Raw genomic sequence first — 57025 nt, forward strand, 5'->3', positions numbered from 1 at the left:
CACGTCCGACTTCCCGTCCGGTGAGGCTCAGGTCACGTCCGACTTCCCGTCCGGTGAGGCTCAGGTCACGTCCGACTTCCCGTCCGGTGAGGCTCAGGTCACGTCCGACTTCCCGTCCGGTGAGGCTCAGGGTACGGGCTGCTCGTTCAGTGATGGCTCCCTCTGGTCGAAAGGTCGGACGCGATGCCTTGGAGGGTGTGGTCTATGAAGGATGTGACGTCGTCCAGGACCTTGTCCTTGTTGGTCTCGTTGAAGACCTCGTGCCTGGCGCCCGGGTAGATGTGTTTCGGTCAGGGTGTTTCCCAGATGGCCTCGATGCCGATGCGGGTGCCGGACAGCGGCACCAACTCGTCGTCTGCGCCGTGCACCCACAGCGTGGGCAGGGTGCCGAGCGATCCGGTCCTGGTGATCGTGTCCAGCGTCGTCGCGAACGCCTCCAGGGTCGCGCGCTTGAACGGCCCGTGCCACACCAGCGGATCGTCCACGTACGCGGCCCCCACCGAGAGGTCACGGGAGAGCGTGGCCGGGTCGATGGGCGTGTCGGGCGGCTCAGGGTAGGCCGGCAGCGCGGGTACGATCCCACTTCCCGATCACCAGCCCGGACAGGACGAGGGCGGTCAGTCCCGGGCCGTACCGTTGAGCGTGGCGGGCCGCGATCATGCCGCCCATCGAGTGGCCGATCAGTACGATCGGCGCGCCGGGATGCTCGGCCCTCGCGCGCTCCTCGGCGGAGTGCACGTCGGTGACCACGTCCTCGAAGTCATCGATGAGCACCCTGTCGCCCTCCGACCTGCCGTGGCCCATGTGGTCGACGCCGTAGACGGCGGCGCCGTGGCGGACGAGCCGGTCGGCCACGTGCTCGTAGCGGCCGATGTGCTCACCGTAGCCGTGGACCAGGACGGCGAGGTAGCGCGGCCGTTCATGAGGCCATTCGCGAACGGTGTTGAGACCTTTGGTGCCGGTGAAGGTGTGCTCGCGGGAATCGGCCATGCTCTCACTCCTGGCTGAACGCTCCTGGCTGGTCACTTCCTGGCTGGTCGCTTCCTGGCTGGTCGCTTCTGGCTGGTCGCTTCTGGCGGAAATTGCGGTGAGCGTATGCCGTTCGTTCTTGGTCGTCCAAGGAGGTGTGGGGAGGGTGGTGCGATGTCCGAAAACCGCTGACTTTCGAGGGGGCGGCGGTGTTGTAGGGAGTATGGATGTCTACACCACGATCGAAAGTCCGCTGGGTGAGCTGCTGCTCGCCGGGGACGGCACGGCGCTGACGCGCGTGTCGTTCGACGTGACCTCGGGGCGGGTGGGGTGGCGGCCGGCGCCGCGCGCGTTCGCCGAGGTGGAGCGGCAGTTCCTGGAGTATTTCGCGGGTGAGCGCACCTCGTTCGAGCTGCCGTTCGTCACGCGCGGCACCGCCTTCCAGGAGCGGGTGTGGGAGGAGGTGGCGAAGGTGCCGTACGGACGCACGATCAGCTACGGCGCGCTCGCCGCGCGGATCGGCGCGCCCGCCGACCGGATCCGCGCGGTCGGCGCGGCCGTCGGCGCGAACCCGCTGCCCGTCGTCGTGCCCTGCCACCGCGTCGTCGGCGCCGACGGCGGGCTGACCGGGTACGCGGGCGGCCTGGAACGCAAGCGTGAGCTGCTCACGCTCGAAGGCGTCCTCCAGCCTCGGCTCTGGAGCACGCCATGACGGCCGGGCAGCAGACCGCTCTCGAAACGGCGATCCCCGGCCGGGCGACGCCGCCGCCGTCGGAAACCGGGGGCGGAGCGTCGTCGCTGGAGGTCGGGGGCGGAGCGTCGTCGTTGGAGTTCGGCTGGGGGGAGTTGGTGCGGGAGGTCGACGCGTACGGGTGTGCGCTGACGCCGCAGGTGCTCACCCCGGAGGAGTGCCGTGAGATCTCCGGCCTGTACGACGAGAGCGGCCTCTTCCGGGCCACCATCGACATGGGGCGCTACCGGTTCGGTGCCGGGCAGTACCGGTATTTCCGAAACCCGCTCCCACCGCTGGTCGAACGGCTGCGGGCGGCGTTCTACCCACGGCTGCTGCCGATCGCGCGGGACTGGGCGACCCGTCTGGGGCAGCCCGCGCCCTGGCCGGACGACTTCGGCGAGTGGCTGGACATGTGCCACCGGGCCGGGCAGACCAGGCCGACGCCGATCCTGCTGCGCTATCGGGAGAACGACTGGAACGCCCTGCACCGCGACCTGTACGGCGACCTGGTCTTCCCGCTCCAGGTCGTGATCGGCCTCGACCGGCCGGGCGAGGACTATCGCGGCGGCGAGTTCCTGCTGGTGGAGCAGCGGCCCCGGGCCCAGTCGCGGGGCACGGTGACCCTGTTGCCGCAGGGCACGGGCTCGTCTTCACGACCAGGGACCGGCCGGTGCGGTCGTCCCGGGGCTGGTCGGCCGCGCCGGTGCGGCACGGGGTGAGCACGGTACGCTCCGGGCTGCGGCACACGCTCGGCCTGGTCTTCCACGACGCCAAGTGAGACCCCAAGTGAGACGCCGAGTGAGACCGGACGAGCGGGTGAAGGGTCCCGCCGAACGGCCCCGAATCCGGGTAGTCCGCCGCAACGTGATTGATCGGGAAGCATCATGATTCCACTGCCGCCGAGGGAGATCGCCCCCGGCGCGATCCATGTGCCCGGGTGGCTCACGTTGGACGAGCAGCGCCGCCTCGTCCAGGCGTGCCGCGAATGGGCGAAGGGCCCCGTGCCGATCCGGCACACCGTACTGCCGGGAGGCGGCGTCATGTCGGTGCGGACGGTGTGCCTGGGCTGGCACTGGCAGCCGTACCGGTACACCAGGATCGCCCACGACGTGAACGGCCGCCGGGTCGCCGAGTTCCCCGGCTGGCTGGCCGAGCTGGGCCGCCGCGCCCTGACCGCCGCCTACGGCCAGGACGGGAACGGCGCCGACCCCTACGAGCCCGACACCGCCCTGATCAACTTCTACGACGACAAGGCCAGGATGGGCACACCAGGACAAGGACGAACGGTCGGACGCCCCGGTGGTGTCGCTGAGCGTCGGCGACGACTGCCTGTTCAGGTTCGGCAACGCCGAGACGCGCGGACGGCCGTACACGGACGTGCGGCTCGCCTCGGGCGACCTGTTCGTGTTCGGCGGGCCGTCGCGCTTCGCCTATCACGGGGTGCCGAAGGTCTATCCGGGCACCGGCGACCCCGCCACCGGGCTGGCCTCCGGCCGCCTCAATCTCACGCTGCGCGTCACCGGTCTGCGGTGACGTAGCCGAACTCGTCGTCGGAGAGCGTGCGCCGCAGCGTACGCAGCACCCTGGCCGGGTCGTCGTCGGGCCCAGGCACGTAGAAGGGCTTGCCGTCGCGGCCGAACGTGACGGCCGACTCTTCCTCCCACTTGCCGAGCACGTCGGCCCCGAGCGCGAAGAGGTCGTGCGGCTCGAAGCCGAGCGTGCGCCCGTGGTCGACCGACCCGAACACCAGGTGCCTGGCCAGCTCGATCGGCGCGTCCTGCCAGCCCGGGTACTCGCCGAAGAAGTATTCGCGGAAGCGGGCCAGCTCACGGTCGTTGAGCACGTCGGGGCCGATGACGGCCTTGACGCCGATGCAGTAGACGTCGGCCAGGTAGCCGCAGACCGTCAGCCGGTCCCAGGAGTGGCGGCGCGCGACGAGCACGCACACCATGCCGCCCACGCCCGAACCGGGCGCCTCGTCAGCCCAGCCACGCGCCGGGTCGATGCCGAGCCCCTCGCTCCAGCCGACGTTGATCCAGCATCCGGCCACCTCGGCCTCGCCCGGCCCGGCGGCCTGCGCGGCGTCGGCGGCCTCGCCCGCGATGGCGCGCACCAACGGCGCCACGACCGACGGCGACACCTTGAGCGCGCGGGCGATCTCCTTGGGAGACCTGCCCTGCCGGCGCAACTCGCGTACCTGGTCTTTCAGTTCCATTCCGGCAGCCTAGCGGCACGCGGGGCGGTCATCGCGCTCATTCCGCGAGGCGTCGGCTCAGCCAGGCCAGGGCGAGCGGGTAGCGGTATTCGATGCCGCCGTGACCGGCGTCGAACAGCTCGAAGAAGACCCGCTCGTCGGGTACGCCCGCCGCCTCCAGGGCCCGGCGGAAGGCGACGGCCCCGAAGTCGAGGAAGTACTCGTCGCGGTTGCCGGCGTCCACCCAGATCGCCCGCATCGAACGCAGGGCCTCGGCGTGGCGCGGCTCGCCCGCCATCACGACCGGGTCGCACGCCTGCCACCGCCCCCACACCTCCGGCACCACGGCTCCCGTGTCGTCGAACGGCAGGCGCACGGTGCCGTCGTCGTCGGCGGAGTAGGCGGCCGCGTAGGCGTACATCTCCAGCAGTTCCAGGTCGCCCTCCTTGGTGCCGGCCAGCCGGCCGCGGAAGTCGGCGAGGAACCTGTCGTACGAGCCGTCGTACATGTCGCGCAGCCTGCGCGCCAGCTCCGGGAACGAGCGCCGCGCGCTGACCTCGAACAGCGCGTCACCGGCATGCGTGGCCAGCGCGCCGAACACGTCGGGCGCCAGCATGGCGGTCACCATGGCGCCGTAGCCGCCGCTGGACTTGCCGGTGATGGCCCGGTGGTCGCGGCCGGGCAGCGTACGGTAGCGGGCGTCCACGTACGGGACGATCTCGTCGCGCAGGTACGAGTGGTAGCGGCCGGTGCCGGGCGAGTCGAGGTACTGGCTGCCGCCGAGTGAGGTCCAGGCGTCCACGTACACGACGATGGCGGGCGGCACGTCCCCTCCGGCGAACAGCGCGTCGGTCAGCTCCGGGTACGGCTGCCTGAACGGCATCCGGTTGAACCACATGGCGACGTGCCCGGTGTAGCCGAGCAGCACGTAGATCGAGGGGTAGCGGCGTTCGGGCGCGTCGTCGTAGCCCGGCGGAACGTACACCACGAGCGGCCGTTCGTGCGGGTCGCCCAGCGGGTTGCCGCGCAGCAGGGCGCTGTCGACGACGTGGTGGTCGAGGCGACCGGCCAGTTCGGCGGACCAGGGCAGCATCGGGTCTCCTTCGTGGTGTCTCAGCCATGGCGGGTCGGGCGTGGCGGGTCAGCCAAGGGACGTGTTCACCGTGTCGACGCCCGCCTGCCCGACGGAGCGGCCCGACACCAGCACGAGCGCGAGGTTGCGCAGGTCGGAGAGGCGTTCGAGGGGGTCGCCCGCGACCGCGATGAGGTCGGCCCGCTTGCCCGCGTCGAGGCTGCCGGCCACCTCCCCCACCCCGCAGGCGTCCGCGGCCAGCACGGTGGCCAGCTCGATGATCTCCGCGTTCCGGTAGCCGGCCATCGCGAACACCTCCAGGCCCCCGACGTACCCGTCGGTGGGGTTGCCGATGCCCCCGATCGCGAACCCGGCGTCGGTGCCCGCGATCTGGCGCACCCCCGCCTCCCGCATCGCGGACACCCCGCCCAGCCAGGCGTCGAGCATCGCCTCACCGTGCACCTCGCGGATCCGGTGGAACGCGCCGTGCACGGTGGGGCAGACGTACGTGCCGCTGGCCGCCACCACGTCGATCAGCTCGGGGTCGTAGCGGTGGCCGGACCGGGTGAAGAACGTGCAGTGCTCGATCGTGGTGACGCCGGCCTCGACGGAGCTGCGGATGGCCTCGTGCGCGTGGGCGTGGGCCGCGACGCCCTTGCCGCGCGAGGCGGCCTCCTCGACGACCACGCGGAGCTGCTCGGTGCCGTACTGCGACGTCCAGCTCGGCGGGGCGCCCGGCGTCATCTGGCCGCCGGAGGCCATCACCTTGAGACAGTCGGCTCCGGCGCGCAGGTTCTCCCTGGCCACGCGGCGGATGGCGGGCTCGTCGTCGGCCTCGCCGCCCATGTACCAGCAGTGGCCGCCGGTGATGGTGATCGGGCGGGTGGCGGCCACGAGGTGCGGGCCGACGGCCAGGCCCTCCTCGATGGCGTCGCGCAGGTCGAGGTCGAGGAACCCGCGCGCGCCGAGGTCGCGGGCGGTGGTGACACCGGCCGCGACGAGCTTGCGGGCGTTCTCGGCCATCCGCAGCAGCAGGTAGTGGTCGCTCTCGGGGCTGCGCCTGGTCACCGGGTCCACCTTGGCGTCGAACCCCAGGTGCACGTGCGCGTCGACCAATCCGGGCAGCACGGTGTGACCGGGCAGCTCGATGACCTCCGCAGCCTCCGCCGCCTCCCCTGCGCTGCCGCGCGGCCCCACGGAGACGATCTTCTGGCCGTCGATGAGGACCTCGCCGTCCGCGATCACCTGTCCGGAACGCCCGGTGAGCACCTTTGTGGCGCGAATGATCCTCATGTGCTCCAGCGTGCCACGCGCCTAAAGGTCGCGAGAAGGGGATCGTAAGCACCCGCGGGCACGGTGGAGATCTCGCAGGCACCCAGCACGGAGGACAGCGACCATGCCCCAGACCGCCGAGTACGAGATCGTCCGCCGCTTCGACGCCCCCCGCGAGCTGGTGTGGGCCGCCTGGACCGAGCCCGAGCGGTTCTCCCGCTGGTTCGGGCCCGTGTCGCTGACCGCGCCGCTGGGCCGGATCACCCTGGACACCCGGCCGGGCGGCGTCTGGCGGGCCACGCTGATGGGCGAGGAGGGGTTCGAGATGACGCTGGACGGGACGTACCGGGAGGTGGTGGCGCCGCAGCGGCTGGTGTTCACGACCGGCGACCCCGACTCGCCCGGTGACGGGCCTGCGTCCGTCGTGACGATCGTGCTGACGGAGGCGGCCGGCGGGACCGAGATGCGCTTCCACCAGTACGGCGTCAACACCGACCAGGAGCATGCCGAGCAGGCCAGGGCGGGCTGGAGCGAGTTCTTCGACCGCCTGGCCGCGTACGTCGGGTCGGCCCACACCGCCCGCTGAGAGAACCGCGGCGCGATGCGGCGCGGGCACGCTTACAGCAGGTCAAGGGCGTCGTCGAGCTTGTACGTCGCCCCCTTCGCGTACGCCGCCGCGAACGCCTCCTCCCCGAGCGCGTCGCGCACGCGCACCGTGGCCCGCTCGATGTAGGCCAGCTCCGACGGCCTCACCGGGAGCCGGTGGTGGTGCCTGGCCGCGTCCGCCAGCCCGAGCAGCGTGGCGGCCAGCTCGGTCGGGCCCATGGCGCCGGCGGCGCCCTCCACGGCGCCCACCTTCGTCCAGGGGTCGCCGATCTTCCCCACCACGGCCAGCGCCTCGACGTGCGACTCCATGGCCGCGGACAGGTCGCCGCGCACTTCGTGGAGGTGACCCAGCTCGATGAGCGTGTCCGCCAGATGCATGGACGGCTCCGCCTCGGGGTCGCGCGACAGCGGTTCGAGCAGGTTACGCAGGTGCGTCTCGGCCAGCTCCAGCCGTCCCGAGCGGCGCGCGGCGTAGGCCAGGCCCAGCTCGGCCATGGTCGAGCCCTTCATGTAGCCCTGGTCGCCGGCCAGCTTGAGTGCCCGCCCGCACAGCTCGATGGCCTGGTCGTGGTCGCCGCTCTGCAGGGCGACCCAGCCCAGCCAGGCGATGTGCGTGGAGACCTCGGACCACAGCCCGAGATCCTCGGCCATGCGCAGCCCGTCGCCGAACAGCTTGGCGGCCCGTTCGGTGTCGTTCGTCATCTCCGCACCCGACGCCAGCCACTCCGTGGCCCGCAGCAGGCCCCACCGGTCCCCCAACTCGGTGAACAGCCGGGCGCTCTCGCCCGCGATCCGTTCGAGCGCCTCGACGTCGCGCAGGGTGAAGGCGTCGGCCGCCTGTCTGGTCAGGGCGGTGGCGACGCCCCACCGGTCACCGAGTTCCCTGAACGTGGCCAGCGCCCGTTCCATCAGCTCCTGTCCGGACGTCATGTCCTCGACGTGCAGCCCGGCGAACAGCTCGGCCCTGGCCCGCTCCCCCGGGTCCTGAATCGCCTCCAGCACGGGCCGCCAGTCGGCCTGCTCGCCCTGCACGAGGGCGAACCCGACCTCCCAGCCCGCCGTCCTGGTCAGGAGCCGCACGTCGTCGCCGGCCTCCGCCCCGGCGGTCGGCGTTGGGGAGAGCGAGAGCGCGGTCGTCAGCGCCCGCCTGCCCTCGGCCAGCCTGCCGCGCAGGAACCAGTACCAGGCCAGCGCGTTCACCAGCCGCGCCGCGCGGCCGGCGTCCCGCAGCGCCACCGCGGTGTCGAGCGCGGCCCGCATGTTGGCGGCCTCGGCGTCCAGGCGCAGCAACCAGTCGCGCTGGTCGTGCCCGTACAGCTCGGGCTCCGCGCGGACGGCCAGCTCCAGGTAGTGGTTGAGGTGCGCGAGGCGTACCCGGTCGAGTTCGCCGGCGTCGGACATCCTGGCCAGGCAGTACGCGGCCACCGACTCCAGCAGCCGGTAGCGCACCCCGGCGGGGCCGTCCACGACCACCACCAGGGAGCGGTCCACCAGGCGGGCCAGCAGATCCAGCACGTCGAGCGGGTGGTCGTCACCGGCCGCGCAGACGGCCTCGGCGGCCTCCAGCGTGCAGCCGTCGGCGTGCACGGCCAGGCGGCGCAGGACGACGCGCTCGTCCTCGGACAGCAGATCCCAGCTCCAGGCGATCACGGCGGTGAGCGTCTGCTGGCGAGCCGGCGCGCCCCGCTGCCCGGAGGCCAGCAGCCGGAACCTGTCGTCCAGCCGGTCCACCACGCCCTGCACGCCGAGCGCGCGCACCCGGGTCGCGGCCAGCTCCAGCGCCAGCGGGATCCCGTCGAGGCGCCGGCACAGTTGCGCGATCGCCGACGCGTTCCCCGCGTCCAGCACGAACCCCCTGGCGGAGGCGGCGGCTCTGGAGACGAACAGCCGTACGGCGTTGGAGCGCGCCATGACGGCCAGGTCGGCGCTCGCGGGCACGTCGAGCGGCGGCACGCTCCACAGCACCTCGCCCTCCACGGCCAGCGGCTCCCGGCTCGTGGCCAGGATGCGCAGGTCGGGGCAGGCCCGCAGGAGCGACTCGGCCAGCTCGGCGACCTGCGCGACGACGTGCTCGCAGTTGTCCAGCACCAGCAGGGTCCGCCTGGGCCTGAGCGCGGCGGCCAGGGAGCCCGCGTCCTCCCTGATGTCCAGGGCCGCCATGACGGCCTCCGCCGGTGAGCGTGACCCCTGGTCCAGCGCGACCAGCCAGGCCCCGCCCGCGAAGCTGTCGACCAGCCGGTTCGCCGCCTCCAACGCCAGCCGGGTCTTCCCGACCCCGCCACTGCCGGTGAGCGTGACCAGCCGCTCGTCCGCCACCAGACCGCACACCTCGGCCAGGGCCTCCTCCCGGCCGACGAGCTTGCTGACGGAGGCGGGCAGGTTCGTCGCGGGACGGTCGGCGGGCAGGCTCAGCGCCGGGTCCTGGCCGAGGATCGCCTGGTGCAGCGCGACGAGTTCGGGCCCCGGGTCGAGGCCCAGTTCGTCGGCCAGCCGCTCGCGCAGCTCGGCGTAGCCCGCCAGCGCCTCGCTCTGCCGCCCTGCCCGGTAGAGGGCGCGCATGTGGACGGCGCGCAGGCGTTCCCTGAGCGGGTGGCGGCGCACCAGGTCACCCAGCTCGCCGACGAGCAGCCCGTGCTCGCCCAGCTCCAGCCGCGCCTGCGCGTGCTGCTCCAGCGCCGACAGCCGCTGCTCCTCCAGGCGGTGGACGGCCGACCTCGTGTACTCCTCGTCGGCGAAGTCCGCGTACGCCGGCCCCCGCCACAGCGCCAGCGCGTCGGCCAGCAGCCCCGCCCTGGTCCTGGGGCTTTCCGTGGTCTCGGCCCGCGCCAGCAACTCGGCGAAGCGTACGGCGTCCACGGCGCCGTCGTCAGCGCGCAGCAGGTAGCCGGGGGCACGGGACACGACCAGGTTCTTGCCTCCGGCCTCGGCGTCCTCGAACGCCTTGCGGAGCTGCGAGACCCGTACCTGCAGCGCGCCCGCCGGGTTGGCCGGGGGCTCGGCGCCCCACAGGTCGTCGACCAGCCGGTCCACGGACACCGGATGCCCCTCGTGGACGAGCAGGTCCACCAGCAGGGCCCGGACCTTGAGACCGGGGACGGTGACCGCCTCTCCGGCGTCCGTCCACACTGCCAGCGGGCCCAGCACCCCGAATTTCATGCTGGTCACCCTATGCGCGCTTATGGGACCGCGAGAAGCGGCTTGCGCTCAGGCCCCATCGGCGCGAGCGCCGGCTTTCGCGCGGGCCCGATCAGGTGGGCGGCGCCTTCCGCGCGGACCCCCGGTAGAGGTCGGCGTCGTAGCGGCGGTCGTTGTCCGCCAGCTTGGCCCGCGCCGCCGCCACCAGGTCCACGCCGAGGACGTCGGCCAGTCGCACCAGGTAGAGGGTCACGTCGCCCAGCTCGGTACGCATCCTGGCGAGCGCCTCGGGGCCGGGGTTCGCCGACTCCTCCGCCGTGAGCCACTGGAACTCCGCCACCAGCTCCCCGACCTCACCCGCCAGCGCCATCGCGAGGTTCTTCGGCGTGTGGAACCCCTCCCACTCCCTGACCCGGGCGAACTCGCGCAGCCGCTCGGCAAGGCACTCCAACTCCGTCGTCACGCCACCCGACCTTACCGACCCGCGCCTGTGCGACACCCCGACACCACCCTGGGCGAGATCGCCGCTGCCGCCTGCCGCCCGACCGCGCTACTGCGTGGCGCCCTTCAGCAGTGCGCGCAGACGCTCCACGAGGGCAGGGTCGCCGGAGAGGCTCACCGCCCCGCCGTCACCCCGCCCCCACAGCCACAGCAGCACGTCGTGGGGCCGCCCGAAGACCGACGCCCTCTCCACGTCGCCCTCCCCGGCCTTGCCCTCCCCGACCGCGACCGCCCCGATCTCGGCGGCCTCGATCCCCGACGGGGCCAGGCGCACCAGCCAGCGGCGTCCGCCCGCGCCGACCGAGACCGTACGCCCGTCGGCGCCCTCAAGGCTCTCGCCCAGCTCCTCCGGCCACCTCCTGGAGGTGTAGGCGAGGAAGGTCACGAGGACCTCGTCGATGCCGTCGAGCGCCAGGTCGTCGGGGATCGGCGCGATGGGCTCGCCCGCCGCCAGCTCGGCGTCCACCCGGTGGATGACCGCCTCCTGCGCCATCCGGCGGCCCCAGAAGGCGACCGTCCTGTCGGGGTCGTACCAGGTGATGGCGGGCTCCTCGGGCCGTCGGGAGGTGAGCTGCGCGCGCAGCTCCGACAGGCCGCGGTCGAAGAAGCCCGCGGGGTGGGCCGGCTCGGGCTCGGGCGGCCACGGGTGCGGCCAGGCGCCGCCGCGCATCGCCTCGGCCTTGTGCAGGAACACCTCGCCGACGTGCAGCAGCACATGAGCCGCCGTCCACCCGGGACACGACGGCACCGCCGCGCCGAGGTCGCGCAGGGCGGTCTCACGCAGCCGGGCGCAGTCGCGGTCGAGAAGCTCCAGGTACCGCTGATAGTCCATACTCGAATTCAAACATACGATCGAGCGAGCCCGGCCGGGCACACCGATCAGCACAGCCGGACACGTGCACGACCGAGGGCCGCGCTCGGTGCGCAACCGGGTGGCCCGGATCACGGCCCAGCACACCGGACGAGCTGGTCCTGAACGACCTGGACGCGGGGCGTTCGTTCGGCGCGGAAGAGGCCCGCGCGTACGGTTTCGTCGACGAGGTCGTCCACGAGCCGAAGCCGCTTCCCCCGACGGCGGCCAGGGAGGCTGGGGCACGGGCTGACCTCGGCGCCCGCGGATCCACCGGCGCGCCACCCGCTCGGCCCTACGACTCGTACGGGGCCGTGCTCTCCCGGACGATCAGCTCCGTGGCCAGCTCCACCCGCTTCGTCTCCGGCGCCTCCCCGCGCCCCATGGCCAGCACGGTCCGCGTGGCAAGGGCGGCCATCTCCTGGAGCGGCTGGCGTACGGTCGTGAGCGGGGGCCAGGCCGACTTCGCCAGGGGCAGGTCGTCGAAGCCCACCACGCTCAGGTCCTCGGGCACGCGCAGGCCCCGCCGCCTGGCCGCCTCGAAGACGCCGAACGCCATGAGGTCGCTGCCCGCGAAGATGGCCGTGGGCGGGTCGGCGAGGGAGAGCAGGGCGTGCCCCTCGTCGCGGCCCGAGTCGACGAGGAACGTGCCGCGCCTGATCAGGTCGGGCGCCACCGGGAGGCCGGCGGTCTCCAGGGCCGCGCGATAGCCGTCGATGCGGGCCTGGCTGCACAGCATGTCGGCCGGGCCGCTGATCATGCCGATGCGGCGGTGTCCGAGCTCCAGGAGGTGGCGGGTCGCGGCGAGGCCGCCGTTCCAGTTGGTGGCGCCCACCGAGACGACCCCGGGAGCGGGCTCGCCCTCCGGATCCACCACGGCGAACGGCAGCGAGCGCGCGCTGAGCTGGGCCTGGATGCCGGTCGAGAGGCGGGAGGCGACGATCACCACGCCGTCGGTCCTCCTGGCGGCCAGGCGTTCCAGCCAGTCGCGGCCGGGGCCCGCGTGCGTGTGCAGGACCGAGATGACGACGCTGGCCCCTGCCTCGTGGGCCGCGCCCTCCGCGCCGCGGACGATCTCCATGGCCCAGGGCGACTCGATCTCGGCGAACACCAGGTCGACCAGCCCGGCGGGGGTGTCGTCCTGGCTGATGCGGCGCTGGTAGCCGTGCTCCTGCAGCAGGCGTTCCACGCGGTGGCGGGTCGCCGGAGCCACTTCAGGGCGCCCGTTGATGACCTTCGAGACCGTCGGGATGGAGACCCCGGCCTCCTCCGCGATCAGTGCGATCGTGACCCGCCTCTTCGCTGACACAAATCGGCAGTGTATCCGAAAGTTTCGGTTTGGGATCGCCCGGGACCGAGGTGTTGACGCTTGATAGGGCGTTTCCTACGATCACGGCATCGAAATTATCGGAGTGCAAACGAAATTTTCGACTCACATGCCGAGGCCGACAGGCTGAGGAAGGAGCCCCTATGAAACGCAGTCTGGTGTCGGCCGCGGCCGTCCTGCTCCTCGCGGGGTGCGGCGGCAGCGGCGGGGAGCCGGCTCCTCAGCAGGGCGCGGGCGGCTCTCCCGCGAAGGTCACGCTGGAGTGGTGGCACCTTTCCACGGCCGAGCCGCTCAAGTCGCTCTGGGCGCGGCGGGCCGAGCAGTTCGAGGCCAAGTACCCGCACGTGACGATCGAGGCGACGGTCCTGGAGAACGAGGCGTACAAGGCCAAGCTCACCACCCTCACGCAGTCCGGCAAGGCGCCCGACGTCTTCGCGTCGTGGGGCGGGGGCGTGCTCCAGCAGCAGATCGACGCGGGGCTGGTCAAGGACATCTCCGGCGACGTCTCCGCCGTGCTGCCGACGTTCACGCCCGCGGCGCTGAGCGCGTACCAGGTGGACGGAAAGACGTACGGGCTGCCGACCGACATCGGCCTCGTGGGTTTCTGGTACAACAAGAAACTTTTCGAGCAGGCGGGCATCACGCAGCCTCCGGCGACCTGGTCGGCGTTCCTCGACGACGTCAAGAAGCTCAAGGCCGCGGGCGTCACCCCGATCGCGCTGGCCGGCAAGGAGAAGTGGCCGGGCCACTACTACTGGGCCTACCTCGCCATGCGCATCGCCGGTCTGGACGCGCTCAAGCAGGCCGCCGTCGACCACGACTTCACCAAGCCCGACTTCGTCGCCGCCGGGCAGCAGGTGAAGGCGCTGGCCGACCTGCAGCCGTTCCAGAAGGGCTTCCTGGGCGCGGCCTACTCCACCCCCGACGGCCAGTCCGCCACCGTGAGCAACGGCAAGGCGGCCATGGAGCTGATGGGGCAGTGGGCCCCCAGCGTGCAGACCTCCTCGGGCAAGGGGCTCGGCGAGGACCTCGGCTTCTTCCCGTTCCCGGCCGTCGAGGGCGGCAAGGGCCAGGCCGGTGACGCGTTCGGGGGCGGCGGCGGGCTCACCGTGGGCGCGGACGCGCCGAAGGAGGCCGTGGACTTCGTCAAGTTCATGACCGAGATGGGCAACCACTCCGAGGCCGTCGGGTCCGGCGGCGTGCTGCCGGTGCTCAAGGGCGAGGAGAGCGCGGTCAAGGACCCCAACCTCAAGCAGGTGGCGACGCTGCTGGCCGGTGCCGCCGGCTACCAGCTCTACCTGGACCAGGCGTATCCGCCGGCCGTCGGCCAGCAGGTCAACGACAGCGTGGCCGAGCTGATCGCCGGGACGAAGACGCCGGAAGAGGTCGGCGCGGACATCACAGAAGTGGCCAAGAGCGAAGGATGACGACACTCACGAGAGGGCCGGAGGCGGTCAGGCTTCCGGCCCCCGCCCCTGCCGGCAGGCGGCGGGGCCGCTGGGTGAGCATCGCGCTGTTCCTGTCGCCCGCGCTGGCGCTGTTCCTGCTGCTGGTCGTGGCCCCCATGCTGGTGGCCCTGTACTCCAGCGTCTTCAGGTGGAACGGCTTCGGCGGCCTGCCGACCCACTTCATCGGCCTGGACAACTTCACCCGGCTGTTCACCAGCGAGATCTTCGCCAGGGACCTGTGGCACCTGCTGCTCCTGGTCGTGCTGTCGGTCGGCGTGCAGTTGCCGTTCTCGCTGGCCATCGCCATGCTGCTGAACCAGCGCCTGCGCGGGCGGGCGCTCTACCGGGTGGTGTTCTTCGCGCCGTACGTGCTCAGCGAGGTCATCACGGGCGTGCTGTTCTCGCTGATCCTCGCGCCAGACTCGGGCATGGCGAACCAGGTCCTGTCGGTGTTCGGGCTGGAGTCGGAGTGGCTGGCCGACCCCGGCACCGTGATGCCGTCGCTCTTCCTGGTCATGACCTGGAAGTACTTCGGCTTCCACATGATGATCTATCTGGCCGGACGGCAGAGCATCCCGGACGAGCTGGTCGAGGCCGCCCAGATCGACGGGGCCACGGCCTGGAAGACGTTCAGGTACGTGACGCTGCCGCTGCTCGGCCCCACGATCAGGATCAGCGTCTTCCTGTCGGTCATCTACACCATCCAGTTGTTCGACCTGGTCTGGATCCTCACCGGCGGCGGCCCCTCGCACTCCTCGGAGACGATGGCCGTCACCATGATGGACTGGGGCTTCAAGCGTTCCCAGGTCGGCTACGCCAGCGCGATCAGTGTGGTGATGTTCGCGCTCAGCCTCGTCTTCGCCCTCGTCTACCAGCGGTTCGTGCTGCGCCGCGACCTGGAGGGCGCGATGACCTCCCAAGGGGGCCGGTGATGAACCACGGGAAGAGGCGGCGGCGCACGACGCTGCCACTGCACGCGATCGCGCTGGTCGTGGGCGTCTTCATGATCATGCCGGTGCTCTACGCGCTGCTCGGCGGCTTCAAGGAGAACAGCGAGCTGTCCGCCAACCCGTTCGGACCGCCCGAGACGTGGGTGATCGCGAACTACACGGACGTGCTGGGCTCCGGCTCGTTCTGGCGGCAGGTGTGGAACAGCACGTTCATCGCGGTGATCACGACCGTGGTGACGGTGGCGCTGTCGGCGCTGGCGGCGTTCGTCTTCGCCAGGTTCGCCTTCCGCGGCAGGGAGCTGTACTTCACGTTGTTCACGGCGGGGCTGATGTTCCCGTTCGCGGTGGCGATCCTGCCCATCTTCGTGCTGCTGCGCACGCTCGGCCTGCTGGACAACCCGCTCGGCGTCATCCTCACCCAGGCCGCCTTCGGCCTGCCGCTGACGATCATCATCCTGCGCGGCTTCTTCCGCGGCATCCCGGGCGAGATCGAGGAGGCGGCCACGATCGACGGGTGCACGCCGTTCGGGTTCTTCTGGCGGATCCTGCTGCCGATGGCCAGGCCCGCCATCGCGACCGTCTCCGTGCTGGCCGTCGTGGGGAGCTGGAACAACTTCATGCTGCCCCTGGTGGTGTTCAGCGAGGAGGCGAGCTGGACGCTGCCGCTGGGCATCCAGCAGTTCCAGGGCCAGTACGCCTCCGACACCGCCCGCATCCTGGCCTACCTCGTCCTGGCCATGGTGCCCGCGCTCGGGTTCTACGCCGTCGCGGAACGTCACCTGGTCGGTGGCCTCACCGCCGGCGCGACGAAGGGGTGACCTGTCGCCGCGATGCTTGCGTAGGTATGCTTCGCCTGTCCTAATTTAGGTAAGCCTTTCCTCAGCAAGCGGGTGGTGAGCGGCGATGTTCGCCAGCTATCTCATCGGACTTCGCGAGGGACTCGAGGCGACGCTCGTCGTCTCGGTCCTCATCGCCTTTCTCGTCAAGAGTGAACGCCGGGACAAGCTGCCCCACGTCTGGACCGGGGTCGGCGCGGCGGTCGCGCTGTCGGTCGGGTTCGGGGCCCTGTTGACGTTCACCGCGGCCCGGCTCGACTTCACCGGGCAGGAGCTGTTCGAGGCGATCACCTCGCTGCTCGCGGTCGTGTTCGTCACCTGGATGATCTTCTGGATGCGCCGGGCCGCCCGCGCGCTCTCCAACGACCTGCGCGGCAGGCTCTCCGAGGCCCTGGAGCTGGGCTCGGCCGCGGTGGTCGTGATGGCGTTCCTGGCCGTGGCCCGCGAGGGGCTGGAGACGGCGCTGCTGTTCTTCGCCTCCGTGCAGGGCGCAGTCGCCACGGCGCAGCCGCTCATCGGCATCTGCCTGGGGCTGCTCACGGCCGTGCTGATCGGCTGGGGAATCTACCGCAGCGCCGTGCGGATCAACCTGACGCGGTTCTTCACCTGGACCGGGGTGCTGCTGATCCTCGTGGCCGCGGGGATACTCAAGTACGCCGTCCACGACTTCCAGGAGGCCGGCGTGCTGCCCGGCCTCAACACCCTCGCGTTCGACCTCAGCGCCGTCGTACCCCCCGAGTCCTGGTACGGCACCCTGCTGGCCGGGCTGCTCAACCTCACCCCGCAGCCCAGCGTCGCCGAGATGGCAGCCTGGGCCGCCTACCTCGTCCCCGTACTCCTCCTCTTCCTGCGCCCGCGGCGGACCAAGCCCGCCGTGTCGCCCGCGTCCTCCGCGGCCTGAACCGGGAGCCATCATGCGCACCGCTTTCCGCCTGTCCACCGGCGTGCCGGTCGTCCTGACGACGCTGGCGGCGCTGGCCGCCTGCGGGCCGGGCACCGCCCCGGCCACCTCCGGCTCCGCCGCGCCCGGCAAGGTCGCGGTGGCCGCGACCGACACCGAGTGCAAGGTCGCCGTCACCCAGGTCGCCGCGGGCACCACCACCTTCGCCATCACGAACGGCGGCTCCAAGGTCACCGAGTTCTACGTGTACGCGCCGGGCGACCGGGTCATGGCCGAGGTCGAGAACATCGTGCCCGGCCTGACCAGGGAGCTGATCGCCGAACTGCCCGCCGGCGCGTACGAGACCGCGTGCAAGCCCGGCATGACCGGCAAGGGCATCCGCAACGCGCTGAAGGTGACCGGCGAGCACAAGCCGCTCAACGCCGACGCCCGGCTCGCCGAGGCCACCCGCAGCTACGCGCGCTACGTCAAGTCGCAGACCGACACGCTGCTGGTCAAGACCCAGGAGTTCGTGGACGCGGTCAAGGCGGGCGACCTCGACGAGGGCAAGCGGCTCTACCCGGTGTCGCGTACGTACTGGGAGCGCATCGAGCCGGTCGCGGAGATCTTCGGCGACCTCGACCCGGCCATCGACGGGCGCGAGGCCGACCTGGCCGAGGGCGAAGAATGGACCGGCTTCCACCGGATCGAGAAGGACCTGTGGATCCACCGGGACCTCGGCAAGACCGGCCCCGTCGCCGACAAGCTGATCGCCGATGTCAGGACCATCGTGGCCAAGGCCAACGCCACCGAGCTGACCCCGCTGAACCTGGCCAACGGCGCCAAGGAACTGCTCGACGAGGTGGCCACCGGGAAGATCACCGGCGAGGAGGACATCTGGTCGCACACCGACCTGTGGGACTTCGACGCCAACCTGCAGGGGTCCAAGGCCGCGGTCCAGGCGCTCAGGCCGGTGCTGGAGGAACGCTCTCCCGACCTGGTCAAGACGCTGGACGAGAAGTTCGCGGCGGCCGAGTCGGCGCTCGAGGCGCACCGGAAGGGCGACGGCTGGCGGCTGCACGACGAACTGTCCAAGGCCGAGTTGAAGACGTTGTCCGACGCGATCAACGCGCTGGCCGAGCCGATCAGCGAGATCGCCCCGATCGTGGCGAAGTAGCGGGGAGGCGGGCGCGATGGCGACCGAGCAGGAATCGCCGCCCTCCGGGCGGGTGAGCAGGAGGAAGCTGCTGGGCCTCGGCGCGGCGGGGGCCGCCGTGCTGGGCGCGGGGGCGGTGGCGGCCCGGCCCCTGATGAACGAGCCGCCCGGGGCGGTGACGGCGCCGGCGAGCAAACCGCAGGGGGCCGGCGCGGCGGCGGACGGGCCGCAGGGAGCCCACACCGCCTCCGCCCCGTACCCCTTCTACGGCGAGCACCAGGCCGGCATCGTCACCCCCGCCCAGGACCGGCTGCACTTCGTGGCCTTCGACGTCACCACGGGCGAGCGAGCCGAGCTGGTGGAGCTGCTCCAGGAGTGGACGGCCGCGGCGGCGCGGCTGACGCAGGGCAGGGAGGCGGGCTCGTTCGGGGCGGTGGGCGGCGCTCCCGAGGCCGCGCCCGACGACACGGGCGAGGCGCTCGGGCTGCCGGCCTCGGGCCTGACGCTGACGGTCGGGTTCGGGACGTCGTTGTTCGACGGACGGTTCGGGCTGTCGGGCAGGCGCCCGGCCGCGATGGCCGACCTACCGAAATTTCCGGGAGAGCAGCTCATTCCGGAAATCTCCGGAGGCGACCTCTGCGTGCAGGCGTGCGCCCACGATCCCCAGGTCGCCGTGCACGCCATCCGCAACCTGGCCAGGATCGGCTTCGGCAAGGTCTCCGTACGGTGGTCGCAGCTCGGCTTCGGCCGTACGTCCTCCACCTCCCGCGCGCAGGCCACCCCGCGCAACCTCATGGGCTTCAAGGACGGCACCAACAACCTCAAGCTCGAAGACTCCGACCTGCTGCGCGAGCAGCTCTGGGCCGGTGCCGGGGACGGCAGCCCGTGGATGACCGGCGGCAGCTACCTGGTCACCAGGAAGATCCGCATGACGATCGAGACCTGGGACCGTGCGTCGCTGGCCGAGCAGGAGCAGATCTTCGGCCGGGACAAGGGCGTGGGGGCGCCGCTGGGCGGGAAGGCCGAGTTCGACCCACTGGACTTCGCGGCCACGGGGCCGGACGGGGAGCCGTACATCAGGGCCGACGCCCACGTCCGCCTCGCGCACCCGACCTCCCACGGCAACGCCCACCTGCTGCGCCGCGGCTACAACTTCGTGGACGGCTCCGACGGGCTCGGCCGCCTGGACGCGGGGCTGTTCTTCATCGCCTACCAGCGGGACCCGCGCAGGCAGTTCGTACCGGTGCAGATGAGCCTGGCGCGCGAGGACCCGCTCAACGAGTACATCAAACACGTCTCCAGCGGGTTGTTCGCCTGCCCACCCGGCGTACGGGACGCCGGAGACTACTGGGGCCGCACCCTTTTCGAGGGCTAATCCGGAAATGTCGATGGGAACGTGCCGGTTCGGGCAGCAGATCACGGCGGCCGAGGTGGCGAGAGACCGGGCTCGGCGCCGAACGGGCGTCAGCGGAAGGCGTACGGGGTGGTGCTGGAGTGGCCGGTGCCGTTCGTCGCGCTGACGCCGGTCCACGCGCCCGAGGGTACGTAGGGAGCCCACGCCGACTCCAGCCGGTCGCGTCCGTACCATTCCTGCGGCACGACTGCCTCCGCGCCCCCGAGGGGTGCGAACCGCAGTGTGCCCCCGTGCAGGTTGTAGCCCTCGACGAGGACACCGGGCCGGCCGTTCAGCTCCTTCCTGGAAACCGCGACGATGATCGGCTGCTGCCACCCGGCCGCGATGTCATCGGCCAGCGAGGGCGTGTCGTAGCGGGCCTGGCAGATGAAGAAGGGCTCCCACCCGTAGGAGATGATCTTCGCGGCGTGCCGCCCCGCCGCCATGACCTGCTGGTCGAGGCGGCTCTTGGTGGTACGCCCGCGCAGCGGCAGCGGTTCGACCCGGCCGCACTCGCCGGCGGCGGGGGTGGGTTCGAAGCCCTCCGCGTTCACCCACAGCTCCACCCCGTCGGGCACCCCGCGGGCCGCCGCCTCGACGTAGTCGCTCGTGGACCCGTAGTACGCCTGCGCGTTGCTCATGTCCCCCACGACCGGCACCAGCCGGGCGGCCACCTTGGCGTCGGCCTCGTGCGCCCCGTGCACCGGGACCTTGCCCGTGCCGCGCCCGTCCTGGACGGCGATGGCCATGGGCAGCCCGGCCCGGGTGCCCGCGATGTCCGCGAGCCCCTCCTCCATCTCCGACGGCGGGTAGCCGCGCCCCCGGCGACCGTCGATGTAGGGGCTGACGACGATCTTCGTCCCGGGCAGTTGGGCGGCGACCACGGCGTGCTGGGCCGCGTACAACTGGACGATCGGATCCTGGTCGGACCTGGCCCGTACGGCCAGCTCGAACGACTGGTACACGCCACGGAAGGCCGCCAGCGTCCTGAACCGTTCGCGGTAGTCGGCCAGCACCCGCGCGGTGAACGCGTTGAGCGCGGCGGTGTGCGCGTGGTCGGGCTCCCACGGCTTGCCCTCCCGCTGCGGCGCGGCGGGCAGCCCAGGGAAGACCGTCATCCCGTACGCGCTCGCCTCGCGCATCAGGTTGCCCAGCCCGTCGCCGTCGGTGGAGACGAGCACGAGGTCGTGCACGGGGTCGGCGCAGCCGGCGGCCAGCGACAGCCGGTAGAAGACGCGCTCCCCGCTCACCACCCGCCGGTCGATCCCCGGGCAGCGCAACATGCCCTGTCCGAACTCCTCGCTGGTCACGTACGTGTAGACCTGCCGGACCCGCTTGCCGGGTAACTCGGCGCACGGCCGCCCGTCGACCAGGCAGTCGGCGAACTCCGGCTCGGCCCGCGTGTCGAACCGCGGTCCAAACGTGATCAGCGTGTCACCGCCGATCGCGTGGACGGCCTCGACCATGCGCTGGGTCACGCACCGGTCGGCGCGCGGGATGACCCAGTAGCCGCTCACCGCGTACGGGGCCAGGACCCTGGTGTCGCGCGACGGGCACTCTGATAACTCGGGGTCGTCGGGGATGACCAGGCCCACCACGAAGGCCACCGCCACGACCAGCCACAGGATCCGGTGCACCCACGCCCCTTCCACGCCACCCCAAGCCTACGCATCCCGGCACCGGCGCGGGCCCCCTGACGCCCTGGGCGTCGAGGACGCCCGGGAATTCCGTTCTGGGCACAGTCCAATGCCTTTACAATCCCCTGCGGGAGACCGGCAGGTTGATGATTCCGCTGCCCCCGACAGCGACGGCGTCGGGTCGAATATCGCACCGAATATGCGTGACCTGCGGGACAGCATGTTCAGCCCTGCCTCGGGCGGCGAAACCCTCTCCCTCGCGGAGAGTCATCTCGACTCCGTCCGGGGCGGCATTCACGTGACCTGAGCCGCGCCGGTTGACCGGCCTCACGAGGGCTCACCGAAGCCCCTGCTCGGGGAGGTCCCGCAGGAGGCCGGGGCGTCTCCGTCGCCGCCCCGGGCGCGATGGCGCGGTCTTCACGGAGATCAAATCACTCTTTGCAGGCACATTCAGATCATGTTAGAAGGGAGGTAAGCAGAGAGGACCGGGCACAGTGACGGTGATTCTCGACGGCATCTCCGTACGGCAGCGTGGCGAGACCTGGCTCGACGACATTAACCTCGAATTTCCCCGTGGAATGACCACCCTCCTCGGCCCGATGATGGCGGGAAAGACGACGTTGATGCGCGTCGCCGCCGGTTTGCTGGCACCGGACCGCGGGCGGGTGGTGGTCGGCGGGAAAGACGTCACCAGAATTTCGGTGCGAAAACGTTCGGTCGCCTTCGTCTATCAGCAATTCATCAATTATCCGTCGCTCACCGTCTACGAGAACATCGCCTCCCCCCTCCGCCTCGACGCCGCCTACCGGCGCGATGGCGTGGACCGGCGGGTGCGCGAGGTGGCCGAGCTGATGGGCCTGTCAGGGCTGCTCGACCGCAGGCCCGCCGAGTTGTCGGGCGGGCAGCGGCAGCGCACCGCGATCGCCCGCGCCCTGGCCCGCCCGGTCGACGTGCTGCTGCTCGACGAGCCGCTCGCCAACCTCGACTTCAAGCTGCGCGAGCAGTTACGCGCCGACCTGAAGGCCATGTTCGCCGACTCCCCGGGCGTGGTGCTCTACTCCACCGCCGACCCGAACGAGGCGCTGACGTTCGCGGCTCCGACCGTGGTCCTGGGCGAGGGCCGGGTCCGGCACGCGGGCGACGCCGCCGACATGTACGCCCGCCCGCCGACCCTGACCGTCGCCGCCACGCTCAGCGACCCGCCGCTCAACCTGCTGCCCGGCGTCGTACGCGACGGGCGGATCGAGGTGCTCGGCACATCGTTCCCGGTGCCCCCGGCGGAGGGGCTCGGCACAACGCTCCCGGTGCCTCCCGCGGACGCCGCCGGCCGTGACGTCCTGGTGGGCGTGCGCCCCCACCAGGTGACGATCACCCGCGACCGGCCCGGCGCGCTGGAGCTGCCCGCCGAGATCAGGGTGGCCGAGGTCACCGGCAGCGCGACCTTCCTGCACCTGCTCCTCCAGGACGGCCGCCACCTGGTCGCCCAACTGCCCGGCACCCGCCGCTTCACCCCGGGCGAGACCACGGTCGCCTACGTGGACCCCGCGCACGTCTTCGTGTTCGGCGAGGACGGCGACCGGCTCCCGTCCACCGACAACCCGCTCCCGTCCACCAGCGCCGTGGAGGTGGACCCGCATGGCTGACATCCGGCTGGAGGGCGTCGGCCACAGCTACGACGGCGGCCGGACGTGGGCGCTCAAGCCGACGACGTGGACGTGGCACAGCTCCCGTGCGTACGCGCTGCTCGGCCCCAGCGGCTGCGGCAAGTCCACGCTCCTGAACATCATCTCCGGCCTGCTCACCCCCACCACCGGCCGGATCTTCCTCGACGACCGCGACGTCACCGGCGTGCCCACCGCGGGCCGCGAGATCGCGCAGGTCTTCCAGTTCCCCGTCCTGTACGAGGAGATGTCCGTTTACGACAACCTGGCCTTCCCCCTCCGCAACCGCAAATACCCCAAGGACGAGGTGGACCGGCGCGTCCGCGAGGTCTCCCGGCTGCTCGGCCTCGACCAGGTGCTGCGCCGCAGGTCGCGGCGACTCGACCCGGGCCGCCAGCAGATCGTCAGCCTGGGACGCGGGCTGGTCCGCCCGCACGTGGCGGCCGTCCTGCTCGACGAGCCGCTGACCGTGGTGGACCCGGCGCTGAAGTGGGCGCTGCGCGGCAAGCTCAAGGAGATCCACCGCGACACCGGCCACACGCTGATCTACGTCACCCACGACCAGACGGAGGCGCTGACGTTCGCGGACGAGGTGGTCGTGCTCAACGACGGGGAGATCGTGCAGGCCGGCGAGCCCGCGGAGTTGTTCCTGTCGCCGGCGCACGAGTTCGTCGGGCACTTCATCGGCTCACCCGGCATGAACGTGCTGCCCGCCGAGATCGTCGGCGACGTCGTCCGCGTCGGACAGGACGACGTGGGCTCGGTCGTGCGAGCCGACGGCGACGAGGGCGTACTGCCGCCGGGGCCGGTGCGGATCGGGGTGTGGCCCGAGTTCGTCGGGATCGGCGGCGCGCACGTCTCGCCCGGTGTGCCGGCCCGGGTGACCGGGGTCGACCGGATGGGCGCGTACGACCTGGTCCACACCCTCGTCGGCGAGCACCCGATGGTCGCCAGGACCGAGGCGGGCTCCTCCCACGAGCCGGGAGCGCTCACGTTCCTGCGCTTCCCCGCCGAGCGCACGTTCCTGTTCCGGGACGAGGTCAGATGCGGCTCACTCGCGCCCCTGAACGGAAGGGGCCGCCCGTGAGCGAGCAGACCACCGCGACCTCGGCCGCCACCACCGAGGTGGCCGACGACGAGTCGCGCGCCGCGCTGAAGCGCAAGGACAACCGGGCCTGGTGGCTGGTGCTGCCGGTGGTCGTCTCGGTGGCGTTCACCGCCGTGATCCCGCTGATGACCGTGGTCAACTTCTCCGTGCAGGACGTCTTCAGCCCCAGCGAACGGGTCTTCGTCGGGCTGGAGTGGTTCCGGTCGATCTCCCGGGATCCGGAGGTGCGCTCGGCGCTGGTCCGCACGCTGCTGTTCTCGGCGCAGGTGCTGCTGCTGGAGATCCCGCTGGGCGTGGCGCTGGCGGTGGTCATGCCGCGCCGCGGCGTGTGGGTGTCGGCGGCGCTGGTGCTGGTCGCGTTGCCGCTGCTCATCCCGTGGAACGTGGTGGGCACGATCTGGCAGATCTTCGCCCGCGGCGACATCGGGCTGGGCGGCTGGACGGTCAACAACGTGCTGGGGATCAACTTCAACTACACGCTCGACTCGACCGACGCCTGGATCACGGTGCTGGTCATGGACGTCTGGCACTGGACACCACTGGTGGCGCTGCTGGCGTACGCGGGGCTGCGGTCGATCCCGGAGCCGTACTTCCAGGCCGCGCAGATCGACGGGGCCTCGGCGTGGGCCACGTTCCGGCACGTCCAGCTCCCCCGGCTGCGCGGGGTGCTGACGATCGCGATCCTGCTCAGGTTCATGGACAGCTTCATGATCTACACCGAGCCGTTCGTGGTGACCGGGGGCGGTCCGGGCAACGCCACCTCGTTCCTCAGCATCCTGCTGTCCAAGATCGCGGTGGGCCAGTTCGACGTGGGGCCGGCGGCGGCGTTCTCGCTGCTCTACTTCCTGATCGTGCAGATCCTCTGCTACGTCTTCTTCACCGTGCTCACCAGGTCGGGGAGGTGAGGTCATGGCGGTGACGACGGACGGGCGCGTCGGCCGGCGGCTCCCCTGGGCGCGCACGGTCTTCTGGCTCTACGTGGCCACGCTCATGCTGCCGCTGCTGTGGATGTTCGGCATGTCGATCCGCCCGAACGAGGACATCCTCGGCAGTTTCTCGCTCATTCCCGAGCGGGTGACGTTCGCCAACTACGCCACTTTCTTCACCGACTCCGCGTGGTATTCCAGCTATCTGAACTCCATCGTCTACACCTCGCTGAACGCCGTGATGTCGCTCGTCGTGGCGCTGCCCGCGGCGTACGCGTTCTCGCGTTTCCGGTTCGCCGGGGACAAACACCTGTTCTTCTGGCTGCTGACCAATCGCATGGCCCCGCCGGCGGTGTTCCTGCTGCCGTTCTTCCAGATCTACCAGAGCGTCGGGCTGTTCGACACGCATCTCGGCGTGGCCATCGCGCACATGCTGTTCAACGTGCCGCTCGCGGTCTGGATCCTGGAGGGGTTCATGTCCGGGATCCCCCGCGAGATCGACGAGACCGCGGCCGTCGACGGTTACTCGCTGCCGCGGTTCTTCGTCCGGATCTTCCTGCCGATGATCCGGTCCGCGATCGGCGTCACGCTGTTCTTCTGCTTCATGTTCAGTTGGGTCGAGCTGCTGATCGCCCGCACGATCACCTCGGTCGACGCCAAGCCCATCGCCGCCACGATGACCAGGACGGTCAGCGCGGCGGGCGTGGACTGGGGGCTGCTGGCCACGGCGGGAGTGCTCACCATCGTCCCAGGCGCGGTCGTCATCTGGTTCGTACGCAACTACATCGCCAAGGGCTTCGCCCTGGGAAGGGTCTAGCCGATGCTCGAGTGGATGGTCTGGACCGTGCCCACGGCCCTGGTCTTCGCCGGGCTGGCCGTGCTCCTGGTCGCCATGGCGATCTGGGGCCGGCTCTCCCCTCCCGTGGCCAGGCGGGGCTTCCTGCGCATCGAGACCGATCGGGGCGATCGGCTCTACATCGGCCTGATCAGTGCCGCCGTCGTGCTGGCCGGCTGGATCGCAATCACCGACCTGTCCATGTGGCTCGCGCTCGGCTGCGCGGTGCTCGTGGCGGTCGTGATCGGCATATGGGGCTAACAGAGGAGGAGCCAAAGCGATGAGGCATCGGGCAGGCAGGTCCCTGGCCGCAGGTCTGGCCGCGCTCGCCCTGGTGGCGGCCGGCTGCACACAGAGCGCGCAGCGCCCGGCGAGCGACTTCAAGGAGGCCGACGGCAGGGCTGCGGCCCAGCGGTGGGTGTCGGAGGAGTTCACGCCGAGCACGCTGAGCAAGGATCAGCAGCTCGCGGAGATGGACTGGTTCACCAAGGCCGCGGCCCCGTACCGGGGCATGCAGATCAACGTGGTCTCCGAGACGATCACCACCCACCAGTACGAGTCGCAGCAGCTCGCCAAGGCGTTCACCGAGATCACCGGGGTCCGGATCAAGCACGACCTGATCCAGGAGGGCGACGTCGTCGAGAAGCTCCAGACCCAGATCCAGGGCAACCAGAACATCTACGACGCCTACGTCAACGACTCCGACCTCATCGGCACCCACTCGCGCGGCGACTACGTCGTGCCCCTGTCGGACTACATGGCGGGAGAGGGCAAGAACGTCACCTCGCCCACCCTGGACCTGAACGACTTCATCGGCATCAGCTTCACCACCGGCCCGGACAAGAAGATCTACCAGCTCCCCGACCAGCAGTTCGCCAACCTCTACTGGTTCCGCTACGACTGGTTCACCGACCCGGAGATCAAGAAGCAGTTCAGGGACGCGTACGGCTACGACCTCGGCGTACCGGTCAACTGGGCGGCCTACGAGGACATCGCCGACTTCTTCACCAACAAGGTCAACGGCAACGGCACCGTCGACGGCAAGAAGGTCTACGGCCACATGGACTACGGCCGCAAGGACCCGTCGCTGGGCTGGCGCTTCACCGACGCCTGGCTGTCCATGGCGGGCAACGGCGACCCCGGCATCCCCAACGGCCTGCCGGTGGACGACTGGGGCATCCGCGTGGAGAACTGCCGCCCGGTCGGCTCGTCGGTCACCCGTGGCGGCGACACCAACGGCCCGGCCGCCGTCTACGCGCTCACCAAGTACGTCGACTGGCTGAAGAAGTACGCCCCCCGCGAGGCCGCGGGCATGAACTTCAGCGAGGCCGGCCCGGTCCCCGCGCAGGGCGACGTCGCCCAGCAGATCTTCTGGTACACCTCGTTCACGGCCGACATGACCAAGCCCGGCCTGCCGGTGGTCAACGCTGACGGCACACCCAAGTGGCGCATCGCGCCGAGCCCGCACGGCGCGTACTGGAAGACCGGCAACAAGCTGGGCTACCAGGACGCCGGCTCCTGGACGCTGCTCAAGAGCACGCCGCAGGACCGCCGCGCCGCGGCCTGGCTGTACGCGCAGTTCGTCACCTCGAAGACGGTGTCGCTGAAGAAGTCGATCGTCGGGCTGACGTTCATCCGCGACTCCGACATCAGGAGCGAGTACTTCTCCGACAACGCGAAGAACTACGGCGGCCTCATCGAGTTCTACGGCTCGCCCGCCCGCAAGCAGTGGACCCCCACCGGGACCAACGTGCCCGACTACCCGAAGCTGGCCCAGCTCTGGTGGCAGAACGTGGCCACCGCCGTGACGGGCGAGACTACCCCGCAACAGTCGATGGACAACCTGGCCAGGCAGCAGGACGACATCCTGTCCCGGCTGGAACGGCTCTCCCGCGAACGCCAGGGCTACGGCGGCCAGTGCGCGCCCAAGCTGAACCCGGAACGCCCGGCCCAGTACTGGTACGACCAGCCGGGCGCCCCCGCACCGAAACTGACCGACGAACGCGGCAAACCGGAGACGGTGGACTACGACCAACTGATCGCCACCTGGAAACAGGGAAACTGAGACCCTGCCCGCCGCCCGCGACAGCACGGGCGGCGGCCGTCCCATCGGAGGCCGGTACAGGTCGGCGGGCCCGGCCCGGTCAGCGGACGCGGATGCCGTGGTTCGTCAGGTGGACGGGGGTGCCGGTGCTGGCGGAGAGGTTGGCCGCGTGGCCGGTCAGTACGCTGCGGATGCCGTCGCGGTAGCCGGCCTGGCGGGCCAGGGGGTCGGTGCCCGGCCCGCGGAAGACGTCGTCGAGCAGCAGCCGGTCGCCGCCGCCGTGCCCACCGGCCCCTGTTTCAATGGGCACCTCCTCCGGCCGGCTCCAGTGACGGTGCAGCGTGAGCCGCTCCGACGAGCCGGTGGCGTGCTTCCTGGACGCGGCGCTCGGGTCGATGGCGGCGTGTACGGGCGTCCAGTCCCGTTCGACCACGTCCAGCTCCAGCCGCCCGGCCGTGCCGTTGAAGGCCACCCGGTAGCCCTCCCAGGGGGCGTGGGCGTGCAGGGAGTAGGTCATCACGGCGCGGTTGTCGTAGCGGACCATGACCGACATGTTGTCGTCGATGGTGATGCCGTCGCCGAAGACGTCCTGGTCGCGGTGGTAGCCGTCCTCGTGTTCGGCGTCCAGGTAGAGGCGGCTGAGCCGTTCGTCGGCGGACAGGTCCAGCAGGAACGGGTCCGTGCCCAGCCCGGGGGCGCCGTGCGCGCGCTCGGGCCGGTCGGCCAGGCCGCGCTTCCTGGCGTTCTCCGCGCCGTAGAAGCGCAGGTCGGTCTGGGCGAAGACGAGTTCGGGCGCCGCGCCCAGCCACCAGTTGACCAGGTCGAAGTGGTGGGTGGACTTGTGCACGAGGAGCCCGCCGGAGTTGGCCCGGTCGCGGTGCCAGCGGCGGAAGTAGTCGGCACCGTGGATGGTGTCGAGCGTCCACTCGAAGTGCACCGAGGTCACCTCGCCGATGGCGCCGTCCATGAGCAGGCGGCGTACGGCGGAGTTGCGCGGCGCGTACCGGTAGTTGAAGGTCACGATCAGCTTGCCGGTGCCGCGCTCGGCCGCCTCGGCGATGGCCGCGCAGCCGTCGGCGTCGATCGTGAGCGGCTTCTCCACGACGACGTCGAGACCGGCGTCGAGCGCGGCGCACACGTAGTGGGCGTGCGTGGCGTCGACGGTCGTGACGATGACCGCGTCGGCGAGCCCGAGCACCCGGTCGAACTCCTCGGGCGCGAAGCACGGCACCTGCTCGCCGATCCGGTCCGCGTAGTGGTTCATGCGGGTCCGGTTGGTGTCGCACAGGGCGGCGATGGCGCCGGCGTCGCTCCACTCCCCGAGCAGCGCGTCGACGTACATCTGCGCGCGGTGCCCGAGCCCGACGAACGCGTACCTCATGTCTCTCCTCAACCCGCGATGGAGGCGTTGGCCTCCGTGATGAACCTCTGGGCGGCGTCGTCGGGGGTCATCCGGCCGAACATGACCTCCTCCGAGTACCGCGTGAGGATGTCCTCCATGGCGCTGGCGCCCTTGGGCGGGGCGGCGGGCGGGTCGGTCAGCTCGTCCTTGGTCTCGTCGAGGAAGGCCAGCGTCCTCTTGTCCGCCTCGGGCAGCTTGTCGCGTACCGCCGCGAGGACCTTCGAGCTGGCGGGCAGGCCGCGGTCGCTGAGGATGATCTGGCCCGCCTCGGGGTCGTTGATCATGAAGTCGATGAACGCGGCGGCCTCGGCCGCGTGCCCGGTCGTGGACGAGGCGCTGTAGAACATGGCCGGTTGCAGGAACATGCCGCCGCTCGCGGCCCCGCTGAGCTTCGGCATCCGCAGCAGGTCGAGCTGCCCGCCGGAGGCCTTGGCGGCGGCGCCGAGCTGGTTGCTCCACCACATGCCCATCGCACCGGAGTTGGTGCCGAGCAGCGACTGGTCGATGCTGGTCGCGCCGATCTCGGAGCTCTTGGCGGCGTCGGGGGCGCCCTTGGTCCTGATCAGGTTCTGCATGATCGCCCACCATTCCTTGACGGTCTCGGGCGACAGGCCGAGCTTGTTTCCCTGGTAGAACGGCTCGCCCTTCTGCGTGGCGTAGATCTGCAGGTACGCGGGGTTCCAACTGAGCTGGGTGCCGGTGACCTCGCCGCCGCTGCCCGAGGTGATCCGGGCGGCCAGTTCGACGTAGTCGTCCCACGTCCACTGGGTGTCGTCGGGCAGCTCGGCCTTCGACCGCTCGACCAGGGCCGGGTTCACGAGCAGCGAGAAGGCGTTGACCCCGGTGGGGACGGCGAACTGCTTGCCGTCGATGGCGCCGGTGGCCAGCACCTTGGCGTCGAGGTCGGCGGTGTCGACCTTGCCGGCCAGGTCGGCCAGGGTGCCGCGGTCGGCGTACTCGCGCAGGCCGCGGATCTCCAGGCTGATGACGTCCGGCGCGTCGCTGCCGGCGACCTTGGTGGACAGCGTCTCGTAGTAGCTGGCCCAGTCGGAGAACTCGCCCTCGACGTCGACGCCCGGGTTCTTGGCCTCGAACTTCTTGATCGCCTCCTCGGTCATCTTCTGCCTGGCGTCGCTGCCCCAGTAGGCGAAGCGCAGCTTGACCGTCCCGTCGGCGCTCTCGCCGCCGCCCGCGCCGCCGCAGGCCGCGGTGACCACCAGCACCGCGGTGGCGAGCAGGGCCGCCGACCACGTCTTCTTGCCAGAGCTCACGGCTCTACCTCCTTGGGTGTTCTGCTCTGTCGGGGGGCTTGAGGAGCTATTTCAGGCCCGTGGTCGCGACACCGCGGATCAGGTACTTCTGGCCGGCCAGGAAGAACCCGAAGATGGGGCCGAGCGCGACGATCGACATGGCGAACATCGGGCCCCACGACGAGTCGCTGCTCGCGTCCAGGAAGGTACGCAGCGCTACGGTCACGGTGAAGTTGTCGGGATTGTTGAGGTAGAGGAGCTGGCTGAGGAAGTCGTTCCAGGTCCAGATGAACGTGAAGATCGCGGTCGTGGCCAGCGCCGGCAGGCACAGCGGCATGACGACCCTGACGAAGATGCGCCAGTAGCCGGCCCCGTCGATCTCGGCCGCCTCGTCCAGCTCCCGCGGCAGCGTACGGATGAACTGCACCATGAGGAAGACGAAGAACGCGTCGGTGGCCAGCACCTTGGGCATGACCAGCGGCCAGATCGTGTTGATCAGGTCGAGTTCGGAGAACATGATGTACTGCGGCACGATCGTCACGTGGTGCGGCAGCATGATCGTGCCCAGCATGACCGCGAACCAGAGCCGCTTCAGCGGGAAGTCCAGCCGGGCGAACGCGTACGCGGCCAGCGAGCAGGCCACCAGGTTGGCCACCACCGACAGGCCGGTGACCACCGCGGAGTTCCACAGGTAGTAGCCGAAGGGGTGCTTGAGCGCGTACCAGCCCTCGGTGTAGTTCTCCAGCGTGACCTCCCCGGGCCACAGCCCGGGCTGCCGGAAGATCAGCTCCTCCGGCTTCAGCGAGCTGGAGATCATCCAGAGCAGCGGGTAGAGCATGACCAGGCCGAAGCCGATCAGCAGGACGTGCCTGACCACGCGCCCGCCCCTGAACGGGCGGAACAGCGCCGGGATCGGCCTACTTCGTGTCGCCATAGAAGACCCAATACTTGGAAGCCAGGAAGTTCACCCCGGTCAGCCCGGCGATGATCAGCAGCAGGACCCACGCCATCGCGGCGGCGTAGCCCATGTCGTAGTTCTTGAACCCCTGCAGGTAGAGGTAGAGCGTGTAGAACAGCGTGGAGTCGGCGGGGCCGCCCTTCCCGCCGCTGACGATGAACGCCTGCGTGAACGACTGGAACGACTTGATGAGCTCCAGCACCAGGTTGAAGAAGATGATCGGCGTGAGCAGCGGCACCGTGATCGACCTGAACTGGCGCAGCGCCCCGGCCCCGTCGACCGCGGCGGCCTCGTAGTAGCTGGCGGGGATCTGGCGGAGCCCGGCCAGGAAGATGATCATCGGGGCGCCGAACGTCCACACGTGCAGGAGGATCAGCGTGCCGAGCGCGGTGTCCGGATCGCCCACCCATCCGGGGCCCTGGATGCCGAAGACCGACAGCACCGCGTTGACCAGGCCGTCCGCGCCGAAGACCTTGCGCCACAGGATCGCGATCGCGACGCTGCCGCCCAGCAGGGACGGCAGGTAGAAGATCGAGCGGTAGATCGACAGGCCGCGCAGCCCTCGGTCGAGCACCAGGGCCAGCGCGAGCGCGAAGGCCAGTTGCAGCGGGACCGAGACGACCACGTAGACCGTGGTCACCTTCAGCGACGACAGGAACCTCGGGTCCTCGGTGAACATCCTGGTGTAGTTGTCGAACCCGACCCACCTGGCCTCCTCCAGGAGGCTGTAGTCGGTGAACGACAGGTAGAGCGAGGCCACGATCGGGCCGATCGTGATGACGAGCAGACCGGCGAACCAGGGAGCCAGGAAGAGGTAGGCCGCCCGCGCCTCCCGGCGCGATCGTCTCGTGGCGCGGGGACCGCCGCGTACGGGCAGGCCGGGCACCACGCGCCGGGGTTTCACGGCCACCGAGACTTCAGCCATCACGGACCCTCCGGCGAGAAGTGAACGGATAGCGCTTTCCTATAGCTGACAGTGAAGTTGCGTCAACCCTTTGCAGGCGTTACATCGCTGTTATCGATATATCGCCATGACATTCTCCCAGTTAGCACGCTTGATCACTCGATACGTCGGATGAATAAAACTGCGCTTCAGTACAACCGTTTGCAGATGTGATCACTGGCGTGGAGCGGCGGTGGAGTCCCTGATGACCAGGCGGGTCTCCAGCGAAGTGGTGGCGTTCACCCCCTGGATGAGCAGATCGACCGCCAGGCGACCCGCCGCGGCCGTGGGCATGGCGACCGTGGTGAGCTTGGGGCGGCTCAGCCGGCCGGGGACGATGTCGTCGACCCCCACCACGCTGACGTCGTGCGGCACGCCCAGCCCCAGCTCGCCCAGGCCCTCGATGAGCCCGATGGCCACCAGGTCGTTGTAGGCCAGCACGCCGGTCGCGCCCGAGTCGCGCACCCGGGCCGCCGCCGCGTGGCCGCCGCGCTCGGTGGGCGGGTTGGGGCCGACGACCACGACCTCGACGCCGGGCACCTGGCCGGCCGCCGTACGGATCTCGTCGCTCGTCCACGAGCCCGCCGGCCCCGACACCAGCGCCACGCGCGTGTGCCCGAGCCCGGCCAGGTGCTCGACCGCGAGCCCGGCCCCGTGGCCGACGTCCATCAGCACGGTGGGCACGCCGCGCAGCCGCCGGTTGACCACCACGACCGGCACCCGCTCGGCCAGCCGCTCCAGCGTCCTGCCCGACGAGCGCGGGCTGCACAGCACCAGGCCGTCCACCTGCTTGGAGAACGCCAGCGCCAGTTCCTCCTCCGCGGCCGGCCGCTCGTCGGTGTCGGCCACGAACAGGTGGTAGTCGCGCTGCCTGGCCGCCGCGTGCGCGGCCTTGACCAACGGCGGGAAGAACGGGTTGGCGAGGTCGGCCACGATCAGCCCGAGGTTGTGGGTGCGCCCGGTGGTGAGCGCCCTGGCCGCCCGGTTGGGCCGGTAGCCCAACTCCTCGGCCACGCTCAGCACCCTCGTGCGGGTGGCGGCGTTGACCAGGTGCGGGGCGGAGAACGTCCGGGAGACCGTGGATACGTGCACGCCCGACGCCCTGGCCACATCGCGAATCGTCACCGTCACGATCATCCAGCCTAACGCAACCGCTTGCATGAAGGTCGCCGAGCAGGAAGCCGGCTCCTGGCCGGGTCGGCACCAGGAAGCCCCAGCTAGACGCCGGGCTGTCCGGACGTCTACAGCAGGTGACGAAATCGCCTCTTGACGCCTCGCCTCTCCTGAGACATAGGTTTGATGCAACTGTTTGCAATCTTGAAGGAGCCCTCCACGGTGAGCAGAGTCCTCGTCACCGGAAGCGCGGGACGCCTCGGCCGCAGCGTGGTCCGCACGCTCGCGGCGGCCGGGCACGAGGTCATCGGCGTCGACCGCGCCCCGGGCACACCGGCGGAGGCCGCCGCGACGGCACCGGCCGACCTCACCGACACGGGCGAGGCGTTCGAGGTGATCGCCAGGTTCCGGCCCGAGTCGGTGATCCATCTGGCCGCGATCGCGACCCCGTTCAGCCACCAGGAGTCGGTCATCTTCAAGGTCAACACGCGGCTCGCGTTCAACGTGTGCGAGGCGGCGGTGGCCCTGGGCGTGGCGGGCGTGGTGGTGGCCAGCAGCCCCACCGTCATGGGGTACGGCGCGCCCGGCGGCTGGTTGCCGGCGTACCTGCCGATCGACGAGGAGCACCCGCTGCGCCCCTGGAACGCCTACAACCTGTCCAAGGCGACCGCCGAGCAGACGATGCGGGCGTTCGCCGTGGCGGGGCGCACGAGGCTGGCCGCGGTACGGCCGTGCTTCGTGATCCCGCCGGAGGAGTGGGCGGGCGCGCCCACGCAGACCGGCCACACCGTACGCGAGCGGCTGGACCGGCCGGAGCTGGGCGGGGTGTCGCTGTTCAACTACATCGACTCCCGCGACGCCGCCGAGATGATCGCCGTGCTCACCGAGGCGCTGCCGGAGCTGCCGAACGGCGAGGTCTTCTTCGCCGGCGCGGCCGACGCGCTGGCCCGCAAGCCGCTGGCCGACCTGCTGCCCCAGGTCGTGCCCGGCACCGAGGCCCTCGCCTCCGGGCTCACCGGCACCGCCCCCGCCTTCTCCATCGCCAAGGCCGGCAGACTGCTCGGCTGGCGGCCGAAGCGCACCTGGCGTACCGAGCTGAAGGACGTGACCGCGTGAGGGCGGGCGGCTCCCCGGTCGCGGACCTGCGTACGGAGCTGCGTACGGTGCCGCTGCCGCGCCCCTGGGGCGAGGACGTGCCCGCCAACCACGTGATCGTCACCCACGTCACGCTGGCGGACGGACGTACCGGCACCGGGTTCGCGTGGACGCCGCAGATCGGCGCGCACGCCGTCAAGGCGCTGCTCGACCACGACCTGCGCGCGGCGCTGGCCGGGCTGCCCGCCCACCCCGAGGTGGTGTGGGACCGGCTGTGGCGGCACCTGCGCGAGGCCGGTCCCGGCGGGATCACCACGATCGCGCTGGCCGGCGTCGACCTGGCGCTGTGGGACCTGCGCTGCGGCGGCGAGGCCCTGACCGACGTCCTGGGACGGCGGCGCGACGAGGTGCCCGTCTACGGCAGCGGCGTCAACCTGCACTACCCGCTGGAGGAGCTGGTCGGGCAGGCCCGGCGCTGGGTGGCGGCCGGACACCGGGGCGTCAAGATCAAGGTCGGCCGCCCCGACCTGGCCGAGGACGTCGCCAGGGTCGCGGCCGTACGCGAGGTGATCGGCCCCGACCGGCTGCTGATGCTCGACGCCAACCAGCGCTGGGACCTGCACCGGGCCCGCCGGGCGCTGGCCGCGCTGCGGGAGTTCGGCCCGCACTGGATCGAGGAGCCGCTGCCGGCCGACGACGTGGCCGGGCACGTGGAGCTGCGCCGCTCCGTCGACGTGCCGGTCGCGGTGGGCGAGAACGTCTACACCGCCTACGGCTTCCGCGACCTGCTGGCGGCGGGGGCCTGCGACGTGGTGCAGCCGAACGTGGTGCGGGTGGGCGGGATCACGCCGTTCCTGCGGATCGCGGAGCTGGCCAGGACGTACGGCGTACCGGTCCATCCGCACCTGCTGAGGGAGGTGTCGGGGCAACTGGCCCTGTGCCTGCCGCTGCCGGGCCTGGTGGAGGACGTGGAGGACGCCTCCTTCGCCCGGCTGGGCCTGCTGGCCGAGCCGTACCCGGTGGAGGTCTCCGGCGGCGTGCTGCGCGCGGGCGGGCACGCCGGGCTCGGGCTGAGGTGGGCGTGATGGGGCCGGTGAGGGTCGTCCTGGCCGGGGCCGAGGGGCATGGCCGCCACCACCTGGACGTCCTGCGCGGGCTGGCCGGGCGCGGCGTGGTCGAGCTGGCCGGGATCTGCGACCTGCGGCCGGTGGAGGTGGACTTCGCCGCGCCCGCGCAGTCGCCGGACCTGGCCGGGTTGATCGGGCAGACCGGCGCGCGGCTCACGATCGTCAGCACGCCGATCGACACGCACGCCGACCTGGCCGTGGCCGCGCTGCGCGCCGGTTCGCACGTGCTGCTGGAGAAGCCGCCCGCGCCCAGCCTGCGGGAGCAGCGCAGGATCGCCGCCGCGGTGGCGGAGACCGGGCTGGCCTGCCAGGTCGGCTTCCAGTCGCTGGGCTCGGCGGCCGTCCCCGCGCTGCGGCGGCTGATCGCGGACGGCACGCTCGGCCGGGTACGCGGCATCGGCGGCGCGGGCGCCTGGGACCGGAGCCCGGCGTACTTCACCCGCTCCCCATGGGCGGGCAGGCGGCGGCTGGACGGCGTGGACGTGATGGACGGCGCGCTGACCAACCCGTTCGCGCACGCCGTCGCGACCGCGCTCGCGCTGGCCGACGGGCCCATCGAGGAGATCGAGACCGAGCTGTACCACGCCCACCCGATCGAGTCGGACGACACGTCCTGCGTGCGGATCCGGCTCGGCGGCGGGCAGGTGATCACGATCGCGGTGACGTTGTGCGCGCCCGAGCGGAGCCCGCGGAACGAGCCGTACCTGGTGGTGCACGGCGACCGGGGCCGGGCCACGTTCGGTTACACCCGCGACCGGCTCGAGGTGCGGCTCGCGGGCGGGCCGGTCACGACGACCGTGCACGAGCGCGCGGGGCTGCTGGAGAACCTCATCGACCACGTACGCACGGGCGCCGACCTGCTGGCGCCGCTCGCGGCCACCGAGCGGTTCACCCGGGTCGTGGACGCGGTGCGGCTGGCCCGTGAACCGGCGCCGATCCCCGAGCACCACCAGCTCCTGCGGCGGGACGCGGCGGGCGAGGTCGTCAGCCGGGTGCTGCCGGGCGTGGTCGAGCTGACCGACCGCTGCGCGGCGGAGCTGGCGCTCTACTCCGAGCTGGGCACCCCGTGGGCCCGACGGCCCCGCCGCGCCCTCCTCGCCGAGGACGGCCGCCGCTACGATCGGTGAAATCGCGCTCCTGAAGGAGAACCACCGGCATGGCCATCGACTTCACCCTCGCCCCCGAGCACGAGGAGATCCGCGAACGGGTCCGCGCCTTCATCCGGGACACGGTCGTCCCCGCCATGGAGGACCTGGCGGAGGACGATCGCGACGCCTACCTCCGTACCATCTTCCACCTGCGCTCCCTCGCCAGGGCGCAGGGCCTGTGGCTGCCCCACATGCCGAAGGAGTGGGGCGGCATGGGCCTGGGACACGTGGAGCTGGCCATGGTGCAGTCGGAGGCGGCCAAGACGCGCATCGGCCCGTGGGTGCTCAACTGCCAGGCCCCCGACGAGGGCAACATGCACACCCTGCTGCACTGGGCGACGGACGAGCAGAGGGAGAAGTACCTGCGGCCGCTGCTCGACGGCACGCAGATGTCCTGCTTCGCCATGACCGAGCCGGAGGTGGCCGGCTCCGACCCCACCCTCATCCGTACGGAGGCGGTCCAGGACGGCGACGAGTGGGTCATCAACGGGCACAAGTGGTTCATCTCCAACGCCCGCCGGGCGAACTTCGCCATCCTCATCGCCCGGACGGAGCAGGACGTGCCCGAGGGCTCGCGGGGCGCCAACACCGCCTCGGCCCGGCCAGGCTGGCCCACTGCATGCGCTGGATCTCACAGGCGGAGACGGCCCTGGACATGATGGTCGACCGCGCGCTCCAGCGCTACAGCCACGGCTCGCTGCTGGCCGAGAAGCAGGGCATCCAGTGGCTGATCGCCGACTCGGCCATGGAGCTGTACCAGTGCAAGCTGATGGTGCTGCACGCTGCCTCCAAGATCGACCGGGGCGAGGACTTCCGTACGGAGGTGTCGATGGCCAAGCACTTCGTGGCGGGCAGCCTCAACCGCATCGTGGACCGCGCCATCCAGGTGCACGGGGCACTCGGCTACTCGACGGACACACCGCTGGCGAGCATGTTCCAGCACGCCCGCTGGGCCCGCTTCGCGGACGGCGCCGACGAGATCCACCAGATGCGCATCGCGGAACGTACGATCGCCGCCTACCGGGCGACCGGCAGCACCAGTTCGGCCACCGGCGGCCTTCCCCTGTAGAACTGACGAACGGCGCCATTCGCGGAGGGGTCCCGCGAATGGCGCCGCATCGTGAACCGCCTACCTCCGCGCGACCTTCCACGCCTTCGTGATGGTCTGGTCGATCGAGTTGCCCGCGCCGTCGGTGGCCTGGACCCGCAGGGTCACGTGGTCACCGGCCCGGGGCGCCCTGGCCTCGAACTCGGCCGCCTTGCCGCTGCCGACCTTGCGGCTGCCCAGGTCGGTCCACGTGGCCCCGTCGTCGCCGCTGACCCAGGCGCGCACGGTGAACCTGCCCGATCCGCCGTATCCGGGCTGGTAGCCGGTGAGCAGGTCGATCGAGTACTCCGAGCCGGCCCTGACCGAGTTGTCCGCGTCGAGGCCCACGTCGTAGCGGACGTCGACCATGGGCAGGATCTCGCCGTACACGTTGTCGGCCGACTCCCCGGTGTCGAGGCGGGCGGCGAACTCCCACGCCGTACGGCTCGACGTGGACAGCGGCCTGGTCGACTGCTTCGTGTCGAGCTCCACCCGGTACCGGCCGGGCGTCGCCGGTTGCACGTCGCAACTGGCGAGCTGCGCCCGCTCGCAGAGCACCTTGCCGTCCTTCAGGTACCGCAGGCTCAGCTCCGGCCACTGAGTCAGGTAGTGGTGGCCGTTGCCGACCCGGAGCGGGTACAGGTTGAGCGCGATGGCGGCGGACCCCGACCATGGGTTCGCCTGCGCGGTCAGGCTCGGCCCAGGGCCCGTCGGCCCGGGCGCGATCGGCGCCGAGAAGTAGTCCTCGCTGACGCGGTCACCGGCCGCGTGATCACGTAGGCTCTCCTCGTAGAGCCCGTTCGTCTGGCTGACGAACTGCCAGCGCGTGCCCGGCGTGACGTACTCGGTGCGGGTGAACGGCGCCTGGACCTTGGTGCGGCTCTTGAGCACCTGGTTGGGGGCGATGCCGTCGACGTGGTACAGCGTGCCGGGGGTGTCCGCGCTGTACCGGGCCGTGATCGTGGCCAGGTCCTTCGGCCCGGTCTCGAAGACGGTGTCCGTCGGCATCCTGTCCTTGACGGTGTACGACAGGTCGTACAGGAAGTCCGAGATCGGGTCGCCACCGGTGCTCACGGTGGTCCGGCCCTTGGCGGCGGCCGCGGCCAGCCGCTCGCCGTCCGCGTGGGTGAGCACCGCCACCGGCACCGTGGTCGGCTTGTCCACGTGGCGGCGGGCCGGCCCGGCGTCGGCCACCGCGACCAGCACGCCGGCCGCGCCCGCCGCCGCGGCGTCGGCCGTCACCTGGTCGAGCGGCGTCACGACTCCCCAGTCATCGATGAACAGGGTCTCGTCGACCAGCGCCAGCTTGCCCTTGACTCCCGCCGCGGCCAGCTCCGCCGGGCTGCCCTTGCCCGCGTCCACCACCTCGTACGACCCGGGCGACCGGAACGTGGGCGTGCACCGCAGGACGACGTAGCAGGCGTTGGCGTACTCCGTCGGGTAGGCGGGACGCAGTTCGGGCTCCCGCGAGCCGGTGATCTTCATGGTCAGGGCGGGCGCGACCAACTGCGTGCCGAATCCCATCATGAAGGTGCCGGTCGTGGCCGTGGTCGTGCCGGGCAGCACGTAGACCTGGGCCGGGCTGGTGCTGCCGTAAAAGTTCTGTCCGATGACGCCGATGTCGTAGCCGGGGGTGCCGACGCGCCGATCCCAGCGCACGCCCATCCGGTCGACCGGCTGCGTCGGCTGCCGGGTGGGGTAGCTCACCGGCTGGGCCTTCCGCGCGTCGAAGACCAGCTCCCGGGGGCGGTCCATGAGCAGCTCGGGCTCCCCTGCGATGGTCTCCGACAGCTTGGAGTACGGCTGCCCGGCGGTCCAGTCGGAGATGTTGGTCATCAGCGCGTACCGGTGGCCGCGCGCCAGCATCGGGTCGTAGCCGAGCCCGAGGAAGTACGCCTCGCCCTGGTCGTACAGGCCGAGCCAGTCCTGGCCGGTCTCCAGGTCCATCAGGCTCAGCAGCGAGCAGCACGTGGTGTGCGCCGGCGCGCCGGCGCGGTCGATGCCGCTGACCTTCAACTGGACCCGCTCGACGTCCTTGGTCCAGCCCAGCGTGGTCCGCACCACCGTCTCACCGTGCCGCGCCTCCAGGAACCCGTAGTACGTCCCCAGCTCCAGGGCCGCCGGGTCGACCGTGACCGTCACCGTGGCGGTGCTGCCGGCCGGGACGTCCACCTGCGACGGGGTCACCGTGACCGCGTCGCCGGGGGGCGTGACCGGCGTCGCCTTGACCATCCTGGCATCCATCCTGGACAGCGTGAGGCCCAGGGTGGCGCGCGCCGCCTCGGGGCCGGTGTTGCTCAGGGTCACCGTCCCGGTGACCTTCTCGTGCGGAGGCTTGATCATGCCCAGGTTCAGGGTGCCGGTCGCGGTCAGGCCGCCGGACACGGCCTGAGCCAGGTCCATCATGCCGCCGCCCTCCCGGGTCACCTCACCCTCCTTGCCCGGGTTGGCGGTGCTGACCAGCGCGTCACGGAGCTGGGCGCGGCTCCAGTCCGGGTGCTGCTGCGCCACCAGCGCGGCGCCGCCGGCCACGTGCGGCGCGGCCATCGAGGTGCCCGACATCGACTGGTACCGCTCGTCGCCGACGTCGCCTCCGAGCACCGAACCGGCCGCCCTGGCGGCGGCGATGTCCGCCCCCGGGGCGGTGATCTCCGGCTTCACCGCGTTGTCGCCCATCCGCGGGCCCCAACTGGAGAAGTAGCTACGGTCGTAGGGGGCGGTCTTGTTCACGCTGCCCACGGTCAGCGCCTGGTCCGCGCTCCCCGGGCTGCCGACCCAGTACGGCGAGTTGGTGTCGCCGTCGTTGCCCGCCGAGACGACGAACAACGCGCCGGTGTCCGCCGAGATCCGGTTGACCGCCTGCGACAGCGGGTCGCTCCCGTCGCTCGGGAGGCCGCCCAGGCTCATGTTGATCACTTTGGCGCCCTGATCGGCCGCCCACTCCATCCCGGCGATGATGTCGGAATTGGCGCCGTAGCCTCCGGCGTCGAGCGCCTTCGCCACGACCAGCTCGGCATTCGGCGCGACACCCCGGTACTTGCCGTCGGAGGCCGCGCCGGACCCGGCCGCGATCGACGCGACGTGCGTGCCGTGCCCGTTGTCGTCCGCCGCCGAGGTCGTGCCGGGCACGAAGCTCTGCGACGCGGCGATCCGGCCGGTGAAGTCCGGGTGGTTCTGGTCGATGCCGGTGTCCACCACACCGATCTTCACGCCCTTGCCGGTCAGCCCTGCCGACCAGGCGGCCGGTGCGCCGACCGCGGGCACGCTCACGTCCAGCGACGCCTTCACCCGGCCGTCCAGCCAGATCTTCTTCGTGCCCGTGCCCGTGAGCGCGGCGAACGCGTCGGTCGTCCTGCTCTTGTCGACCGCCAGCGCCTGGCCCTTGACGCTGGTCAGCGTCCGCTTGCGGGACGTGCCCTTCGGCGCGACGGGCACCGCCGCCCGCGCCTGCGTGTCGGTGTAGGTGGCGATGACCGGCAGTTGCCTGGTGCGCGCGTCGTCGTAGCCGTACTCGGCGAGCCTGGTCAGGTTGAACAGCTCGCGGTCCAGCTTGCCCGCGGCGATCTGGCGGACCGTCTCGCCGGTGAGCGCGTAGAGGTCTCCGGACAGGTACTGGAAGGTGATGTCACCCACGGGGGCGACGTCGCGGACGACGTCACCGGTCGCGCCGCCGTCGGGCGCGGTCCGCAGCCGCACCACATCGCCGGTCAGCAGCGTGAACGTCTTCTCCTCCGGCGGCTTGGCGGCGGCCTGCCCGGCGGAGGGTGAGGTCGGCGTGGCGGCGGGAACGGCCTTGCGGGCGGACGACGACGGTGTGGCGGTGGGCGGTATGGCGGTGGGCGGGGCGGCGATGGGCGGGGCGGCAGCCACGGCGGGCCCGGCCGCCCCTGCCAGCCCGGCCGTCAACGCGCCCGCTAACAGCGCGGACGTACCTGAACGAAACAAGCGCATGGGGGAACCTTTCGGGACTTTTCTGACAGTGCAGAGGGAGACCGGTCCTCAGAGCCGGTGTCAGACCGCTCCTCGGAGTCGGCCCATGAGGCAGATCACAGCGGCACCCATCCGTCCTCGTCCGGTTCGACGAGGTCGGCGTCGAGAGGTTCGGGTGGTGTCACAGCCTCCGGCTCCGTTGACGGACGCTGCTCGTACGGGTCGCGCTCGGTCGGTTCGATCTCGTCGTCCGGCGCTGAAGGGTCGGCTGCCGATGTTCTGGTCTCTTCCACACCGCCACGATCGGGCAGCGGACGAACCGCTAGCTATTAGGGAAACCCTCCATCTTTGCCCGCCACACCGGGGAAACCCTCCACCCGAAGGTCTGGCCCCTGGCCCGCTCGACGGACGCGAAGGACTCCCCAACCTTGGCCACCACGCCAGGAGGACTCCCCGATCTTGGCCGCCGCGCTAGGAGGACTCCCCATCCTTGGCGGCCGCGTGCCCCAGCAGGTGGACGAGTTCCCTGCGCGAGCGGGCCTGGAGCTTGCGCATCACCGCGACCAGATGCTTCTCCACGGTCTTCGTCGAGACGAACAGCGCCTGCGCGATCTCCTTGTTGGTCCGCCCACCGGCGGCCAGCTCCGCCACCTGACGCTCGCGGGGGGACAGCTCCGCGCCGTAACCCTGACGCCCGCCCCGATGACGGGCCGGGAGCGTGACCCCGTGCGACCGGGCGACGCCGGCCGCCCTCCCGTGGTCCCACGATGCGCCGAGCCGCTCGTAGACGGCCACGGCTTCGCGCAGCGCGGAGCCGCCCCGCGGGTCGCCGCCCGCCAGCAGCAGACCGGCCGCGCGTTCGTGCGCCCTGGCCATCTCGTACGGTGCGGACGCGTTCCGGTACTCCACGGCCGCCGCGAGAACGTCGTCGGCGTCGCCGTCCAGCACGCCCCGGGCGTAACGCAGGGCGGCGGAAGCGAGCGGCACGTCCAGGTGGCGCAGTTCGCGCTCCACCCACTCGGTGAACCGCCGCGCCTCACCGTGCTCGCCGGCCGCCATCCACACCTCGACGGCCGACGGCAGGGCCCAGCCGACCGAGGGCCAGCAGCCCCATTTGTCGAGTTCGTTCAGCAGCAGCCGGACGCACTGGAGTGCGCCCCGCGTGTCGCCACGGGCCAGCGCGACCCGGGCCCAGCCGCCGGCCGCCGCCGGCACGGCCTCGTACGCACCGATCTCCACTGCCAGCTCGGTGACCCGCCGCAGCCGCTCCTCCGCCTGGTCCACCGCGCCGTACGCCAGGTCGAGGCTGCCGCCGGCCAGCTCGACGTCCATGCGGCTGGGCGCGTAGTGGGCGACGTCGGCGAGGAGGTCGTCGACCTCGCCGCGCAGTCCGTCCCAGCTACCGCGGCAGTACCGCGCCAGCGCGAGCCCGCTGCGGAGCATGACCTCCAGCCGCCGGTTCTGCTGCACGGCCGAGGCGCGCAGCCCGCTGGTGAGCATCGATTCGGCCACGTCGAAATGGCCCGCGTAACAGGCGGAGACTCCGACAGAAAGATGGGCGTTGGCCTCGCGACGCTGCTGAGGCGAGCCGCCGGTGATCTTCAGCATGCGATCGGCCACGTCACGCCACGCCGGATCCCCGATGTCCAGGAAGACGGAGCCGGCCTTGCCCAGCACGAACACCTCGAGCAGGCGGTCGTCGACCTCGTCGACCACTTCCAGTGCCCGGCTCAGCCACCGCACGTTCTCGCGGATCGGCTCGTCCGGGGAAGGCGTGACGCCCACGCCCACCAGCGCCCACGCCCGCAGGTCCGGACGGTCCTCCAGCTCATCGACCGCGGCCTTGAACAGCTCCCGCTGCCTGGCCGGGTCCTGCCCCGCCTGGCCCAGGGCGATCGCCAGCAGGAACCGCAGCTCTCCGCGCACCGGTCCGGCCAGGTCGTCGTCCAGAACGCGGTCCAGCAGCGCGATGACCTCCCGCGCGCGAAGCGTGTCCAGGGCGGCCCAGCCGAGCTTGACCGCGACCCGGCCCCGCCGCTCGCCCGTCGTCGGCGCATGTCGTACGACCTCGGCGAGCAGGCGGACGGCCTCGTCCTCGTGCCCCAGCGCGACGGCCTGCCCCGCCGCCTGTTCCGCGGCCACGGCCCACTCGTCGAGGCGGCCCGCCTGCCTGAGGTGATGGGCCACCTGGCCGAGTGGAACGGGGTCGATGGCCCGCAACGCGTCGGCCGCCCGGCCGTGCAGCTCACGGCGGCGGGGACCGCTCAGCGTCTCGTAGACCGCCTGGGCCGACAGCCCGTGCCGGAACCCGAAGGCTTCGCCGTCCTCGGTCAACAGCCCGGAGCCGACGGCCTCCTCCAGCCCCTCGATCCCGCCCGCGTCCTCGGCGACGGACAGCAGCACCAGCAGCGCGACCGGGGTCTGCAGCACGGCCGCGGCCTCGGCCAGCCGCTGGGCGCCGAACGGCAGCCGGGCGATCCGTTCCAGCGTGGAGTCCCTGACCCCCCGGGGAACCTCGAGCTGCTCCAGCACCCGGCGGGTCCAGCGGTCGCCGCGGCGTACCAGCGAGCCACGCTCGCGTACCAGCGCCAGCACCTCCTCCACCGCGAACGGCAGCCCGGACGTGCGCTCCCACAGATAGCGGGCGAACTCCTCCGACACCCGGTCGGTGTCCAGGATCGCGGTCGCCATGGCGCCGGTCTCACCCTCGTCCAGCGGCGCCAGCACGAGATGGGCCTGGCTCGTGCCGGGTGGCAGCCTGACCGTGGACGCCCGTACCGTGGCGCTGACCTCCTCGCCCCGGTACGTGAGCACCACCGTCAGCCCGGTCGGCGGATCGCCCAGCAGATACGCCAGGAAGTCGGCGGTCTGCTCCTCCGCCCAGTGCAGGTCCTCCAGCACCAGCACCGCCGGACACGCCGCCACCAGCACGTCCGTCAGCCCCCGGAACACCCGGTGCCGCTCGGCCACCCGGTCGTCCAGCGGATCGGGTGCGGCCGGCAGCACCTCCGCCAGCTCCGGCAACAACGGCCGCAACGCCCCGGCCACCCCGCTCAGCGGCAGGCCCCGCAGGTCGTCGCCGATGCCGCGCACCGCCTCGATCACCGGCCCCAGCGGGAACGACTCCCTGAACCGATGGCACCGGCCCCGCAGCACCCGCCGCCCGGCGACCTCAGGCCGCCCGAGCAGCTCCGACACCAGCCTGGTCTTGCCGACCCCGGCCTCACCCTCGACCGACACCACCGCCGGCGGCCCGGTCACCGCCGCCACCAACGTCGCCAGTTCCTCGACGCGCCCGACCAGCGTCGGCGACACGACTCGCTTCCCCGCAGTGCTCCGCGCCGCCCTCACAGGCGGACGACCCGACGAGTCACGCGGCGGCGTCATCCTCACACTCCTACAAAACCCCCTTTGTGATCGTTTCAGGTGAATTTCAGATAAAGATGGGCAACCGATGCGTCGGCACTCTCCCTCCCCCGCCCCCGCAGCGCCACCCCAACCCTCGCAGCGTCCCCCGCCCCCCGCAGCACCACCCCTCGGACCTCCGCAGCACCACCCCGCCGCCCGAAGCGCCACCTCAACCCCTGCGGCGCTACCCCCAGCGTCCGGGACGCCACCGGCAGCGCCCGGAGCGCCTCACCAAGGCGTCTGAAGGGCTGAAGGGCCTACCCGGCGCCCGAAGGACGAGGAAGGCCGATCGTCAGAGCGACACGCGGGGGGCGGGTAGCGGCACGATCTCGCGCTCGTAGTAGGCCCGGAAGTCCTCGCCTCCGGTGAACAGCTTGTCCAGCTCTCCCCGGCAAGCCGCGATCACTTCCCGATCGTCGATCCGCCGTGCCCCGCTGTGCGTCCCCGTCTCGTCGTACGTCACCTCGTACATGACCGCGGTCCCCAGCAGCACCAACTCCGGCAGCCGCCGACCGACCTCGAGCTCCGCCACCTCACCAGCGTCGAGCACCCGCACCTGCTCCACCGTCGCGCCCCTCAGCGCCAGAACGTGCATCTCCCACTGCAGGTAGGGCGTGACCGGCTCCTCGACGATCCGGATCCGCCGCCGGACGAACCTCTCGGGCGGAGCCCGGTCAGGCTCCCCCGCCGCCCCGGTCTCGGCGTCGATCAGCTTGAGCGAACGATTCCAGTCGCCTTCCATCATCGCGACCCAACTGGGCTCCCCAGCCTGCCGGAAACTCTGGATGCGTTCGAGCTTCCACAGGACGTCGTCGGTCTTCCGGAAGTTCGGCCAGAAATCGTCAAGATATTCGTCCGCACTCAGCAAAGAACCGGGTATCTCATGAATGCGCTCAAGCATAAGGAATATCCTCTTCTGCCGTAAGCAGCATGCTCCGTGGGATTACCACCAGGCATTTCATCATGGCCGGCCGACACATCCGACGGCGATCGCTACTCATTTTCGCAGGTCAAGTCTCTGCCTATCACCCACGAAGTCCTTTTGTCGAGTTTCCGCAGGTCAGAGCGGCCATGTCAAGAGGAACCCCCATCAAGCTCCACGCGTCGCCGCCCGTGCGGCCGCGCGGCGCGGGGCCGAGGGCCGATGAGCGAGATAGCGGTGCAGCACCGGACGCCATCGATTGGCCGGTAGATCGTGCAGCGCGGCGACCCCGAGGCAGTATTTGCTCACGCTCACCGGACGCACCCCCATTCGGCGCAGCACCGTGTCGACCAACGCCTTTCCGTCGGTCGACTTCGACTCCAGCAGCACCAGATCGCCGTGGGCGGGGGTGCTGTGGTGCGTGTCGCGGCAGTTCAGGCCGGTGTCGCAGGTGAGACGGGCCGCGCCGGACCGGTCGACGAGCGTCACCCGCTTGTAGTCGGTGGCCAGCACCGGCTGCAGCGTCTCCGGCGCGATGAGGCGAAGCTCGCTGAGCAGGGTGTCGCGGACGAACTCGAGCGCCTCCCGGGTGAGTGTCTGGCCGGACACGCCGTCGTACGGGATGCGGCGCTTGTCGGTGCTGCCCCGCGCGCCGTTGAGCTTCAGCTCCAGCCACTGGCCGCCCCCGTCGAGGTAGGTCCGGGTGCGCACCTTGAACCTGCGGCGGCGATCTTGCCGGTGCTGGCGGTAGGTGAGCAGGTCGGGGGTGTCGAAATAGGTGGAGGTGTAGCGGAACTGGCGCCGCCCTCCGATGCCCAGGACGCAGAACCGATCGCCCAGCTCCGCGGCCAGCCCCGCCATGGTCGAGGCCGTGACGAGGTATTTGCGGTCGACCCGGCTCATCAGCTCGGGCACCTCCGACAGCCCGACGGGCGGCATCGCGGCGGCGACCCCGGCGAGCAGCGTGTCCGCATACGGCTCACTCATGACCACTCCTCCTCAAGGCTCGCTCGCCGCGTCACCGGACACCGGCGCGGGTGTTGGGGACCACGTAACGGACGTCGACGACTGTCACGTCTCGTACGTAGTCGACCTGGGTGACCTCCCATTCCAGCACCCGTGCGCGCAACCGGCTCTCCAGGTCGACCTTCAGCAGGTCGGGATCGGCGTGGACGACGTCGAGCGTCACCACCTGGTGACGGGTGCGGCCCAGCAGGCCGGGGTGGTCGGCGACGTACATCACGGCCAGCAGCACCCCGTTGAGCAGCAGGGCGGTGAGAGGCCACGTCGCGGCGATGCCGTTGACCAGGCCGAGGACGATCGCCACGAAGTAGTAGGCGATCTCCTGCTGGGTGATCTCGCTCGACCGCAGGCGGATGATGGACAGCACGCCGAACAGCCCGAACCCGACCGCGATGTCGACCCGCTGCACCAGCAGCAGGGACACGACCGCGAAGATGCCCACGTTGAGCGCGATGTAGGCGAACAGCAAATCGCGCCGGTGGTGGCGTCGAAAGTAGAGACAGTAGGCGAGCACGACGATCGCCCCGAGATCCATCACCAGGCCGGTGACCATGACCGCTCCTTCGCTAGTGCCCAAGGGCCCGGGGAAGAAGCGATGGGCCCTTGGTTAACAGCTTGGTAGGGCGGCGTGAATCAACGGTGAGCTGATGATTAGGCAACTCTCATCCGGTAGCCCGTGCCCCGGACGGTCTCGATCCGGTCGGCGCCGATCTTGCGGCGCAGGTAGCGTACGTAGACGTCCACCACGTTGGAGCCCGGGTCGAAGTCGAACCCCCACACGTGGCTGAGCAACTGCTCACGCGTGAGCACCTGGTCGGGATGCCGGCAGAAGATCTCGGCCAGCGCGAACTCCCTCGTGGACAGATCGACCGCCCGATCCCCGACATAAGCCCGCCTGGTACGCAGATCAAGCGACAAATCGGACACCCGCAACACCGTCACCTCCGGCGTACGGTCGGCCCGCAGCCGCAGCCGCACCCGGGCCAGAAGCTCCTCGAAGGCGAAGGGCTTGGCGATGTAGTCGTCGGCGCCGCCCTCCAGCCCCGCCACGGTGTCGCTCACGCTGTCACGCGCGGTCAGAATGATCACTGGGATGGCCACCATGGCCCCCCGCAAACGGCGCAACACCGTGAACCCGTCGCTCAACGGCAGCCCGATGTCCAGGATCAGCAGATCGAACCCGCCCGCGCTGGCCAGGTCGTACGCCGCCACCCCGTCGCCCACCACGGCCGTCACGAAGCCGTTGGCCCGCAGCCCCTTCTCCACGAAGGAGGCGATCCTGGCCTCGTCCTCAGCGATCAGAATCCGGTTCAACTCAGCCTCCACAGTTCCCACAGCGGAAGACTCATGACAAAGCAGGCCCCGCCACCGGGGGCGTCGATCACCTTCACGTTGCCTCCATGGGCTTGGGCGATGGATCTGACGATGGCCAGCCCGAGACCGGCGCCGTCGTGGCCGCCGGTGCGGCCCACCCCGCGGACGAACCGGCCGAAGATCTTCTCGCGCTCGGCGGGCGGGACGCCGGGGCCGCTGTCGCGTACCCACAGGTCGACGCGCCCGTCACGGACGGCCGAGCCGACGGCGATCAGGTCGTCGTCGGCGGTGTGACGCACCGCGTTGGCCACGAGCTGCATGAGCGCCTGCGTGAGCCGCTGACGGTCGGCGGGGAGGCGCGCCTCGGCCACCTCGTCGACCCGCCAGCGGCGCTCGCCTAGCGCCCGTGCCTTGGCGATCACGCTGACCGTGAGGTCGGCCAGCTCGACGTTGTCGAGCGCCAGGAAGCCCGGCTGCTCGGCCTTGGCGAGGGTGAGCAGGTCGTCGACGATGCGGTTCATCCGGTCCAGCTCGTCGGTGACCAGGGCGAGGGTCTCGGCGCGGTCGTCGGGGTCGTCGCCCATGAGCTCCAGGTGGCCGCGGATGACGGTGATGGGTGTGCGCAGCTCGTGCCCCGCGTCGTCCATGAAGTGCCGTTGCACGACGAAGGCATGTTCGAGCCGGTCGAGCATGTGGTTGAACGTGCCCGCCAGCGCCGCCACGTCGTCGTTGCCCGGCACGTCGAGCCGCCGGGTCAGATCGGTGGAGTCGCTGATCTGCTCGGCGGTCTGCCTGACCAGCCGGACCGGCGCCAGCACCTGCCCCGCGACTAACCAGCCGACCGCCCCCGCCAGCCCCATCGCCCCCAGCGCGGACAGCCCGAGCGTCCGTACCGCGTCGACGATCTCCTCGCGGTGCAGGTCGTAGAAGATCGCCACGACGAAGTGCCCGCGTCTGCTGTCGCCCTCCACGGAGATCGGTATCACCGCGTACTGGACCGTTCCCTTGGCGGTCTCGGCCTCGTCGCTCACGACCCGCGTCGCCGTGGCCATCCGCGCGACCAGTGCGTCGTCGGCGTCGAGAGGCACGGGTGCCTCGATGAAGGTGCGCTTGTCGGCCGCGCCGTCGAGGATGCTGAAGAACGTCTCCCACCGATCGGGCGGGTTGACCTGCAGATAGTCGATCATCAACTTCCGGACGTCGGGCGTCTGGGGCCCGGACTGCTGGCTGAGCGCCGTGGCTGCGTAACGCCGGAGCTTGTCCACCTCCTTGTCCAGTTCGTCGGTGATGCGGCTGTTCAGCCCGGTGAGCAGGATGGTCCAGGTCACGAAGATCGCGACCGACAGGGCGAGACCTACGACAGCGAGCATCCAACCCACGATCCGGGCCCGGGCGCTCACCCTCATGTGGCCTCCCTGTCAGTCGTCATCGTCTCCACCACCACCATCATCGTCGTCATCGTCACCGCCCCCGGGTCTCGGCGAGGGCGGCTTGACCGGCTCGGCCTTCGGCTTGCGCGTCGCGGAGCTGCCGCTCTGGCCCGGCTGTGGGGTCGCGGTGGCCGACGAACCGGCACCCTCCGGCGACGCTCCCGGCGGGTCGCCCGACGGATTCCCCGACGAATGCGCCGACGGATCGCCCTGGGGTGACGTCGGGCGTGACGCGGACCCCGGCGAGGTGCCCGAGGGCGAGGGCGTCACGACGATGGGGTCGCCCAGATCGGACCGCTCGTCGGCCGCTCGCACCAACCCCACCGACATGACCCCCGCCACCACCGCAACCAGGACGAGGAGGATCACCATTCCCCGATGCTTCATGCGCTAGACCCTGTCGCTCTTCGAGGAGACCACGCTGAGGCCCAGATGAGAAACCTCTCATCTAACGACCCTCCCCGCAGAAGAACCCCGTTCCGAATCCGGTGAGCACGCAAAGTGCCAGCGCACGAACGACCCCCGCAACGAAACCCCGAACCAGAGGCAAAGACAAGCCCCTCAAACAAACACCCCCAAAACCACCAAACCACCCAAGACCAAGACAACCTAAGGCCAGACAGCCAAAGCCAAGACAACCGAAGCCAAGGCAACCGGAGGCAGGGCAACCGAGGGCCGAGGCACCCGGGGCCGAGGCGGACGGCAAGCTCAGCGCGAAGCCCAAGGCCGGAGCGAAGATAAGGCTCTCGGAGCGAAAGCCCGAATCCAGAACGGAAGGCAGCCTCGTAGCCGAAGCCGAGAGCGAAAGGCGAGGACCACAGCCGGGCCGAGGTCCGACTGCCGGTTCCAGAAGCCCGGGGGACGGAGACCCAGGGGCCCAGAGGCCAGATGGCGGGAGGCTGAGGGCTGGGACCGAGGACCAGGGGCCAAGGGCTGGGGGCCAGGGGCTGAGGGCCGGGTCGAGGGCCGAGGAAGCAGGTCGAGGGCCGAGGGCCAGAGGGCGAGAGGGCGAGAGGCGGGCCATGAGCCGAGAGCGGAGGGCCGGGGCCAGGAAGCCGGAGTCGGAGGGCCGGGGCCAGGAAGCCGGAGCCGAAGGGCCAGGGTTAGGGGCCAGGGCAAGGGCCGGGTGTTGGGTGGCTGGTGCCGATCCTGTCCGCCTCCCCGAGGGAAGGCGGGCGGGATCGGCGGCAGGGGTGGGCCGCAGGCGGCGGAAGGCGGTGCCGGGGGTCAGTCGACGGGCTGGGCGGCAGGCTGGGCGGCGGGTCGATCGAACGGCTGATCGCGCTGGTCGCCGGGCTCGGAGTCGGGGTGGTCGCCGGGCTCGGAGCCGAGTTGGTCACCGGGTTCGGAGTCGGGGTGGTCGCTGGGGTCGCTGTTGGAGTGGTCGATGTAGAGGTTGCCGCCGAGGCGTCTGAACTCGGCGGCCTTCTCCGCGTAGCCCGCCGCCCTGATGTCGTGGCTGATCTTCATCGAGCAGAACTTGGGCCCGCACATCGAGCAGAAGTGGGCGGTCTTGGCGGGCGCGGCGGGCAGGGTCTCGTCGTGGAACGAGCGCGCTGTCGGAGGGTCGAGCGACAGGTCGAACTGGTCCTCCCAACGGAACTCGAAGCGCGCGTCGGACAGGGCGTCGTCCCACTCCTGCGCGCCCGGGTGCCCCTTGGCCAGGTCGGCGGCGTGGGCGGCGATCTTGTACGTGATGACGCCGGTCTTGACGTCGTCCTTGCCCGGCAGGCCGAGGTGCTCCTTGGGGGTGACGTAGCAGAGCATGGCCGTGCCGTACCAGCCGATCATCGCGGCCCCGATGCCGGAGGTGATGTGGTCGTAGCCCGGGGCGATGTCGGTCACGAGCGGCCCCAGCGTGTAGAAGGGCGCGTCGTCGCACAGCTCGCGCTGCAGGTCGACGTTCTCTTTGATCTTGTGCATGGGCACGTGGCCCGGCCCCTCGATCATCACCTGGACGTCGTGCTCGCGCGCGATGCCGGTCAGCTCTCCGAGTGTGCGCAGCTCGGCGAACTGGGCCTCGTCGTTGGCGTCGGCGATCGAGCCGGGACGCAGCCCGTCGCCCAGCGAGTACGACACGTCGTAGCGGGCCAGGATCTCGCACATCTCGGCGAAGTTCTCGTACAGGAAGCTCTCGCGGTGGTGCGCCAGGCACCAGGCGGCCATGATCGAACCCCCGCGCGAGACGATGCCGGTCTTGCGTCGGGTCGTGAGCGGCACGTGCGCCAGCCGCACGCCCGCGTGCACGGTCACGTAGTCGACGCCCTGCTCGCACTGCTCGATCAGCGTGTCGCGGTAGACCTCCCACGACAGCGCCTCCGGGCGGCCCTTGACCTTCTCCAGCGCCTGGTAGATGGGCACGGTGCCGACCGGGACGGGCGAGTTGCGCAGGATCCACTCGCGGGTTTCGTGGATGTCGGCGCCGGTGGACAGGTCCATGATCGTGTCGGCTCCCCAGCGGGTGGCCCAGGTCATCTTCTCGACCTCCTCCTCGATCGAGGAGGTGACGGCGGAGTTGCCGATGTTGGCGTTGATCTTCACGAGGAAGTTCCGGCCGATGATCATGGGCTCGGACTCGGGATGGTTGACGTTCGCGGGGATGATGGCCCGGCCCGCAGCGACCTCCTGGCGGACGAACTCGGGCGCGACTCCCTCGCGCACGGCCACGTACTCCATCTCCGTGGTCACCAGCCCGCGCCGGGCGCAGGCGACCTGCGTGACCGGCTGCCCGGCCGCCCGCCGCTCCCGGATCCACGCCTCGCGCAGGCGCGGCAGCCCGCGCCGGAGGTCGGGCTCGAAAGCGGGGTCGGTGTAGGGGCCGGAGGTGTCGTACAGCGTCACCGCCGAGCCGTCGGACAGTCGCACCTGCCGCATCGGCACCCGCAGCTCACCGCTGTAGATCTTGGAAAAGCGCGCGTCACTCATCGCGCAAACTCCCTTCGCCGGCATTATCCGGAGCAGGTTCTGGCGGTCGGCGGCTGTCAGCCGTCCTCTCAGCCCGGTCCACACCGGGCTCCCGCGTTGGACGGCGGTGATCGTACCCAGACCCGCCCCCGGTCGAAACATCGCGGGCGAGGTTTGGGGACCGCCCTGGGCGGTACGGTCCCATCAGGGGAAACATGATGAGATTCGCCGCTGTCATTGGACTACTCGTCGTGATGGCCGCGTCCGGTGCCACCGCAGCGGCCGGGGACGGCATGGGGAAGCACGAGGTCAGCCAGGAGCAGTACGACATCCTGATCGGCCAGTGCCGCTACTCCGACACCGGGAAGGCGAAGTGCCGAGAGGCGGTCAAGGAGATGTACCGCGTCGGCAGAACAGATCACAACCTCGACTGCCGGACGTACTCCGGCGTGACCGTCTGCGGCCTGCTCCGGCTCGGCAAGGCCGAGCGCGCGTGCGTTCGCGAGTCCGAGGCCAAGGGGCTCCCGTTCCGCCGGGCCGAGGTGGAGTGCTACGCGCTGGTCTGAGGAGCTGAGTACGTTGATCATCGTTGGCGTCGACGGTTCCCGTACCGGCCTGGAGGCCGCCGGGTGGGCCGCCACGGAGGCGGCGCTGCGCCGCAGGCCGCTGACGGTGGCGCACGCCGTGCCCAAGTGGGTGTGCGAGGAGGGGCCCATCCGCTACGCCGAGGTGGCGCGGTGGATGCGGGACGGCGCGAACAGCGTCCTCATCTCCGCCCAGGACCGCGCGCGCCGGGAGTGCCCGCAGGTGGACGTCGAGGGCGTGCTGCTGCCGGGCGATCCCCGCTCGGCGCTGGTGAAGGCGGCCGAGGCGGCCGAGTTGCTGGTCGTCGGCAGCCGTGGCATCGGCGGCGTGCGGGGGCTGCTGGTGGGGTCGGTGGCGTACGGGGTGGCCACCCACGCCCCTGCGAACGTGGTCCTGGTCCACGGTCGGCCCGCCGTCCCGCACGGCGAGATCGTGGCAGGGACGGACGGCTCTCCCTGCGCCACGCGAGCGCTCGAGTTCGCGTTCGCCGAGGCGGAGCTGCGGGGGGCACGACTGCGTGCCGTACAGGCGTGGGCCTGGCCCCACGTGAGCGGCTTCGAACCGGCAGACAGGGAGAGCGAGCAGGACGTCCTGCGCGCGCTGAAGACCTCACTGACCGAGCACCGCGAACGGCACCCCGAGGTGGACGTGGTGGCCGAGGTCGTGCACGGGCATCCGGTGGAGGTGCTCAAGGAGGCCGCCTCGGAGGCCGACCTGCTGGTGGTGGGGTCGCGGGGACACGGGCAGCTCGCGGGGATGCTCATCGGCTCGATCAGCCAGGCCATGCTCCACCACGCCCCCTGCCCGCTGGCAGTGGTCCGCGTCTGAGCGAAGCCCGCCGCCCGAGCCCCCTCCGAAGGTCGTCACGAGGACTGGGTCACCACCGGGACGCCTTCGCTGGCCTGCACCAGCACGAACCCCTGCCCTCTGAACGCCAGTTGCATGGCCTCCCCGCTCCCCCGCCCGATCAGCGCCCCCGCCTTCATCGTCCGGTTGACCCCGACCTGCAGCCCCGCGCTCCAGCAGACCGCGGACTGCCCGTCGGCGAACGTCGGCATCCGGGCGGCGTCGAGCAGCACCGGCGTGCCGTGCGTGGTGATGGCCACCCACCCCGTGCCGGTGACGGTGGTGTTGAACAGCCCGCCGGCCGCCACCCCCGCCCCCTGGACGCGCTTGATGTCCCAGGTGAGCTGCGGCTGGAAGGCCAGCAGGTTGCGCCCGTTGACCGTGATGCCCTCGTTCTCCAGGAAGAACAGGTGAATGTCGTCGGCGTTGTCGGCCAGGTAGAGCTGCCCCTCGCCGCGTACGCGCATCAGCGAGCCCCCCTCCCCCGTCACGGCCTTCTTGAGAAACTTCCCGATCCCGCCGGAACCCTCGTAGTCGAAGTCCATCTGTCCCTGGAAGGCGACCATCGACCCCTGCTTGGCCAGCACCTCGTGGGGCAACTGGACGCGCAGCATCTTGCCGTTCTCGAGAGCGAAGCCAGGGGGCAACTGCTGGGCGTTGAGGTTTCCGAAAACCGAACTACGCACGATCCCAACCTTTCGGACGTTTCCAGAGGCGATGCGGTCAGCGTACGGAAGAATCGCCCGGCACCGCACCATCGGTGACTGGCTGCGCTCCGCCCGGCGCGACGGACGCGTACGACCCGATCTCGACCCTGAGCCCGCGGCGACGATGATCATCTATCTCGTGCTGGGCCTGGTGACGCGTCCGCCCCTCCCCGCCGGCGCCGACGACCGTCTCAGCGGCGAGCTGCTCCGGCTGCTGGCCACCTTCGAGCCAAGGGAATGACGACATGCCGCGAGACCGCACGCAGGTGCTGATCATCGGCGGGAGCCTGGTCGGATTGTCCGCCGCCCTTTTCCTGCGGCGGCACGGCGTGGACGTGGTGCTGGCCGAACGCCATCCGGGCACGTCCATCCATCCGCGCACCCCGGGCTACAACGCGCGCACCATGGAGCTGTTCCGGGCGGCCGGGGTGGAGGAGGCCGTGCGCGCGGCCGGCCCCTGGCGCCTGACCGACACGGGGCTCCTCTGGGCCGAGAGCCTGACCAGCGACAACTACCGCTGGCTGGCGCCGCCGAACGCCCGCGGCGCCCACGAGGGATTCGCCGACGTCAGCCCCTGCGAGGACGCGGTCCTGTCCCAGGACGTGCTGGAGCCGGTGCTGCGCGAGCACGCCGAAGCGCTCGGCGCGAACCTGCGTTTCGGCGCCGAACTCGAGTCGTTCGACGACGGGTCCGGCGGAGTCAGCGCGGTCCTGGCCGATCGGGCCGGTGGCGCCCGAGCCACGGTCGAGGCCGACTACCTGATCGCCGCCGACGGCGCGAACAGCTCCATCCGCGCCACGCTGGGCATCGGCAGGAGCGGCGTCGGCGTGCTGGAGCACACCGTGGGCATCATGGTCCGCGCCGACCTCGGGGACGCGCTCGGCGACCGGAGCTTCGCCATCGGCCAGGTGACCAATCCCGGCTTCTCCGGCATGGTCCGCGTCGTGGGCGACAAGATGGCGCTGCACGTCGCCTACGAGCCCGGCCGAGGGGAGAGCCCCGGGCAGTTCACCCCGGACAGGTGCGTGGAGCTGGCCAGGGCCGCGGCGGGCGTTCCCGATCTGGTGGTGGAGCCGCTCGGCGTCCTGCCGTGGCAGGCCGCCGCCGCCGTGGCCGACGCCTTCCGGGCCGGTCGCGTGTTCCTGGCGGGGGACGCGGCGCACATCATGCCCCCGGCCGGGGCGTACGGCGCCAACACCGGCATCCAGGACGCCGCCAACCTCGCCTGGAAGCTCGCCTACGTGCTGCGCGGCTGGGCCGGACCCGCTCTGCTCGACACGTACGACGCCGAGCGGCGGCCGGTCGCCCGGCTGACCGTGGACCAGGCGCTCGCCACGGGCCGGGAGTGGTTCGGCGCCGAGCTGCCCCCGGAGACCGGCACGATCGAGCTGCTCGACGAGGTGACCATGAAGTTCGGTTACCGCTACGGCCCTGGCGAGCCCGTCGAGGACCCACTGCGCCCCACCGGCGCTCCCGGCGGCCGGGCGCCACACGTGTGGCTGGAGCGGGACGGCGACCGGGTGTCCACGGTGGATCTGTGGGCCGACGGGCTGGTGCTCCTCGCCGGTCCCGGCGGCGCCGCCTGGACCGAGGCCGCCGCCCGCCTCGCCGCGCGCGACGGGCTGCCGCTCACGGCGTACCGGCTGGTCGAGGGTGACGCTCCGGTGGCGGGCCGGTTCCTGGTCGATCGGGAGAAGCGGTGCGCGGCGGCGTTCGGGATCACGGGCACGGGCGCGGTACTGATCCGGCCGGACGGGTTCATCGCCTGGCGCGCTCCCGAGCCGGCCGACCCCGACGCCGGTCCCGGCACCGAGGCCGGGACCGGGGCCGGGGCCGGAACCAGGGCTGATGCCGGGGCCGTCCTTGGCGAGGCGTGCGGTCGCCTGCTCGCCACCGGCTGACGTGCGGCGATCAGGTCACCCTGCCGGGCCGTCCGGGTCAGGGCGGTCGCGGGCCTGACCCGTGCCGTGGTCGACCAGTTCCAGGAAGGCCGTGGCCGCCGGGGACGGGTGGGCGCCCCAGACCAGGTACTCCACCCGCTCCGGAGCGTCGCGCAGGCGGATGATGCGCAGGTCGTGGAAGCGGGGCGCGTACGCGGCGGGCAACATCCCCACGCCGAGGCCCTGGCGTACCAGGTCGGCCATGAAGTCGGCGGAGGACACCTCGAAGGCCACGTCACGTCGTACCCCGGCGGCGGCGAAGGCCAGGTCCGACTGGGCCCGCCCGGCATGTCCCGCGCGGAAGTCGACGAACGGCTCGTCCTGCAGGCTCCGCAGGTCCGTCTCGGCGTCCGTCAGGTG

General features: G+C 71.0%; 48 protein-coding genes, 3 pseudogenes and 1 riboswitch (1 of these 52 cut by a window edge). Of the genes and pseudogenes, 26 read left to right on the plus strand and 25 right to left on the minus strand.

Features of this window, described 5'->3' with window-relative positions:
* Positions 1 to 146: 146 nt before the first annotated feature.
* A pseudogene (locus ACZ6S0_RS15470) lies at positions 147 to 990 on the minus strand (alpha/beta hydrolase).
* Between the two features lie 202 nt (positions 991 to 1192).
* On the opposite strand from ACZ6S0_RS15470, the gene ACZ6S0_RS15475 reads away from it, so the two are divergent.
* The 3 genes and pseudogenes from ACZ6S0_RS15475 to ACZ6S0_RS15485 all read left to right on the plus strand — a co-directional run bounded on the left by ACZ6S0_RS15475 (position 1193) and on the right by ACZ6S0_RS15485 (position 3235).
* Positions 1193 to 1681, plus strand: a complete 489-nt coding sequence (locus tag ACZ6S0_RS15475) for a methylated-DNA--[protein]-cysteine S-methyltransferase (RefSeq protein WP_465917000.1) — start codon at positions 1193 to 1195, stop codon at positions 1679 to 1681.
* Positions 1682 to 1935: 254 nt separating this feature from the next.
* Positions 1936 to 2480, plus strand: a pseudogene (locus ACZ6S0_RS15480) (2OG-Fe(II) oxygenase).
* Between the two features lie 106 nt (positions 2481 to 2586).
* Positions 2587 to 3235, plus strand: a pseudogene (locus ACZ6S0_RS15485) (alpha-ketoglutarate-dependent dioxygenase AlkB family protein).
* Here the strand turns inward: ACZ6S0_RS15485 and ACZ6S0_RS15490 are convergent.
* The 3 genes from ACZ6S0_RS15490 to ACZ6S0_RS15500 are packed head-to-tail and all read right to left on the minus strand — an operon-like array spanning position 3219 to position 6261.
* Entirely contained in the window at positions 3219 to 3917 is a 699-nt protein-coding gene (locus ACZ6S0_RS15490; RefSeq protein ID WP_465917002.1) for a helix-turn-helix domain-containing protein, read from the minus strand. The pseudogene ACZ6S0_RS15485 and the gene ACZ6S0_RS15490 sit on opposite strands and share 17 nt — an antisense overlap.
* Positions 3918 to 3954: 37 nt before the next feature.
* Entirely contained in the window at positions 3955 to 4989 is a 1035-nt protein-coding gene (locus ACZ6S0_RS15495; protein WP_465917006.1) for an alpha/beta hydrolase, read from the minus strand.
* Positions 4990 to 5037: 48 nt separating this feature from the next.
* Positions 5038 to 6261 carry an amidohydrolase family protein gene (locus ACZ6S0_RS15500; RefSeq protein ID WP_465917011.1) on the minus strand — a complete coding sequence of 408 codons (1224 nt, stop codon included), beginning with the start codon at positions 6259 to 6261 and terminating at the stop codon, positions 5038 to 5040.
* A gap of 103 nt (positions 6262 to 6364) precedes the next feature.
* On the opposite strand from ACZ6S0_RS15500, the gene ACZ6S0_RS15505 reads away from it, so the two are divergent.
* Positions 6365 to 6826 (plus strand): SRPBCC family protein, encoded by a 462-nt coding sequence (locus tag ACZ6S0_RS15505; protein ID WP_465917015.1) that lies wholly within the window; start codon positions 6365 to 6367, stop codon positions 6824 to 6826.
* A 32-nt stretch (positions 6827 to 6858) separates the two neighbouring features.
* Here the strand turns inward: ACZ6S0_RS15505 and ACZ6S0_RS15510 are convergent, their stop codons facing one another.
* From ACZ6S0_RS15510 to ACZ6S0_RS15525, 4 genes are all read right to left on the minus strand, one after another.
* A complete protein-coding gene (locus ACZ6S0_RS15510) occupies positions 6859 to 10002 on the minus strand; it encodes an AfsR/SARP family transcriptional regulator (RefSeq protein WP_465917020.1) in 3144 nt (1047 codons plus the stop codon).
* A gap of 91 nt (positions 10003 to 10093) precedes the next feature.
* Positions 10094 to 10444 carry a nucleotide pyrophosphohydrolase gene (locus ACZ6S0_RS15515; protein ID WP_465917024.1) on the minus strand — a complete coding sequence of 117 codons (351 nt, stop codon included), beginning with the start codon at positions 10442 to 10444 and terminating at the stop codon, positions 10094 to 10096.
* A gap of 87 nt (positions 10445 to 10531) precedes the next feature.
* A complete protein-coding gene (locus ACZ6S0_RS15520; RefSeq protein WP_465917028.1) occupies positions 10532 to 11314 on the minus strand; it encodes a maleylpyruvate isomerase N-terminal domain-containing protein in 783 nt (260 codons plus the stop codon).
* A 313-nt stretch (positions 11315 to 11627) separates the two neighbouring features.
* Positions 11628 to 12641 carry a LacI family DNA-binding transcriptional regulator gene (locus tag ACZ6S0_RS15525; RefSeq protein WP_465917031.1) on the minus strand — a complete coding sequence of 338 codons (1014 nt, stop codon included), beginning with the start codon at positions 12639 to 12641 and terminating at the stop codon, positions 11628 to 11630.
* Between the two features lie 161 nt (positions 12642 to 12802).
* Between ACZ6S0_RS15525 and ACZ6S0_RS15530 the strand changes: the two genes are divergently transcribed.
* The 6 genes from ACZ6S0_RS15530 (at position 12803) to efeB (ending at position 19304) form a co-directional block, all read left to right on the plus strand.
* Complete coding sequence (locus ACZ6S0_RS15530) at positions 12803 to 14086, plus strand: extracellular solute-binding protein (RefSeq protein WP_465917034.1); 1284 nt, start codon at positions 12803 to 12805, stop codon at positions 14084 to 14086.
* Complete coding sequence (locus ACZ6S0_RS15535) at positions 14083 to 15039, plus strand: carbohydrate ABC transporter permease (protein WP_465917038.1); 957 nt, start codon at positions 14083 to 14085, stop codon at positions 15037 to 15039. Before ACZ6S0_RS15530 ends, ACZ6S0_RS15535 begins: the two co-directional genes overlap by 4 nt.
* The gene (locus ACZ6S0_RS15540; RefSeq protein WP_465917042.1) at positions 15039 to 15875 is read left to right on the plus strand and encodes a carbohydrate ABC transporter permease; all 837 of its coding nucleotides are present in this window, start codon (positions 15039 to 15041) and stop codon (positions 15873 to 15875) included. The genes ACZ6S0_RS15535 and ACZ6S0_RS15540 overlap by 1 nt, the downstream gene beginning before the upstream one ends.
* An 85-nt stretch (positions 15876 to 15960) precedes the next feature.
* The gene (gene efeU, locus ACZ6S0_RS15545) at positions 15961 to 16794 is read left to right on the plus strand and encodes an iron uptake transporter permease EfeU (RefSeq protein ID WP_465917046.1); all 834 of its coding nucleotides are present in this window, start codon (positions 15961 to 15963) and stop codon (positions 16792 to 16794) included.
* Between the two features lie 13 nt (positions 16795 to 16807).
* Positions 16808 to 17950 carry an iron uptake system protein EfeO gene (gene efeO, locus ACZ6S0_RS15550; RefSeq protein ID WP_465917049.1) on the plus strand — a complete coding sequence of 381 codons (1143 nt, stop codon included), beginning with the start codon at positions 16808 to 16810 and terminating at the stop codon, positions 17948 to 17950.
* A gap of 16 nt (positions 17951 to 17966) precedes the next feature.
* Positions 17967 to 19304: an iron uptake transporter deferrochelatase/peroxidase subunit gene (gene efeB / locus ACZ6S0_RS15555; protein WP_465917053.1), complete on the plus strand. Its 1338-nt coding sequence runs from the start codon at positions 17967 to 17969 to the stop codon at positions 19302 to 19304.
* A gap of 89 nt (positions 19305 to 19393) precedes the next feature.
* Here the strand turns inward: efeB and ACZ6S0_RS15560 are convergent, their stop codons facing one another.
* Positions 19394 to 20959 carry a DUF4434 domain-containing protein gene (locus tag ACZ6S0_RS15560; RefSeq protein ID WP_465917057.1) on the minus strand — a complete coding sequence of 522 codons (1566 nt, stop codon included), beginning with the start codon at positions 20957 to 20959 and terminating at the stop codon, positions 19394 to 19396.
* A 494-nt stretch (positions 20960 to 21453) separates the two neighbouring features.
* Between ACZ6S0_RS15560 and ACZ6S0_RS15565 the strand changes: the two genes are divergently transcribed.
* The 6 genes from ACZ6S0_RS15565 to ACZ6S0_RS15590 are packed head-to-tail and all read left to right on the plus strand — an operon-like array spanning position 21454 to position 27554.
* Complete coding sequence (locus ACZ6S0_RS15565) at positions 21454 to 22602, plus strand: ABC transporter ATP-binding protein (protein ID WP_465917061.1); 1149 nt, start codon at positions 21454 to 21456, stop codon at positions 22600 to 22602.
* The gene (locus tag ACZ6S0_RS15570; RefSeq protein ID WP_465917066.1) at positions 22595 to 23707 is read left to right on the plus strand and encodes an ABC transporter ATP-binding protein; all 1113 of its coding nucleotides are present in this window, start codon (positions 22595 to 22597) and stop codon (positions 23705 to 23707) included. The genes ACZ6S0_RS15565 and ACZ6S0_RS15570 overlap by 8 nt, the downstream gene beginning before the upstream one ends.
* Positions 23704 to 24633, plus strand: coding sequence for a carbohydrate ABC transporter permease (locus ACZ6S0_RS15575; protein WP_465917070.1), 930 nt, complete (start codon positions 23704 to 23706; stop codon positions 24631 to 24633). The genes ACZ6S0_RS15570 and ACZ6S0_RS15575 overlap by 4 nt, the downstream gene beginning before the upstream one ends.
* A 4-nt stretch (positions 24634 to 24637) precedes the next feature.
* On the plus strand, positions 24638 to 25471 hold the full coding sequence (locus tag ACZ6S0_RS15580) for a carbohydrate ABC transporter permease (protein ID WP_465917074.1): 834 nt from the start codon (positions 24638 to 24640) through the stop codon (positions 25469 to 25471).
* Positions 25472 to 25474: 3 nt separating this feature from the next.
* Positions 25475 to 25750, plus strand: a complete 276-nt coding sequence (locus ACZ6S0_RS15585; RefSeq protein ID WP_465917077.1) for a DUF2160 domain-containing protein — start codon at positions 25475 to 25477, stop codon at positions 25748 to 25750.
* 19 nt (positions 25751 to 25769) lie between these two features.
* Complete coding sequence (locus ACZ6S0_RS15590) at positions 25770 to 27554, plus strand: ABC transporter substrate-binding protein (RefSeq protein ID WP_465917081.1); 1785 nt, start codon at positions 25770 to 25772, stop codon at positions 27552 to 27554.
* A 79-nt stretch (positions 27555 to 27633) separates the two neighbouring features.
* Here the strand turns inward: ACZ6S0_RS15590 and ACZ6S0_RS15595 are convergent, their stop codons facing one another.
* From ACZ6S0_RS15595 to ACZ6S0_RS15615, 5 genes are all read right to left on the minus strand, one after another.
* The gene (locus ACZ6S0_RS15595) at positions 27634 to 28914 is read right to left on the minus strand and encodes a Gfo/Idh/MocA family protein (protein WP_465917085.1); all 1281 of its coding nucleotides are present in this window, start codon (positions 28912 to 28914) and stop codon (positions 27634 to 27636) included.
* A gap of 8 nt (positions 28915 to 28922) precedes the next feature.
* Positions 28923 to 30206: an ABC transporter substrate-binding protein gene (locus ACZ6S0_RS15600; protein ID WP_465917090.1), complete on the minus strand. Its 1284-nt coding sequence runs from the start codon at positions 30204 to 30206 to the stop codon at positions 28923 to 28925.
* A 46-nt stretch (positions 30207 to 30252) separates the two neighbouring features.
* Positions 30253 to 31119, minus strand: a complete 867-nt coding sequence (locus ACZ6S0_RS15605) for a carbohydrate ABC transporter permease (RefSeq protein WP_465917093.1) — start codon at positions 31117 to 31119, stop codon at positions 30253 to 30255.
* On the minus strand, positions 31103 to 32068 hold the full coding sequence (locus tag ACZ6S0_RS15610; RefSeq protein ID WP_465917095.1) for a carbohydrate ABC transporter permease: 966 nt from the start codon (positions 32066 to 32068) through the stop codon (positions 31103 to 31105). The genes ACZ6S0_RS15605 and ACZ6S0_RS15610 overlap by 17 nt, the downstream gene beginning before the upstream one ends.
* 192 nt (positions 32069 to 32260) lie before the next feature.
* Entirely contained in the window at positions 32261 to 33217 is a 957-nt protein-coding gene (locus tag ACZ6S0_RS15615; RefSeq protein ID WP_465917098.1) for a LacI family DNA-binding transcriptional regulator, read from the minus strand.
* A 204-nt stretch (positions 33218 to 33421) separates the two neighbouring features.
* Between ACZ6S0_RS15615 and ACZ6S0_RS15620 the strand changes: the two genes are divergently transcribed.
* From ACZ6S0_RS15620 to ACZ6S0_RS15640, 5 genes are read left to right on the plus strand one after another with little or no spacing between them, the layout of a single operon-like run.
* Complete coding sequence (locus tag ACZ6S0_RS15620; protein WP_465917101.1) at positions 33422 to 34315, plus strand: NAD-dependent epimerase/dehydratase family protein; 894 nt, start codon at positions 33422 to 33424, stop codon at positions 34313 to 34315.
* A complete protein-coding gene (locus ACZ6S0_RS15625) occupies positions 34312 to 35379 on the plus strand; it encodes a mandelate racemase/muconate lactonizing enzyme family protein (protein WP_465917105.1) in 1068 nt (355 codons plus the stop codon). Before ACZ6S0_RS15620 ends, ACZ6S0_RS15625 begins: the two co-directional genes overlap by 4 nt.
* On the plus strand, positions 35379 to 36548 hold the full coding sequence (locus ACZ6S0_RS15630) for a Gfo/Idh/MocA family protein (RefSeq protein ID WP_465917109.1): 1170 nt from the start codon (positions 35379 to 35381) through the stop codon (positions 36546 to 36548). The genes ACZ6S0_RS15625 and ACZ6S0_RS15630 overlap by 1 nt, the downstream gene beginning before the upstream one ends.
* A 29-nt stretch (positions 36549 to 36577) precedes the next feature.
* Entirely contained in the window at positions 36578 to 37228 is a 651-nt protein-coding gene (locus ACZ6S0_RS15635) for an acyl-CoA dehydrogenase family protein (RefSeq protein ID WP_465917113.1), read from the plus strand.
* Complete coding sequence (locus ACZ6S0_RS15640) at positions 37189 to 37638, plus strand: acyl-CoA dehydrogenase family protein (RefSeq protein ID WP_465917116.1); 450 nt, start codon at positions 37189 to 37191, stop codon at positions 37636 to 37638. Before ACZ6S0_RS15635 ends, ACZ6S0_RS15640 begins: the two co-directional genes overlap by 40 nt.
* Before the next feature lie 60 nt (positions 37639 to 37698).
* Here the strand turns inward: ACZ6S0_RS15640 and ACZ6S0_RS15645 are convergent, their stop codons facing one another.
* The 8 genes from ACZ6S0_RS15645 to ACZ6S0_RS15680 all read right to left on the minus strand — a co-directional run bounded on the left by ACZ6S0_RS15645 (position 37699) and on the right by ACZ6S0_RS15680 (position 49623).
* On the minus strand, positions 37699 to 41607 hold the full coding sequence (locus ACZ6S0_RS15645) for a S8 family peptidase (protein ID WP_465917120.1): 3909 nt from the start codon (positions 41605 to 41607) through the stop codon (positions 37699 to 37701).
* Positions 41608 to 41702: 95 nt separating this feature from the next.
* Entirely contained in the window at positions 41703 to 41879 is a 177-nt protein-coding gene (locus ACZ6S0_RS15650; protein ID WP_465917124.1) for a hypothetical protein, read from the minus strand.
* Positions 41880 to 42057: 178 nt separating this feature from the next.
* Entirely contained in the window at positions 42058 to 44901 is a 2844-nt protein-coding gene (locus ACZ6S0_RS15655) for an ATP-binding protein (protein ID WP_465917128.1), read from the minus strand.
* Positions 44902 to 45286: 385 nt separating this feature from the next.
* Entirely contained in the window at positions 45287 to 45862 is a 576-nt protein-coding gene (locus tag ACZ6S0_RS15660) for a DUF6879 family protein (RefSeq protein ID WP_465917131.1), read from the minus strand.
* Positions 45863 to 46084: 222 nt separating this feature from the next.
* Complete coding sequence (locus tag ACZ6S0_RS15665) at positions 46085 to 46903, minus strand: polyphosphate polymerase domain-containing protein (protein ID WP_465917134.1); 819 nt, start codon at positions 46901 to 46903, stop codon at positions 46085 to 46087.
* A gap of 31 nt (positions 46904 to 46934) precedes the next feature.
* Entirely contained in the window at positions 46935 to 47492 is a 558-nt protein-coding gene (locus tag ACZ6S0_RS15670; protein ID WP_465917138.1) for a DUF4956 domain-containing protein, read from the minus strand.
* 98 nt (positions 47493 to 47590) lie between these two features.
* On the minus strand, positions 47591 to 48253 hold the full coding sequence (locus tag ACZ6S0_RS15675; protein WP_344880099.1) for a response regulator transcription factor: 663 nt from the start codon (positions 48251 to 48253) through the stop codon (positions 47591 to 47593).
* Entirely contained in the window at positions 48250 to 49623 is a 1374-nt protein-coding gene (locus ACZ6S0_RS15680; protein ID WP_465917145.1) for a sensor histidine kinase, read from the minus strand. The genes ACZ6S0_RS15675 and ACZ6S0_RS15680 overlap by 4 nt, the downstream gene beginning before the upstream one ends.
* A gap of 121 nt (positions 49624 to 49744) precedes the next feature.
* On the opposite strand from ACZ6S0_RS15680, the gene ACZ6S0_RS15685 reads away from it, so the two are divergent.
* On the plus strand, positions 49745 to 50077 hold the full coding sequence (locus tag ACZ6S0_RS15685; RefSeq protein ID WP_465917148.1) for a hypothetical protein: 333 nt from the start codon (positions 49745 to 49747) through the stop codon (positions 50075 to 50077).
* An 833-nt stretch (positions 50078 to 50910) separates the two neighbouring features.
* Here the strand turns inward: ACZ6S0_RS15685 and thiC are convergent.
* Positions 50911 to 52608, minus strand: coding sequence for a phosphomethylpyrimidine synthase ThiC (gene thiC, locus ACZ6S0_RS15690; RefSeq protein WP_465917152.1), 1698 nt, complete (start codon positions 52606 to 52608; stop codon positions 50911 to 50913).
* Positions 52601 to 52713, minus strand: a riboswitch (TPP riboswitch). (Overlaps the previous gene by 8 nt.)
* Positions 52714 to 52841: 128 nt before the next feature.
* Between thiC and ACZ6S0_RS15695 the strand changes: the two genes are divergently transcribed.
* Positions 52842 to 53153 carry a hypothetical protein gene (locus tag ACZ6S0_RS15695; RefSeq protein ID WP_465917156.1) on the plus strand — a complete coding sequence of 104 codons (312 nt, stop codon included), beginning with the start codon at positions 52842 to 52844 and terminating at the stop codon, positions 53151 to 53153.
* A 13-nt stretch (positions 53154 to 53166) separates the two neighbouring features.
* Positions 53167 to 54000, plus strand: a complete 834-nt coding sequence (locus ACZ6S0_RS15700) for a universal stress protein (RefSeq protein ID WP_465917159.1) — start codon at positions 53167 to 53169, stop codon at positions 53998 to 54000.
* Between the two features lie 35 nt (positions 54001 to 54035).
* Here ACZ6S0_RS15700 and ACZ6S0_RS15705 read toward each other — a convergent pair whose 3' ends face one another.
* The gene (locus ACZ6S0_RS15705) at positions 54036 to 54704 is read right to left on the minus strand and encodes an AIM24 family protein (protein WP_465917163.1); all 669 of its coding nucleotides are present in this window, start codon (positions 54702 to 54704) and stop codon (positions 54036 to 54038) included.
* A 31-nt stretch (positions 54705 to 54735) separates the two neighbouring features.
* On the opposite strand from ACZ6S0_RS15705, the gene ACZ6S0_RS15710 reads away from it, so the two are divergent.
* Together ACZ6S0_RS15710 and ACZ6S0_RS15715 are read left to right on the plus strand one after the other, a co-directional pair.
* Positions 54736 to 54966: a hypothetical protein gene (locus ACZ6S0_RS15710; RefSeq protein WP_465917167.1), complete on the plus strand. Its 231-nt coding sequence runs from the start codon at positions 54736 to 54738 to the stop codon at positions 54964 to 54966.
* Between the two features lie 4 nt (positions 54967 to 54970).
* The gene (locus tag ACZ6S0_RS15715) at positions 54971 to 56626 is read left to right on the plus strand and encodes an FAD-dependent monooxygenase (RefSeq protein WP_465917171.1); all 1656 of its coding nucleotides are present in this window, start codon (positions 54971 to 54973) and stop codon (positions 56624 to 56626) included.
* A gap of 15 nt (positions 56627 to 56641) precedes the next feature.
* On the opposite strand, the gene ACZ6S0_RS15720 is transcribed toward ACZ6S0_RS15715, so the two are convergent.
* A protein-coding gene (locus ACZ6S0_RS15720) for a LysR family transcriptional regulator (protein WP_465917174.1) crosses the window boundary here: on the minus strand, positions 56642 to 57025 show its end. Its footprint extends 525 nt past the window's final position; the window shows 384 of its 909 coding nt (coding positions 526-909); the start codon falls outside the window, past its right edge; its stop codon occupies positions 56642 to 56644.

The sequence above is a fragment of the Nonomuraea sp. NPDC051298 genome, assembly GCF_055586305.1.

Coding starts and splice junctions, on each gene's coding strand:
- efeU (WP_465917046.1), top strand. CDS start 15,961: ATGTTCGCCAGCTATCTCATCGGACTTCGCGAGGGACTCGAGGCGACG.
- ACZ6S0_RS15540 (WP_465917042.1), top strand. CDS start 15,039: ATGAACCACGGGAAGAGGCGGCGGCGCACGACGCTGCCACTGCACGCG.
- ACZ6S0_RS15680 (WP_465917145.1), bottom strand. CDS start 49,623: ATGCTCGCTGTCGTAGGTCTCGCCCTGTCGGTCGCGATCTTCGTGACC.
- ACZ6S0_RS15695 (WP_465917156.1), top strand. CDS start 52,842: ATGGCCGCGTCCGGTGCCACCGCAGCGGCCGGGGACGGCATGGGGAAG.
- ACZ6S0_RS15715 (WP_465917171.1), top strand. CDS start 54,971: ATGCCGCGAGACCGCACGCAGGTGCTGATCATCGGCGGGAGCCTGGTC.
- ACZ6S0_RS15610 (WP_465917095.1), bottom strand. CDS start 32,068: ATGGCTGAAGTCTCGGTGGCCGTGAAACCCCGGCGCGTGGTGCCCGGC.
- ACZ6S0_RS15520 (WP_465917028.1), bottom strand. CDS start 11,314: ATGGACTATCAGCGGTACCTGGAGCTTCTCGACCGCGACTGCGCCCGG.
- ACZ6S0_RS15510 (WP_465917020.1), bottom strand. CDS start 10,002: ATGAAATTCGGGGTGCTGGGCCCGCTGGCAGTGTGGACGGACGCCGGA.
- ACZ6S0_RS15530 (WP_465917034.1), top strand. CDS start 12,803: ATGAAACGCAGTCTGGTGTCGGCCGCGGCCGTCCTGCTCCTCGCGGGG.
- ACZ6S0_RS15535 (WP_465917038.1), top strand. CDS start 14,083: ATGACGACACTCACGAGAGGGCCGGAGGCGGTCAGGCTTCCGGCCCCC.
- ACZ6S0_RS15670 (WP_465917138.1), bottom strand. CDS start 47,492: ATGGTCACCGGCCTGGTGATGGATCTCGGGGCGATCGTCGTGCTCGCC.
- ACZ6S0_RS15500 (WP_465917011.1), bottom strand. CDS start 6,261: ATGAGGATCATTCGCGCCACAAAGGTGCTCACCGGGCGTTCCGGACAG.
- efeB (WP_465917053.1), top strand. CDS start 17,967: ATGGCGACCGAGCAGGAATCGCCGCCCTCCGGGCGGGTGAGCAGGAGG.
- ACZ6S0_RS15495 (WP_465917006.1), bottom strand. CDS start 4,989: ATGCTGCCCTGGTCCGCCGAACTGGCCGGTCGCCTCGACCACCACGTC.
- efeO (WP_465917049.1), top strand. CDS start 16,808: ATGCGCACCGCTTTCCGCCTGTCCACCGGCGTGCCGGTCGTCCTGACG.
- thiC (WP_465917152.1), bottom strand. CDS start 52,608: ATGAGTGACGCGCGCTTTTCCAAGATCTACAGCGGTGAGCTGCGGGTG.
- ACZ6S0_RS15505 (WP_465917015.1), top strand. CDS start 6,365: ATGCCCCAGACCGCCGAGTACGAGATCGTCCGCCGCTTCGACGCCCCC.
- ACZ6S0_RS15585 (WP_465917077.1), top strand. CDS start 25,475: ATGCTCGAGTGGATGGTCTGGACCGTGCCCACGGCCCTGGTCTTCGCC.
- ACZ6S0_RS15635 (WP_465917113.1), top strand. CDS start 36,578: ATGGCCATCGACTTCACCCTCGCCCCCGAGCACGAGGAGATCCGCGAA.
- ACZ6S0_RS15605 (WP_465917093.1), bottom strand. CDS start 31,119: ATGGCGACACGAAGTAGGCCGATCCCGGCGCTGTTCCGCCCGTTCAGG.
- ACZ6S0_RS15645 (WP_465917120.1), bottom strand. CDS start 41,607: ATGCGCTTGTTTCGTTCAGGTACGTCCGCGCTGTTAGCGGGCGCGTTG.
- ACZ6S0_RS15710 (WP_465917167.1), top strand. CDS start 54,736: ATGCGGTCAGCGTACGGAAGAATCGCCCGGCACCGCACCATCGGTGAC.
- ACZ6S0_RS15580 (WP_465917074.1), top strand. CDS start 24,638: ATGGCGGTGACGACGGACGGGCGCGTCGGCCGGCGGCTCCCCTGGGCG.
- ACZ6S0_RS15595 (WP_465917085.1), bottom strand. CDS start 28,914: ATGAGGTACGCGTTCGTCGGGCTCGGGCACCGCGCGCAGATGTACGTC.
- ACZ6S0_RS15630 (WP_465917109.1), top strand. CDS start 35,379: ATGGGGCCGGTGAGGGTCGTCCTGGCCGGGGCCGAGGGGCATGGCCGC.
- ACZ6S0_RS15640 (WP_465917116.1), top strand. CDS start 37,189: ATGCGCTGGATCTCACAGGCGGAGACGGCCCTGGACATGATGGTCGAC.
- ACZ6S0_RS15475 (WP_465917000.1), top strand. CDS start 1,193: ATGGATGTCTACACCACGATCGAAAGTCCGCTGGGTGAGCTGCTGCTC.
- ACZ6S0_RS15665 (WP_465917134.1), bottom strand. CDS start 46,903: ATGAGTGAGCCGTATGCGGACACGCTGCTCGCCGGGGTCGCCGCCGCG.
- ACZ6S0_RS15570 (WP_465917066.1), top strand. CDS start 22,595: ATGGCTGACATCCGGCTGGAGGGCGTCGGCCACAGCTACGACGGCGGC.
- ACZ6S0_RS15490 (WP_465917002.1), bottom strand. CDS start 3,917: ATGGAACTGAAAGACCAGGTACGCGAGTTGCGCCGGCAGGGCAGGTCT.
- ACZ6S0_RS15590 (WP_465917081.1), top strand. CDS start 25,770: ATGAGGCATCGGGCAGGCAGGTCCCTGGCCGCAGGTCTGGCCGCGCTC.